Below are 57671 nucleotides of genomic sequence, written 5' to 3'. Positions count from 1 at the left end.
AGGTCCTTGTAGCTACCGCTGTGCACGACGTGACCACCGTGCTCACCCGCGCGGGGACCGATGTCGACGATCCAGTCGGCGGCGCGGATGGTGTCCTCGTCGTGTTCGACGACGATGAGCGTGTTGCCCAGGTCCCGAAGACGGGTCAGCGTGTCGATGAGCCGGCGGTTGTCGCGTTGATGCAGACCGATCGACGGCTCGTCGAGGACGTAGAGGACGCCCGCGAGACCCGACCCGATCTGGGTGGCCAGACGAATGCGCTGCGCCTCACCGCCCGACAACGATCCCGCTGCGCGCTCCAGGGACAGGTACTCGAGCCCGACGTCGAGCAGGAAGCGGATGCGGGCCTGGACCTCCTTGAGGACCCGGCCCGCGATGGCCGCCTGCCGTGAGTCGAGCCGCAGCTGGTCGAGGAAGTCGGCGCAGTCGGCGACCGACAGTGCACACACCTCGGCGATCGACTTGGGTCCGTACTCCGGGTGGTCGAGGGTCACCGCGAGGATCTCCGGACGCAACCGCGCACCCTGGCAGGCAGGACACGGCACATCGCGCATGTAGCCCTCGTAGCGCTCCTTCATCTGCTCGGACTCGGTCTGGTCCATGCGGCGCGCCAGGAACGAGAGCACACCCTCGAACTCGGTGTAGTACGAGCGGGTGCGGCCGTACCGGTTGCGGAACTTGACGTGCACCTGGTGATCGCTGCCGTTGAGCAGTGCCCGCCGAGCCTTGATGGGCAGTTTCTTCCATGGCGTGTTGATGTCGAACTTCATCTGGTCGGCCAGCCCCGACATCAGGCGAAGGAAGTAGTCGGCGTTGTGCCCGGTGGACCATGGTGCGATGGCACCCTCGGCGAGCGACATCTCCGGGTCGGGCACGACGAGTTCCTCGTCGACCTCCTTGCGGACGCCGAGGCCGTCGCATTCGGGGCACGCGCCGTAGGGCGAGTTGAACGAGAACGAGCGCGGTTCGAGGTCGTCGATCGCGATCGGGTGTGCGTTCGGGCAGGCCATCCGCTCCGAGAACCGACGCTCACGTTCCGGATCGTCTTCCTCGAGGTCGACGAAATCGAGCACGATGATGCCGTCGGCCAGACGCAGACCGGTCTCGACCGAATCCGTCAGACGCTGCTTGGCGCTGGTCTTGACGACCAGGCGGTCGACGACCACCTCGATGTCGTGCTTCTCCTGCTTCTTCAGCTTCGGCGGATCGGTCAGCGGGTGGACGACTCCGTCGATGCGGGCGCGCGAAAAACCCTGGGTCTGGAGTTCGGCGAAGAGGTCGACGAACTCGCCCTTCCGAGTCCGGACGACCGGTGCGAGCACCTGGAAACGGGTGCCCTCCTCCATCGCGAGGACCTGATCGACGATCTGCTGCGGTGTCTGCTTGGCGATGGGCTCGCCACAGATCGGGCAGTGCGCCTTGCCCGCGCGGGCGTACAGGAGTCGGAGGTAGTCGTAGACCTCGGTGATCGTGCCGACGGTCGACCGGGGGTTGCGGTTCGTCGACTTCTGATCGATGGACACCGCGGGCGAGAGTCCCTCGATGAAGTCCACGTCCGGCTTGTCCATCTGCCCGAGGAACTGCCTCGCGTAGGCCGACAGCGATTCGACGTAGCGTCGCTGTCCCTCCGCGAAGATCGTGTCGAAGGCGAGGGACGACTTGCCCGATCCGGACAGCCCGGTGAACACGATGAGGCTGTCCCGGGGCAGGTCGACATCGATGCCGCGAAGGTTGTGTTCGCGGGCACCTCGGACGATCAAGCGATCAACCACTGCAGTCCTTACATTCTCGAGTCACGGGGCGCACGGCCGGCGCACGGGCACAGTACCGACGGCCACCGACAAGATTGTCATCACGAGCTCGCCCCGGAAAGATTCGCGGGTTCGGTGACCGGGCGATCGGTCTCGCCGCCCGCGTGTCATTCCCCGAACCGATGATCCAGGATACGCGCGCCACGCGAACTCCCATGGTCACGACCGTCACATTCCGACGGCCTGCTGTCATAGCCTGTCGACATGACCTCCCCAGCGACACCGATCAGCGACACCTACACCGGCGACCTCTCCGAGTCGAAGACCCCGCAGCGCCGCACGCTGGCGGCGGCCACCATCGTCAAGCTGTCCGTCGGTCCGATGGACAACAACGTCTACGTGGTGACCTCGCGCGCCACCGGCGATCAGTTGATCATCGACGCGGCCAACGACGCGGACACGATCACCGGAGTCCTGTCGGCCGTCGAGGGAACGCCGAAACTGATCTTCACCACCCATCAGCACTTCGACCACTGGCAGGCCCTCGCCGCCGTCGCCGAGCACACCGGGGTGCCCACCGCGGCCGGGCGCCTGGACGCCGGCGAACTGCCCGTCACCCCCGACCGCCTCGTCGACGACGGTGACGTCATAGAGGTCGGCGACCTCTCGTTCGAGGCCATCCACCTGGTCGGTCACACCCCCGGTTCGATCGCCCTGGCCCTCACCGACGTGGCCGACGACGGCGAGCGAACCGTCCACCTGTTCACCGGGGACTGTCTCTTCCCGGGCGGGATCGGCAAGACCTGGAAGCCGGAGGATTTCGACACCCTTCTCGAGGACGTCTCGACGAAGCTGTTCGACCGGTTCGACGACTCGACCGTGGTCTACCCGGGCCACGGCACCGACACCACCCTGGGTGCTGAGCGCGACTCGCTGCCCGAGTGGCGTGAGCGCCGCTGGTGAGCACCGCGTGTTTGGTCTTCGCCGCAGACGGTTACCTGTTCCTCGGATCGTTCGGCGAGTCGTGACCCGAGACGCCTGCACACGCGCAATCTGATCACGGCACGCCGAGCGACCTGCAGATTCGTCGCGAGAGGGTAGCGTTGAACGGGCCAGAAACGCGCTCCACCCGACGGATCTCGATAGCCAAACCCGACTGAAGAAGGTTGTGACCGATGATTCTCCGCCGTATAGCCCGTCCGCTCCTCGCCTCGGCGTTCGTCGCCAGCGGCGTGGACGCCATCCGGAGCCCCAAGCCGATTGCGCAATCCGCGGAACCGGTCGTGGACAAGGCCCGGTCGTCGCTCCCGCCGGAGGTGGCCGGCCGGATCCCGGAGAACACCGAGACGCTCGTACAGATCAACGCGGCCGCCCAGATCGGCGGCGGCATCCTCCTCGCGACCGGCAAGTTCCCGCGCTTCGCGTCGGTCGTCCTGGCCGGGACGCTGATCCCCACGACGGCCGCCGGCACCGACTTCTGGAACGAGGCGGACCCGGTCAAGAAGGAGGCCCAGCGCAACGCCTTCATCAAGAACGTCGGCCTCCTCGGCGGAGTTCTGCTGGCGGCTGTCGACACCGAGGGCAAGCCCTCGCTCGCGTGGCGTGGACGCCAGAAGGCCTCCGCGGTTGCGGCGGCCCTGCCGATCGGCGCGGCCGCCGGGTCGTCGACGTGGGAGCACCTCGTCGAGCGCACCCACGACGGCGCCGAGATCGTCTCCGAGCGGTCGGCCGATGCCGCGGCGAAGTTCCGCGAGCACGCTCCGGAGATCGCCGAAGCCGCCCAGAAGCGCTCGCTGGAGTTCGCCGAGAAGGCCGCCGACACCGCCTCCGACGTCGCCGACCGCATCCGTGACCGGGCCCCGGTTCTGGCCGATGCGGCTCTCACCCGCTCGTCGGAACTCGCCGACACGGCTCTCGCGCGCTCGTCCGATCTCGCCGACACCGCGCGCAAGCGTGGCCCGAAGCTGGTGAAGGAAGCGCAGAAGCGCGCCGAGAAAGCCCAGAAGCAGGCCGCGAAGGCACAGAAGCAGGCGAAGAAGAAGGCTCCGAAGGTCGCCGACTCGGCACGCGACCGCGCGTCCGAACTCGCCGACACCGCACGCAAGCGCGCCCCGGAGTTCGCCGACGTCGCGCGCGATCGGTCCGCCGAGCTGGCCGACGTCGCCCGCGCTCGATCGGCCGAACTCGCCGAGACCGCACGGCAGCTCGCCGCGTCCGCCGAGGACTCGGCAGAACAGAGCCGCAAGCGTCTGCGCAAGGCACGTCGCTGATCCCTCGGGATCCTCTCGCGCACGAGCAGAAGATACGAGCACGACCCTGAACACAACCGATCTCACGACCACGGACGCGGTGCACCCGCCAGGCGACTATCCCTGGGTGCCCGCGTCCGTGGCGCTGAGAGACGTCGCACTACGGGACGTGATCCTGGGTGATCCGGCCTTCGGGTCCGTTCCCTCTCCCGATTCCCGGTTGGTGGTCGCGGTCGGGTCGAACGCCGCCCCACACGTCCTGCGCCGCAAGCTGGCACATGTGCGGTCGTCGGACATCGTCTGTCTGCAACCGGTCCACGTCACGAACATCACAGTCGGCCATTCCGCACACGTCGCGGCCCGCGGCTATCTACCTGCCGCCCCGATCTTCGCAGGTCAGCGGTCGATCACGACCATCGCGGCATGGCTGGGTCCCGACCACATCGAGGCGCTCGACGCCACCGAACCGAACTATCATCGACAGACAGTGAATACGCGCGACCACCCCCTGATCCATGGCCGGCCCACCCCCTTCCTCCCCGAGGATCGGCCGCCCCTGCCCACGGAGTTCGACCTCTACGTGTCCCGTCACGGCGTCCTCGCCGACCCGGTCACCGGCGACCCGATCCCCTTCGGCCCACAGGCCGACGTTCTGTCGTGGTTGTCCCGACGCCTCGACGATGCGACCCTCGCCGATCCGGTGCCGGACGTCTGTACCCGTCTGGCGGGCGATCCCCCGGCGGTGACCGCCCGATTGCGGGCCGCCGGCCTGTCCCGGTCCGACGATCTCCGCTCACCCCGGTCGATCGGACACGATCGATGACCGCCCTCTCGCCGGACACCGATCCCCGGGTGGATGAGGAACAGCGGCACCTCGACCGCGTGTACGGCCGCCTCGATCGGATGCGGCGGACCACCCAGCGCCGGTTGTCGTCGACCCTGTCCGAACGCGGCGGCACGCCACAGGCACTGTCCGAACGCGAGTCGTACGAGCGGATGTACAACGAAGACCTCGCCAAATTCGATGCCGCCGAACACAATCTGTACTTCGGCCGTCTCGATCTCGACGACGGCGAGATCCGGCGCATCGGGCGGATCGGTGTGCTCGACGACGGTTTCGCCGACGACGGCGAGCTCGACGCCACCGCCACCGACGCCACCCTCCTGCTCGATTGGCGTGCTCCCCTGGCCCGGCCGTTCTACCTGGCGACGCCTGCGGCCCCCGAGGACGTCGCACGCCGACGCCACATCCGGACCCGTAGCCGCAAGGTCCGCGGCGTCAGCGACGAGTCCCTGACCGCCGGCGACGCCCTGCTCGACGACTTCGGACACGGCGACGTCGTCAACGAATCGGCGTTGGTGGCCGCCCTCAACGCGGCGCGTACCGGTGAGATGACCGACATCGTCGAGACCATCCAGCGCGAGCAGGACCTGATCATTCGCTCGACGCACCGCGGGGTCACCGTCATCCAGGGCGGACCCGGTACCGGCAAGACCGCCGTCGCGCTCCACCGCGCGGCCTACCTGCTCTACACCCATCGTGAGAACCTCTCCCGCAGCGGCATTCTCATCATCGGCCCCAATGACGACTTCCTGAACTACATCGGTCAGGTGCTCCCCTCGCTGGGCGAGTCCGGCGTGCTCCTATCGACCATCGGCGACCTGTTCCCCGGTGTGCGGGCGGGCACCGACGATCCGCGGACGACCGCGGCGGTCAAGGGCGGCCTACGGATGGTCGACGTCCTCAAGCGAGCGGTGCGCGCCCAGCAGTCACTGCCGTCCCGACCCGAAGCAGTGGATTTCGACAGCTACCGGGTCGAGATCGACTCGGCGCTGATCAAGGCCGCGCGCGCCAAGGCCCGCGCGACGCGACGCGCGCACAACCTGTCGCAGAACGCCTTCCTCAAGGCCGGGCTCGCCGAACTCGCCGCCCGGCATGCGGCGACGATCGGATCGAGCCTGCTCGACGGTTCGCAGTTGCTCAGCCCCGCGGACATCGCCGACATCCGCGACGACATGAGTCGCGATCCCGACATCCGTGCCGCGCTGCTGCGCTTCTGGCCGACCCTCACCCCGCAGGCACTGCTGCGCGACCTCCTCGGCGACGAACGCGCGATCCGCAAGGCCACCCCGGGCTGGTCGGACGCCGACCGCGCAGCGCTGCACCGGCCGTCGCGGCCGGCGACGACATCAGGCGAGGACTTCTCCCCTGCGGACGTGCCACTGCTGGATGAGTTGGCCGAGCTGATCGGGTACGGCACCGAGGACGCCGAGCGGGCCGAGCGCGCACGGTGGCGCCGCCAGCTCGCCGAGGCCCAGGATGCCCTGGACATCCTGACCGGCTCGGCACCGCAAGACCTCGAGGACGAACTCGACCCCGAGATCCTGATGGCCTACGACCTGATCGACGCCGAACAACTCGCCTCCCGCCAGACCGAGACCCGGCGCGCCACGACAGCCGAACGTGCCTATGGCGACCGCACCTGGACCTTCGGCCACGTCATCGTCGACGAGGCCCAGGAGCTTTCCGCGATGGCATGGCGAATGGTGATGCGGCGCATCCCGAATCGGTGGATGACGATCATCGGCGACACCGCACAGACATCCGATGAGGCGGGCACCCGCTCATGGGGCGAGGTCCTGGAACCCTATGTCGCCAAACGCTGGCAGTTCAAGGAACTCTCGGTCAACTACCGGACCCCCAGCGAGATCATGGAGTACGCCGCCCGCGTCCTCGATGAGATCGGCAACGGCGAGAAGGCGCCGACCTCGTTGCGCAGCAACGGGATCGAGCCGGTAGCCATTCGGGCGGACGGTGACGCACCGGCGGACATCGTCGACGCCGTCCGCCGGGCCGTCGAGCTCGCCGAACCCGACGGCCTCACCGCCGTCGTGGTCCCCGACCACCTGCGCGAGGTCGTCGATGCGGCATTGTCCCCGGAGCGATTCGCCCTGGAGGACCGCGAGCCGCCCCGGGTCTACACCGTACGGAGCTGCAAAGGCCTGGAGTTCGACACCACGATCGTCGTCGAGCCCGCCGCCGTCATCGATCAGTCACCACGGGGACTCAGCGACCTGTACGTGGCCCTCACCCGGGCGACGCAGCGACTCGTCGTCGTCCATCGCGACGATCTCCCCGACGCACTCGCTGATCTGCCGGCCGGCTGACCGGCGGGGTCCGATGGGTCCGTGATTGTTCGGATCAGGGAGCCGAGGGGCCGTCGCCGGCTCGCGCCTCGGCCGCGGTGATCGCGGCGTCGATCCGCGGTCCGATCTCGACCAGTGCGTCACTGCCGACGATCCCGAGGTGATCGGCGTCGACATCGACCCGGGTGATCCGTCCACCGAGGAATGGCGCCCAACGTCCGGACGTTCTGTCCGGATCCGCGTCTCCGGCCGCGGCGACGACGAGCATCGCGTCACCGTCGTAGGGTCGGGGCCGGTGGTCGACGGTGCGCCGGGCCGACGTCGCCATCCGCTGCAGCATGCGGTCGAACGCATCGCCGTCGAGCAGGCCGAGTCCGGTGACCCGCTCGCGGATCGCGGCGGCCACGGCAGCCGGATCGTCCGACGTCGCCACCGCGTCGACGTCGATGACGGCCTGCCACCCACCGAGCAGGTCCGCGACCGTCGACCGCGTGTCGTCCGGTGACACCTCCGAAACCCCTGCCGCGTCGTCGATCTCGAGTTCGTCGCCGACGGCGGGAAAGCTGTCGAGGAGCCCGAGGAAACCGACCTCCGCACCCCGCGCACGGAGTTCGGCGGCCATCTCCTGGGCGATCAAGCCACCGATGGACCAGCCGACGAGGTGGTAGGGACCCTGCGGAACGATCTTTCGGATCTCGGCCACGTACCGCTTGGCGAGGTCACGGATCGACGCGTCGGCCGTGTCACCGACCACGACGAAGGGGTCCTGCAGACCGAAGACCGGCCGGTCGTCGAGATACGGTGTGAGACCGGCGAACAGCCACGCCAGACCATCGGCCGGGTGGACACAGAAGACCGGGGCGCGACCGCCTTCTGCTCGCAGCGGCACGACCACCTGGTCCCCCGGGGCGCCCGTGGCGGCCGGGTCCTCGTGGGCGGCGAGCCGGGCGCCGAGATCGCGCGGCGTCGGTCCGGCGAAGACCCATGCGACCTCGACGGGCACACCGGTTCGCCTGCGCAACAGCGACACCAGCCGCACCGCGGACAGCGACGTTCCGCCCAGATCGAAGAAGCCCTGGTCCGCGTCCACCACCGGGTTCCCGGTGATCTCCGCCATCGCCTCGGCGACCGCCACCTCCCATCGTCCGGTCGGCGCCGCGGATCCGGCATCGTCATGCCCGGTTCCGCCCCCTTCCAGAAGTGCTGCGATCTCGCGGCGCCCCGGTCGGCCGTCCGCCCCGGCCGGGATCGCGTCGACGACGCCGATCGCAGTGGGAACCCAATGCGCGGGCAGCACCTGCGACAGCGCACGCCGGAGCTCGGGCACGCCCAGGTCGCCGTCGGCAACGACCCAGGCACCCACCTCGACGCCGTCGGCTGTCGGCGCACTCACGACGGCGGCCGCGGCCACGCCCGTCACCTCGGCCAACGCTCGCTCCACCGCATCGAGATCGATTCGCCGACCGTCGATTCGGGGATGCCGCGCGACCGGCCCCAGGATCTCGGGCCGTGTCGTGGACGCGTCGACCCACCGTGCTCGTAGGCCGGTCGGCGCCGGCGCACCGTCGTCGCCGCGCTCGTACAGCTCGCCCGGCACCCGTGGCGGCACCGCCCGGCCCGCGCTGTCGAGGATCACCGGCCCTCCATCCTCGGCAACGGTCGCGTCGGCCGCGACCAGCGGGACTCGATCCACGACGGTGTCGAGATCGCCGGTGACCGCGTCGAGCATGCGGAGGAAGACGTCGCGTATCGTCGCAACCGTCTCGACATCGAACAGTGCTGCGGCATAATCGATCTCGCCGACCAGCTCGACGCCGGTGCCGACCGGCCGTTCCGCGAGACCGAGTGTCAGATCGACCTTGGCGGGCGGCGACCCCGGTTCGACGGGCACCACCTCGAGACCGTCCACGGTGAAACCCGCTGCCTCGATGCCGGAACCCGGCCCCGGAAGCGGGCTGTCACCCGAGGACTCGGCGAGGTAGTTGATCATGACCTGGACGAGCGGCGCGTGGGCGGTGGAACGAACCGGCGTGAGGTGCTCGACGAGCATCTCGAACGGGATGTCGGCGTGTGCGAACGCCGCGAGATCGACGTCGCGGACCCGACGGAGCAGATCCCCGACCGTTTCCTCGGCCCGCAGCGGGGTCCGGAGCACGACGGTGTTGACGAACATGCCGATGAGTCCCGCCGTGGCCGCGTGACCGCGTCCCGACACGGCGGCGCCGACGCTGACGTCGTCCACGTCGGCCACCCGCGCCAGGGTGAGGACGAACGCGGCGTGACAGACCATGAACGGGGTCATCCCGTGTGCGCGTGCGGTCGCCATGACCGCCGCGCTGCGCGGCTCGCCCAGTTCGAGGGGTAGGCGGCCACCGGTCGGGTCGGCGACCGGCGGGCGCGGACGGTCGCCGGGCAGCTCCAGCGCGGCGGGAACACCGGCCAGTGTCTCGGCCCAGAACGAGTACTGCGCGGCCATCGGCGACATCGGGTCGTCGACGTCCCCGAGCACGTCGCGCTGCCAGAGCGCGTGATCGGCGTATGCGATGTCCGGGACGTCGATCGACCCGGCCGAAGGGCCTCCGCCACTGCGGTATCCGCCGAGAACCTCCGCCGCCAGGATCGACAGGGACGCCGCATCGCCGGCGATGTGGTGCAGGACCAGCACGACCCGATGCACCGGCGGCGTCGTACCCTCCGCCGATACCGCCGAGATCACCACCCGCAGCGGCAGTTGCGTCGACACGTCGAATCCCTCCGTGCACCACGCCATCGCGTCCGCGGGCGTGCCGACCGACTCCCAGCGCAGTTCGTCCGCGGCCGTCGCCGGATCGAGGATGTGCTGCGCGGGCACGCCGTCCTCGCCGAGCGGGTAGACGGTTCGCAGGGGCTCATGACGGGTCATCACGGCGACCACCGCGGCACGCAGCGCTTCGACATCGAGGAACCCGCGGATGTCGAAGGCGACGGGCATGTTGTACATCGGGGATGTCACGTCGAACTGGTTGATGAACCAGAGTCGTTGCTGCGCATACGACAATGGGATACGGGCGGGTCGGGGACGCGCGACGAGGGGATGCTCGGCGACTCGGCGTCGTGCCAGGGTCCGCGCGAGGTCGCGGACCGTCGGGGCGCGGAAGAGGTCGCGGACATCGAGGTCGATGCCGAGTTGTTCGCCGATCCGGGCGACGACGCGCATCGCGGCCAGCGAGTTGCCACCCAGGTCGAAGAACGGCGCTGTCACCGAGATCTCGGCGAGTCCCAGAACCTCGGCGAAGACCACCGCGACCGCGCGTTCGGCGGCGTCGGCCGGCGGCACCATCTCGGTCGCGTCGTCGCTCGGCGCGGGGAGGGCCCGGCGGTCCAGTTTGCCGGTCGCGGTGATCGGGACCGCATCGAGGATCACCCATCGAGTGGGATGCATGTACTGCGGCAACGATTGTCGGAGGTGTTCGCGGATCACTTCGAGGTCGACGTTGCCGGCCACATACCCGACCAGCGCATCGCCCGCCGGACCGCTCCGGACGGTGACGGCGGCATGGGTGACGCCGTCGACGCGGGCCAGAACGGTCTCGATCTCCCCGAGTTCGATGCGCTGCCCGCGCAGTTTCACCTGGAAGTCGGCTCGGCCGAGATACTCGAGAGCGCCGTCGGCATCCCAGCGCACGAGGTCGCCGGTCCGGTAGAGCCGTCCGCCCGTCGGCCCGGTGGGATCGGCCACGAACCGTTCGGCGGTGAGATCGGGCCGGCCCGCGTAGCCGCGCGCCAGCTGATCCCCGCCGACGTAGAGTTCGCCGACCACCCCGGCCGGCGCCGGGCGCATCCTGTCGTCGAGCACCCACGTCGTGGTGTTCGCGTTGGGCCGTCCGATCGGCACGATCGCATCACCGGGAGTGAAGCGATACGCCGTCACCTCGACGGCGGCCTCGGTCGGGCCGTAGAGATTGTCGAGGTCGGCCTGCGGGGCCAACACGGCCATCGCCTCGGCGGTCGCCGCGGGCAGGGCCTCACCGGAGGCGTTGATCCGCCGCAGCGACGACAGCGCCTCCCGCCGCTGCGGGCGGTCACCGATGTACTCGACGAACGCCGCCATCATCGACGGCACGAAGTGGACGGAGGTGACCCGATGCCGCTCGATCTCGGCGAGGACGTGGGCCGGGTCCACGTGCCGGCCGTCCTCGACGATGACCAGGCGCGCGCCGGCCATCAGCGGTTCGAACAGTTCGGGGACGGACACGTCGAAGGTGACCGGTGTCTTGAGCATGACCGCGTCATCAGGACGCAGCGGGGAACGAACCGACATCCATGCCAGGCGGTTGAGCACAGCACCGTGACTGACGGTGACGCCCTTGGGCGTTCCGGTCGATCCGGAGGTGAACAAGGTGTAGAGGGCGTTGCCCGGATACGGACGGCGCAGGTCCGTACCCGGACGCGAGATGCCGTCGAGCGGTCCGCTTCCGTCGACGACGAGTATCGGCGTGGCCAGACCGGACAGCGCCGGCGGGCGGACGTCCGCCGTCAGCACCATCGCGATCGATGCCGAGTCGACCATGGCCGCGACCCGATCGGTCGGCGTCGTCGGGTCGATGCTGACGTAGCCACCGCCGGCCATGACCACGGCATGGATCGCGAGTACGAGTTCGACGGAACGCGGGATGCACACGCCCACTGCGACATCCGGACCCACGCCGTGGGCGCTCAGGGTCTCCGCGAGCCGGGTGGTCCGGTCGAGGAACTCGCAATAGGTCAGCGTCCGATCGCCTGCCACGAGGGCGATCGACTCCGGCGAGCGTCGCGCGGCGGCCACGATCGCATCGGTGACGGTCGTCCACGGCACCGGCAGGTCAGGTCCGGACACGAGTGCGGCGATCCGCGCGCGCTCGTCGTGGTCGGTCAGATCGATGGCACCGACCGCCAGGTCGTCAGCGTCGACGACCGCCTCCAGAACCCGGGTCAGCCGGATGATCGCCGTCCGCGCGGTGTGCTCGTCGAACAGGTCGGTGGCATAGACGATCTCGACGGCCCACGGACGGTCGGGCCGGATCGTCACCGCGACGGTCAGGTCGAGCTGGGTGGTGTCGGTGGACACCTCCACCGGTTCGAGGGCCAGCGCCCGCGATGGCGATGCGACGGTTCCGGTCGCGTCGTCACCGTCGCGATCGTGCAGCACCGACAGCATCACCTGGCTGATCGGGGCGAACGCCTCCGACCGGACCGGGGCGAGGCGATCCACCAGGTATTCGAAGGGGACGTCGGTCCGCGCGAGAGCGTTGACGTCGTCGACGCGCACTCGGTCGAGGAACTCGCCGACCGGCGTCCGCGGGTCCACGTCCAGGCGCAGGACCACGGTGTTGACGAACATGCCGACGAGGTCATCGAGGTCTGCGTGCCCGCGTCCGGCGACCGGTGTCGTGATCACGATGTCGCGGGTGGCCGACAGTCGCGCCAACATGATCGACAGAGCCGCGTGGACGACCATGAACTCGGTGGCGCCGTGCGCGCGGGCGGTGGCCGCGATCCGCGCCGGCAGATCGGCCGGGAGGTTCGCCGTCACCCGACCACCACGCTGCGACGCCACCGCCGGTCGCGGGCGGTCCGTCGGCAACGGGAGCAGGTCGGGGATCCCCGACAACCGGTTCGTCCAGTAGCCCACCTGCCGACCGAGGACGGACTCCGCCGAGTCGATGTCCCCGAGCGCCTCCCGCTGCCACAGAGCGTGATCGGCGAACTGGATCAGTGGTGCCTCCACCTCGGTGGACCGCCCCTCGGCACGTGCCAGATACGCACCCCACAGGTCGGCGACGAGCGGTCGCATCGACTCGCCGTCGGCGGCGATGTGATGCAAGACCACGACCAGGATGTGCTCGGTGTTCTCGACCTCGACGAGTCGGACCCGCAGCGGGAGCTCGGTGGTGACGTCGAACGTCGCATCGCCCACGAGCCCGGCCGGATCGATGGGCCCCGAGGTCGCCGCGACGGTCTCCCAGCGCAGTCGGGCCCGTGCCTCGTCGATCGACAGGATGTCCTGACGGGGTTCACCGCCCTGCGCCGGGAACACGGTCCGCAAGACCTCATGGCGGGCGAGAACGTCGACGACGGCGTCGTGCAGGGCACGTCGATCCAACTGTCCGCGCAGGCGGACGGCCAGCGGGATGGTGTAGGCACCCGACTCCGGGTCGAGCCGGTTGAGGAACCAGATCCGTTGCTGCGCATACGACAGTGGGATGTGCGCCGGCCGCGGATCGGCGCGACGCAACGGCGGCGGTCGGGACGCGTCGTCATGGGCGGCGTCGATGCGACGCGCCAGCCGGCGCACCGTGGGCGCCTCGAAGACGTCGCGGACACCCACGCGCACCCCTAAGGCGTCCCCGGCGCGGGCACTGACGCGCGTGGCCGAGAGCGAGTTGCCGCCGATGGCGAAGAAGTCGGCGGTCACCGAGATGCCGTCGAGGCCGAGGACGTCGCCGACGACGGTGGCGAGTACCCGCTCGGTGTGGGTCGACGGCGGCACCCGTTCGGCGTCGGTGGCCGACGGTTCGATCGCGGGGAGCCGAGTGCGGTCGATCTTGCCGATCGGGCTGCGCGGCATGGACTCGAGGACGGTGAGGGCGCCCGGCACCATGTGCGGCGGCAGGTGGACGGCGAGATGCTCCCGCAGCGCGGATGTCAACTGTCGCACCTGGACCCGGCCGGCACCGGGATCGACGGGTTCCACGTAACCGGCCAGCGAGCTCACGGGGTTCCCGACGCCGATGACCGCGGCCGTCCGCACCTCGGGGTGTGCGGTCAGGACGGCCTCGATCTCACCGAGTTCGAGGCGCTGGCCGCGCAGCTTGACCTGGAAGTCCGACCGGCCCACGTAGGTCAGTTCGCCACTGCGGGATCGTCGTACGAGGTCTCCGGTCCGGTACATCCGTGCCCCCGGCTCACCGGCCGGGGCGGCGACGAAGCGCTCGGCGGTCAGGGCCGGCCGCCCCTGATATCCGCGCGCGAGTTCGGGTCCGGCGAGGTACAGCTCCCCGACGACACCCGGAGGTACCGGATGCAACCGCTCGTCCAGGACGACGGCGCTCGCACCGGGAACCGGGCTGCCGAGATGGACCGGCTCGTCTACGCCGATCGGGGCCGAGGTGACGCTGATGATGGTGGTCTCGGTCGGTCCGTAGCCGTTGTGGAATCGCACATGCGGGGCCCACCGGTTCTTCTCGGTGTCGGGGACGGACTCACCGCCCACGAGTACGTCGGTCATCGGCAGACGCCCGGGGTCCGGCAGCGACGCCGCCACCGAGGTCACCAGGAAGGCGTGCGTGGTCGTGTTCGTCGTGATGAAGTCCGCGAGCTCTCGGCCGCCGTAGACGTCGGCGGGGGCGACGACGAGCGTCCCGGCGCTGCCGTGGGCGCCGAGCACCTCGAGCATGGCGGCGTCGAAGGCCGGCGAGCTGATCCCCAGCCAGCGCGACTCCGGCCCGGAGCGGTGCCGGTCGCGCAGGACCGCGGTGACGCCCGCCAGCCCGCGGTGCGTCACCAGCACTCCCTTGGGGGTTCCGGTCGACCCCGAGGTGAAGATCATGTAGGCGCCGGAATCGGGCGTCACCGGACGACGGCGACGAGGCAGGGCGATAGCGGGACGCGACCGCAGGTCACTGACGCGCGCCGGATCGAGCAGCAGTCGCGCCGTGGACGCGACCGGGCCGGCGCCCAGTCCGTCGACAGTCCCATCGGTGAGGATGAGTGCGGCATCCGCGGTCGCGAGGACGCGGGCGATGCGCTCGGCCGGGTACCGGGGATCGATCGGGCAGTACACGGCACCGGTCTTGGCCACCGCCCACAACGCCAGTTGCGCGGTCGCCGACCTCGGGAAGGCGCACACGACCACATCCTCCGCACCGATGCCGCGCTCGATCAGCGCGACCGCGAGATGCGAACTCGCCGAATCGAGTTCGGCGTAGGTCCAGGTCTCCCCGCCGGTGGTGGCGGCCGGGTCGACGACAGCCGGGTGGCCCGGCCGCATCCGCGCCGCACCGACGAGCAGGTCCGGGAGGAGGGTCGGATCGGGATCGGGGTCGCCCGACACGACCGGCACCATCTCCTCGTCGCCGGTCAGCAACTCGAGGTCACCGACCGGGCGCGTGCTGTCCTCGACCGCGGCGGCCAGCACGCGGACGAATCGCTCGGTGAGCCGGCGGGCGGCGGGTTCGTCGAAGAGGTCCGTCGCGAAGGTGAGGGAACCGCGCCACGGTGACCCCGGAGCCGGGTCGGTGAGCACACCGAGGGTGAGGTCCAGCTTCGCCGAGTTCTCCGCGACGGCAACGGGTTCGATGTCGAGATCGGCGACGCCGCCGTCGGTTGCGACGGGATCGGCGACTTCGGAGGTGGTCAGCAGCACCTGGACCAGAGGTGCGTGGGATGCGGCGCGGGTCACACCGAGTTCGTCGACCACGTCGTCGAACGGCACGTCAGCGTGATCGAGCGCATCGAGGTCCACCTCGCGCACAACCCGCAGGAGGTCGGCGAATGACCGTCCGGGAACGATCGGGGTACGCAGCGCAATCGTGTTGACGAACATGCCGATCAGGTCGTCGGTGTCGCCGTCCCGGCCCGCCGCGGCGGTACCGATGACGACATCCCGCGTCCCCGACAACCGGCCCAGCACGGCGGCCAACGCCGCGTGCAACACCATGAAGGCGGTCGCGTCGCCGTTCCGTGCGACTGCGCCCACCCCCTGCGCGACCCGCCCCGGGATGACGAAATCGACTGTCGCGCCGCGCATGGTCGGTGTGCCCGGACGCGGATGCACAGTCGGTAGATCGAGCAGAACCGGCGCGCCGTCGAGTTGCCGCACCCACCACCGACGGCGTTCGTCCTGCTCGCCCGCACGCCCGGCCGACCGCACGACATGGTCTGCGTACTGGATCGGCAGGGGCATCCAATCCGGCCTCCGACCGTCACGTCGCGCCGCATACGCGGTGAGCAGATCACGTGACAGCGCTCGACCCGACTCACCGTCGGCCGCGACGTGGTGAATGCTGATCACCAGCAGCGCACCCGCGCCGGGTTCGACATGGGCGCGAGCGCGGAGCGGCAGGTCGCGGGTCAGGTCATAGGGTTCCGTGGTCACGGCCAGCGCCTCGGAATCAGACTCCACGGTCGCCCAGTCGAACGTGGAACCGTCGATGCCGGAATCCCCCGGGTCGACGTCGCGGATCAGCTGTTCCGGTCGCCCGTCGCGGCCGATCGGGTAGGTGGTCCGCAGGATCTCGTGGCGGGCGACCACGTCGGCGATCGCGCGACGAACGTGCTCGACGTCGACCTCGCCGCGAATGCGGAAGGCGAACGGGATGATGTACGACGCGACGTCGGGCTCGTACTGGTTGATGAACCACATACGCTGCTGCGCACTGGACAGAGGTACTACGGAAGGGCGGGGCACCACGGAAGGTCGGGGCACCACGGCGGGACGGCCGACCGCCGGTGTGACGGTGTCGGCGAGGGAAGTGTCGACGAGGCGCGCCAGGTCGCGGACCGTCGGCGCGTCGAAGACGTCCCGGACCCGTACCGTCATGCCGAGCATCCGGGAGACGCGGGCCGCGAGCCGGGTGGCGGCCAGCGAGTTGCCGCCGAGGTCGAAGAAGGTGTCGGTCACCGACACCGAGTCCGGGGCCGGCAATCCGAGTACGTCGGCGAAGACACCGGCGATGGCGACCTCGGTGTCGGTGTCGGGTTCCACCCGCGCTGCGGAGACGAAGTCCGGTGCGGGCAGCGCCTTACGGTCGACCTTGCCCGCCGTGTTCAGCGGCAACGCATCCAGCACGACCCACGACGTGGGACGCATGTACGCAGGTAGTTGCTCGGCCGTCGCGCGCAGCGCCTCGACCTCGACGCCCGTTCCGGTGACGTGAGCGACGAGTTGCTGTCCCGCAGGGAGTTCCATGACCGAGACGACCACCTGGGCGACACCCGGGGTGGTGGCGAGGACGGTTTCGATCTCCCCCAACTCAACCCGCTGCCCCCGCAACTTCACCTGAAAATCAACACGCCCCACATACTCCAACTCACCCACACCACTCCACCGCACCCGATCACCCGTCCGATACAACCGCACACCCACCCCACCAAACGGATCCGCCACAAACCGCTCCGCAGTCAACCCCGCCCGCGACGCATACCCCCGCGCCACCTGCACACCACCCAGATACAACTCACCCACCACACCCACCGGCACCGGACGCAACCGCGAATCCAACACCCACACCGACACATTCGGCACCGCCCGACCAATCGGCACCACCACCTCACCACCAGCCACCACATACGACGTCACATCCACCGCAGCCTCAGTCGGCCCATACAAATTCACCACCCGCACCGACGGCACCAACCCCCGCAAACCCTCCACCGCACCCACACCCAACGCCTCACCCGAACAAAACACCTCACGCAACGACCCCAACCCAGCCACACCCCGCCGACCCGAACCCACCACACCCGAATCCCCCACACCCGAATCCCGCAACGCATCCACAAACACCGACAACATCGACGGCACAAAATGACACACCGACACCCCGAACCGCTCCACCACCGACGCCACATACCACGGATCCCGATGACCACCCGGCTCCGCCACCACCACCGACGCACCAACCATCAACGGCCAAAACAACTCCCACACCGACACATCAAACGACACCGGCGTCTTCCACAACACCACATCCCGCTGCTCCAACCCGAACAACGACTGCATCCACCCCAACCGATTCACCACCGCAGCCTGCGACACCGTCACACCCTTCGGCCGCCCCGTCGACCCAGACGTGAACAACGTGTACACACCCGCACCACCCGGCACCTCCCCCACACCCGACACCACCCCACCCAACAACCCCGCACCCCCAACACCCGAAACACCCACCCCCTCACCACAATCCACCACCAACCGCCGCACACCCCCAACACCCACAACGTCCTCGACGTCCTCAACGCCAGAAAACACATCACCCCCACCCACATCACCCGCACGCACCACCACCACACCCACACCAGCCGTCGACAACATGAACCCCACCCGCTCCGCAGGCGCATCCACCTCCACCGGCACATACCGACCACCCACAGCCACCACCGCATGCACCGCCACCAACAACTCCAACGACCGCGACATCACCACACCCACAGCCGAATCCACACCCACACCCAACCCCGCCAACTCCCGCGCCACACCCCCCACCAACCCACCGAACTCCCCATACGACACCACCCGCTCACCCACCCACACCGCCACATCACCCACCGACAACCCCACCCGCTCAGCAACCACCGACCCCACCGAACGACCCGACCACCCCAACCCCACACCCACACCACGCGACCAACCCTCGATGGCGGCGCGCTCCCCCTCGTCCACGAGATCGATGTCGCCGACGATCACCTCGGGATCGGCGAGGCCCGCGTCGAGAACATCGACGATGCGGGCAGCGACGCGGTGCGCCGTGCGCGCGTCGAAGAGGTCGGTCGCGTAGACGATCCGGCCGGCCAGCGAGGCGAGGGCACCATCGGGGTCCCGGTCGGCGGTCATCCCGATCATCAGGTCGAACCGGGCGGCCGGCGGACCGGCATCGACGGGCGTGAGCGTCAGGCCCGGTGCCGTCAGTTCCCCCACCGACGTCTGCTCCAGGGTCAGCAGCACCTGGGCCAGCGGGGCGAAGGCCTCGCTGCGAGTGGGTGCCAGCGCCTCGACCAGGTACTCGAAGGGCACGTCCGCCGCCGCGAACGCGTCGAGATCGGTGTCCCGCACCAGCCGAACCATCTCACCGAATGTCGCCGCGGAATCGACGGAGGTGCGCAGCACCAGGGTGTTGACGAACATCCCGATCAGGGCGTCGAGCTCGGCCCGCCCACGGCCGGCGACCGGCGAAGCCACCGCGATGTCCGAGGTACCCGACAGACGGGCGAGCACGACGGCGACCGACGCATGCAGCACCATGAAGACCGTCACACCGTGGGTCCGGGCGAATTGCTCGATCCGAGGCGCCAGGTCATCCGGGAGATCGAACTCCACCACCGCACCGCGGTGAGACGCCACCGGCGGCCGGGGCCGGTCGGCGGGCAGTTCGAGGACCTCGGGTAGGTCGGCAAGCCGACTCCGCCACCAGCGGGCCTGTCGACCGAGCTCGGAGGCCGGGTCGTCCACCGAGCCCAGTGCCCGCTGCTGCCACAGGGCCACGTCCGCGTACTGCACCGCCAGCGGAGCGCGGACCGGCGCGACACCGGCGACTCGAGAGCGGTAGGCCTGCAGGAGATCGTCGACGAGCGGCACCATGGACTCGCCGTCGGCTGCGATGTGATGCACGACGACGACCAGCACCTGGTCGTCGGGACGGTCCCGAGTCGGGACGGAATCGGCGATCCCCGCCCGGATCGGCAGGTCGCGGGTGACGTCGAACGGTTCCGCGGACAACGTGTCCACGCCGGTGTTCCGCCACCACTGATCGACGGTGATCTCCGATGCCGGGGCGACGTCCTGCCACGGCCGGCCGTCGGCGCCTTGCGGGTATCGCGTCCGCAGGACCTCGTGCCGCTCCATCACATCGGCCAGCGCCGCGCGGAGAGCGACCACGTCGAGACGCCCCTGCACGCGCAGCGCGATCGGGATGTTGTAGGCGGATGACGTCGGGTCGAACTGGTTGATGAACCACATGCGCTGCTGTGCGGTCGACAGCGGCGGACGTGCGGGACGCGGGACGGACCCCAATTCCGTTGTGTCCGTGACCGGGACGATGCCGGCCCGGCGACCCCCGCGATCGACGAACATGGCATCGACATACGCGGCCATCGTCCGCACCGTCGGCGCGTCGAACAGTTCGCGCACGCCGAACCGGACACCGAAGACGTGTGCGATGCGCGCGGCAACCCGAGTTGCCGACAGCGAGTGCCCGCCGATCTCGAAGAAGCTGTCCACCACCGAGATGGCCGGGGCGTCCCGCTCGCGCCCGAGCACCTCGGCGACGATGGCCAGGATGGCTCGTTCCGTGTCGGTGTCGGGTTCGACCCGTGCAGCGGAGACGAAGTCCGGTGCGGGCAGCGCCTTACGGTCGACCTTGCCCGCCGTGTTCAGCGGCAGCGCATCCAGCACCACGACCGTGTCGGGCACCATGTACGACGCGAGCCGGCGGGCAGCGTGCTCTCGTATCCGCGGTACCGCAGACCCCTCCGGGCCGGCGACATAGGCGACCAGTCGGTCGTCGCGCACCACCACCGCCACGGCGACCACGTCGTCGGCGCCGGCGAGGACGGTTTCGATCTCCCCCAACTCAACCCGCTGCCCCCGCAACTTCACCTGAAAATCAACACGCCCCACATACTCCAACTCACCCATACCACTCCACCGCACCCGATCACCCGTCCGATACAACCGCACACCCACCCCACCAAACGGATCCGCCACAAACCGCTCCGCAGTCAACCCCGCCCGCGACGCATACCCCCGCGCCACCTGCACACCACCCAGATACAACTCACCCACCACACCCACGGGCACCGGACGCAACCGCGAATCCAACACCCACACCGACACATTCGGCACCGCCCGACCAATCGGCACCACCACCTCACCACCAGCCACCACATACGACGTCACATCCACCGCAGCCTCAGTCGGCCCATACAAATTCACCACCCGCACCGACGGCACCAACCCCCGCAAACCCTCCACCGCACCCACACCCAACGCCTCACCCGAACAAAACACCTCACGCAACGACCCCAACCCAGCCACACCCCGCCGACCCGAACCCACCACACCCGAATCCCCCACACCCGAATCCCGCAACGCATCCACAAACACCGACAACATCGACGGCACAAAATGACACACCGACACCCCGAACCGCTCCACCACCGACGCCACATACCACGGATCCCGATGACCACCCGGCTCCGCCACCACCACCGACGCACCAACCATCAACGGCCAAAACAACTCCCACACCGACACATCAAACGACACCGGCGTCTTCCACAACACCACATCCCGCTGCTCCAACCCGAACAACGACTGCATCCACCCCAACCGATTCACCACCGCAGCCTGCGACACCGTCACACCCTTCGGCCGCCCCGTCGACCCAGACGTGAACAACGTGTACACACCCGCACCACCCGGCACCTCCCCCACACCCGACACCACCCCACCCAACAACCCCGCACCCCCAACACCCGAAACACCCACCCCCTCACCACAATCCACCACCAACCGCCGCACACCCCCAACACCCTCAACGTCCTCAACGTCCTCAACGCCAGAAAACACATCACCCCCACCCACATCACCCGCACGCACCACCACCACACCCACACCAGCCGTCGACAACATGAACCCCACCCGCTCCGCAGGCGCATCCACCTCCACCGGCACATACCGACCACCCACAGCCACCACCGCATGCACCGCCACCAACAACTCCAACGACCGCGACATCACCACACCCACAGCCGAATCCACACCCACACCCAACCCCGCCAACTCCCGCGCCACACCCCCCACCAACCCACCGAACTCCCCATACGACACCACCCGCTCACCCACCCACACCGCCACATCACCCACCGACAACCCCACCCGCTCAGCAACCACCGACCCCACCGAACGACCCGACCACCCCAACCCCACACCCACACCACGCGACCAACCCTCGACCGTCGAGCGCATGGCCGCCGGCATCGGATCGAGCGCCGCCACCGGCAGCGTCGGATCGTCGAGCACCGCATCCAGAACATCGGTGAGCGTGGCCGCGACCACCTCGGCGACCCCGTCGCCGACGAGGGCCAGGTCCGCCTTGACCGTCAGACAGAGGTCGTCGCCCTCCGGCGCGGCGATGAGTGCCAGCGGATAGTGCGTGGCATCGGCGGTGCTCACGTCGCGGATCTCCAGGCCCGAGGTCCGTGACCCCTCCACCACCGTGTCCACGTCGACGGGGTACGACTCGAAGACCACGAGGGTGTCGAAGAGCCTCGGATGCCCCGTCGCGGCGGTGATGTCGCCGAGCCCGACGAACTGGTGGTCCAGCATCCGCGCCCGCGCGCGGTGCAACTCACCGATGAGTCCGGCCAGCGTCTGACGCGGATCGACGTCGGCTGCCACCGGCACGGTGTTGATGAACAGCCCGATCATGCCGTCGGCACCGTCGAGATCGGCGGGCCGCCCCGACACCGTCTCGCCGAAGACGACCCGCTGCTCCCCGGTGAAACGGGACAGCACGATCGACCACGCCGCATACAGCATCGTGCTCGTCGTCGTGCCCAACCGGCGTACGGTTCGTTCCACCGCCGCCCGGCGGTCCGCGGGAACCCGGACGGTCACCTCGTGGCGGCGGGGTCCATCGTCGGTGCCGGGGTGTTCCTGCGGAGCGAGCAGGGTCGGTCCGAAGTCGACGAGATGTTCACGCCAGGCGGCCACGGCGGCCTCGCGGTCGCGTCCGTCGAGCCACGCGAGGTAGGACTCGAAGTCGGCGGCCGGTGTGATCGCCGGCCGGCCCAGATGTGCCGCGAGGAGGTCGGCGACGAGGATCGGGCCCGACCAGCCGTCCAGGATGATGTGGTGCGCGGTGATGACCAGCGTGTGCGCCGGACCCGTCACCGTGTCATGCGACACCGCGGAGAACCGGATGAGCGGCGGGTCGTCCAGTACGAACGGGCGGCGCAGATCCTCGTCGGCGATCCGGACGATCCGCGCTGCCGCCTCGGCCATGCTCAGATCCTGCAGGTCCACCCCACGGAAGTCCGGCTCCGTGACCATGGGATCGTCGCCCGGCGGAACGACCACGACCAGACGGCCGGACGGAGTGCGGGTGAAACCCGAACGCAGGACGCGTTGCCTGGCCAGCAGTTCCCGGATCGCCGGCAGGATGGTGTCGACGGGATGATTGCCGTCGAACTCGATGATCGACTGGGTCACATAGGGATCGGCGCCGACCAGGCGCTCCGCCTCGTAGAACAAGCCGTGTTGCAATGGCGTCGGCGGCCAGATCGCGTACCCGACGCGCGAGCGTGGTGTGCTCGACCGGATGGCGAGCACATGGTCGATGTCGGACTGATCCAGCCCGCCGATCACGTCGGTTTCGCTGAGGCCCGGATCGCCCACGTCGTCGACATACGCGGCGAGCGACGACAGCGCCGCCTCCCAGCGATCGGCGATACCGGCCAGAGCGGACTCGTCGAACACCCCCGCCGGCGCGGTGAGGTCCACCCTCAGTTCACGACCGCGTGCAGTCGCCAACGAGCCCGCCGTCACGGTGAGCGCGGCCAGCGCCACCATGTCTCCGCGGACCGACGGTGGAAGCGAGGGCGCGTCCGCCGCCGGAGCGAATTCCGTTGCAGCCATGTCGATACCGGCATCCCCAGGAATGTTCGGCCCGCTCGCTTCGCTCCCGGCGCCGGTGTGATTCGGCCCGCTCGCTCCGCTCCCGGCGCCGCCACCACTCGGCCCGCTCGCTCCGCTCCCGGCGCCGGCACCCAGCAGACCCAGATAGTTCACCGTGATCGGCGGGAGGGGCCGACCCCGCAACGGTGAGTCGGGACGCGACCAGCGCAGGGGGCCGAAGGCGATCCCGTTGTCCGGCATGCGGGCCTGGGTGTCCTTGAGCGCTTTGACCATCGCCGCCAGCCGACGACCCGGGGTGGCGTCGGTCTCGACCGGGCCGGTCGAACTCCCGGCCCACGCGACTCCCGGGACATCGACACTCACCGGGACGAACGAGGTGAACCACCCGACCGTCTCGGCCAGGTCGGCGCCGGACGCGATGCTCTCGTCGCGGCCATGGTTCTCGATCATCATCGACACCGGACCCGAGGCCGGCACCGACTCCCGGACCGCGAGCGCGAGCGCTGCGGCCAGCACGGTGTCCGGGCGCGCGCCGAACGACTCGGTGACCGTGCCCAGCACCCGCTCGGCGAGACCGGGCTCGACGCTGCGGATCACCGAGACCGTGGTGGCGAGTCGGTCCCGGGCTCGGTCGATGGCCAATTCCGGCGGCACAGGCGGCAGTTGTCGCGTCCACCAGTCGATCTCCGCTGTCCGGTCGGCGAGTTCGGACAGGACGCCCGACCAGCGCCGGAACGAGGTGCCCGGCGCGGTGAGGGCCGGCGACTCCCCGTTCCGGTACTGCCACCACGCGCGACCCAGACCCGACACGATGGTCGGCCACGACACGGCGTCGACACCGAGGTGGTGGGCCGCGACGAGCACCCGGCCGGTACCGTCGGCGAACCGGACACCGACCGCGGCGAGCAATCGCCCGTCGGCCGGCGACAAGGTCGCGAGAGCTCGCGAATGCGCGGCGCGGATGGCGTCGTCCACCACGGGCGACGAAGTCGTCCCGGCGCCGGGGACGTCGGCACGGTCGAGGATCTCGACCGTGACGTCACCGGGGTCGCCGTCGCCGGCCAGGATCGTCGGCGAGCCATCGGCGTCGAGGCGCAACGACGCGGTGAGCATCGGGTGGGCTGCGGCGACCGCGGTCACCACCGCCCGCATCGCCGGCTCGTCGGCCTCGACAGGAAGTGTGAGCACGGTGCTCTGCGAGAAGTCCGCGATGTCGTCCGGTCCGTCGGCGAGTTCGAGCATCCACGCCGCCCCCGGTGTCAGCTCGACCGGACCGACTGCGCCGCCGGGCAATTCGTCGAGGACAGCGACCGGCTCCGTTCGTGCGGCGCCGGCGAGCTCACGGATCGTCGACGCCGTGAACACATCGCGCGGGGTGAGGTGCAGCCCCGCTGCGCGCAACATCGACGTGAGCCGGATGGACGCGATCGAGTCCCCGCCGAGTTCGAAGAACGAACGGGTCAGCGGCACGTCCTCGAGCCCGAGCACCGACGCGACGATGGCGGCGACCATCTGTTCCGACTCACCGACGGGAGCAGAGTCGCTGTCCTCGGTCCCCGACAACAGATCGAAACGCGGAAGGGGCAGCGACTTGCGGTCCAGTTTGCCGGTGCTGCCGAGCGGGGCCTCGGTCAACGAGACCCAGTGGGCCGGACGCATGTACGCCGGCAGCGACGCGGTCACCGCCTCTCGTGCGCGTCCGACGACCTCATCCCCGTTCGTTCCGCCGCCGTCCGGCGCGATGAGGTAGCCCACCAGGTGTTCCGAACCGCCCGGGGTGCTCGCGACGGTGACCACGGCCTGGCGGACACCGTCGACCGTCGCCAGGACCGCCTCGATCTCACCGAGCTCGATCCGCTGACCGCGGAGTTTGACCTGGAAGTCGCTGCGTCCCAGGTACTCCAGGTCGCCGGAGCGGTTGCGTCGGACCAGATCGCCGGTTCGGTACAGCCGCGCTCCGCCGCCGGCGGGATCGGCGACGAAACGCTCGGCGGTGAGGTCGGGCCGGCCTGCGTAGCCGCGCGCGAGCTGGACACCACCGAGGTACAACTCACCGGTGATGCCGGCGGGCACGGGACGCAGCCGCGCGTCGAGGACGAACGTCCGGGTGTTCCACACCGGTCGTCCGATCGGCACCACCACCGCGTCGGGGTGCGGCGTCGCCGCGGTGACCTCGACGGCGGCTTCGGTCGGACCGAACAGGTTGGAGACGCGAACATGTGGAAGCGCGGCGCGCGTCGACTGCAGCACGGCCGGCGGCAACGCCTCACCGGAGCAGTAGAGGTGGCGCAGGGTCGGCAGAAGTGGGCGCCCGGCGGCGCCGGGAGCGAAGCGAGCGGGCCGAATCGCACCCGCGCCGGGAGCGAAGCGAGCGGGCCGAATCGCACCCGCGCCGGGAGCGGAGCGAGCGGGCTGGAGTTCACCGATGAAAACCGCGAGCAGCGAGGGCACGAAGTGCACCGTGGTGATCTGTTCGGCATCGATGAGGCGCGCCATCGAGTGCGGGTCCAGGTGCGCGTCCTCAGGCGCGATGACCAGCCGGGCGCCGGTCAGCGCCGGGGTCAGCAGTTCGGGCACCGACACGTCGAAGGTGACGGGCGTCTTCAGCAGGATCGAGTCGTCCGGTCCGATCCCGAATTCGTCCACCCCCCACCGCAAGCGGTTCAGCACGGCGCGGTGACCGACCGTGACGCCCTTCGGCCGGCCGGTCGAGCCCGAGGTGAAGATGGTGTAGGCCGCGTGCTCGGGGCGCAGCACCGACCGGCGTTCGTCGTCGTCGACCGGCACCGTGTCGAGGGCGACGGGGCTTCCGGCGTCCACCAGGAGGGTGCGCGGGACAACGCGTGCGGCGGGTACCCGTTCGTCGCATACCAGCGCGATCGTCGCGCGCGAGGTGTCGACCATGTAGCGGACGCGGTCGGCCGGTGCATCGGGTGCCACCGGCATGTACTGACCGCCGGCGGTGAGGACCGCATGGACCGCGACGACCAGTTCGACCGACCGGGGCATGCACACCACGACGCAGTCCTCCGGGCCGACCCCGAGACCGATGAGTTCCCGTGCGAGAGCGGCCACCCGCGCGGCGAACTCGCGATGGGTGAGAGAGCGCTCGCCGCAGCGCAGCGCGATGGCGTCCGGAGATCGCAGCTGGTCGGCGGCCGCGATCGCCGCCGGCACCGTGAGGTCCGGCAGGACGACGGCGCGTCCGATCGAGAGCTGTTGCTGGGCCGCGGCTTCGGCCGTCGTGAGGATCGGGATGTCGGCGACCGGGAGGTCCGCGTCGGCGGCGAGGGCGGCGAGGACCGAGGACAGCGCCGAGGAGATGGTCTCCGCGGTCGCCGCGTCGAACAGCGCGGTGGTATAGGTGATCGAGCCGGTCAGCCCGCCGTCCGAGGTCTCGCGGAAGCCGATGGCGAGGTCGAACTTCGCGACGGTGTCCTCGAGTTCGACGAACTCGGCGTCGAGATCGTCGAGTGCACCGAGGGTGGGGTCGCCGTTGACGGTGTGGACGAGCAGGACCTGCGCGAGCGGTTCCACGTTCTCGATCCGCCGAGGGTCGGCGGCGTCGATCACGCGCTCGAACGGGACGTCGGCGTTGTCGAATGCCGCGAGGTCGGCGCTCTTCACCTGCTCGAGCAAGGCGGCGACGGTGAGGTGCGGCTCGACGTCGACCGACAGGACGACGGTGTTGACGAACATGCCGATCAGCTGGTCGATCTCCGCACGGCCGCGGCCGGCGACCGGTGTGGCCACCGCGATCCGGGTCGTCGACGTCAGGCGCGCGAGCACCGCGGCGGTGGCCGTGTGGGCCACCATGAACAGGGTGGCTCGTCGGGCCGCTGCTCGCCGCCGCAGTTGCGTGACGGTCGACGCCGGCAGCGACCACCGCACCGTGGCCGCCCGCCCGTCGGGCACGGCGGGACGGGGCCGGTCCGTCGGCAACGGGAGCACGTCGGGCAGGCCGGTGAGCCGTTCGGCCCAGAACCGCAGCTGTCGTGCCATCAGGGATTCGGGGTCGGAGGCGTCACCGAGCCGGTGTCGTTGCCACACCGCGTAATCCGCGTACTGGAACCGCAGGGCCGGCCAGTCGGGCGCCCGACCCGATCGTCGCGCCCGGTAGGCGCGGGCGATCTCCGCCGCCAGCACCGGCGCCGACTCACCGTCGGCGGCGATGTGGTGCAGCGCGATCACGAGTACGTGTTCGGTCGGCGACACGGAGACGATGCGAGCACGCACCGGCAGGTCGACCGTCACGTCGAACGCGGCTGCGACGAGCTCGTGGATCTCCTGGTCCACGACCTCGTCGGACGATGGGACGGCCCGCGGCGTGATCACCGTGTGGCCGATCGAGAGCCGTCCCGCCCAGTCGTCCAGCACGAGCGCCACGGGTTCGACACCGACCGGCACGGCGCCATCGGGCCGTCCGGCCCCGTTCGCCACGGCGTCCGAGGGATCGGCGGCGTCGGCGTCGGGAGTCCCCGTCGGGTAGACCGTGCGCAGTACCTCGTGCCGGTCGACGACATCGAGGATCGCCGCGCGCATCGCGGGCACGTCGAGGTCGCCGCGCAGGCGGACCACGATCGGGATCACGTAGGCGGTCGACTCCGGGTCGAACTGGTTGAGGAACCACATCCGGCGCTGCGCGTACGAGAGGGGCACCGGGTGCGGCCGGCGGATGGCCTCGAGTGCCGGCAGGTCGCTGCCGGCGTGTTCCCCGGCGTCGACGGCAGCGGCCAGCGCGCGGACGGTGGGCGTCTCGAACAGCGCCCGCACCGATATCTCGACCCCGAGTGCGACTCCCAGGCGTGCCATGACCCGGGTCGCCGACAGCGATGTCCCGCCGAGATCGAAGAACGACGCCTCCGCCGACACCTCCTGGGCGTCGAGTCCCAGCACCTGGGCATAGACCGTCGCGACCGTCTGCTCGGTCGCCGTTTCCGGCGGGACGCGGACCTCCCCGCCGAACCGCGGCGTCGGCAGTGCTCTGCTGTCGAGCTTTCCGGTGGCCGTCAGCGGGATCTCGTCGAGCGGCAGGATGGCGGTGGGCACCATGTGGGCGGGCAGCCGACGCGCCGCGTGGGCCGCCACTTCCCCGGGGTCGGGCGCGACGCCGGCGACACCGTGGACCCAGGAGACGAGGACCGTCTCTCCCGACGTCGGGTGCTCGACTCCGGCGGTCGTCGAGAAATCCACCGACTCGTGCTCGCCGAGGACGGCGTCGATCTCACCGAGTTCGATCCGGAAGCCGCGGATCTTGACCTGAAAGTCGCTGCGGCCGAGGAAGTCCAGCGCCCATCGACCGTTTCGCATGCGCCACCGGACGAGGTCCCCGGTGCGGTACATCCGCTCTCCTGGCGCACCGAGCCCGGTGGTTGTGAACGGGGCCGCGACGAACCGTTCGGCGGTGAGCACAGTCTGGCCGAGGTAGCCGGCGGCGAGCGCGGAACCGGCCAGGTACAGCTCACCGGTCACCCCGGCCGGAACGGGATGCAGGCGCGGATCGAGCACCGCGACGGTGATCCCGGCGATCGGACCGCCGATGGTGACCGGTGAGTCCGGGCGCATCGGTTCGGACGACGTCGCCCAGATGGTGGTCTCGGTGGGGCCGTAGAGGTTTCGCATCACGCGACCGGGCGACCAGGCCCGGACCAGTTCCGGCGAGCAGACGTCGCCGGCCACGCAGATGACCTCGAGATCAGGGAAGCCGCCGGCAGACGACACCTCCGACTCCGTGTCGGCGAGCACGTCGGACACCGTCGCCAGCGCGGTCGGGGTGATGGTCGCGTGGGTGACGTGCTCCCGGCGCAGGATCGCCGCGAGTTCGCCGCCGCCCGTCACTCCGTCCGGTACCACGACCATCGTCGATGCGGCCGCCACCGCGACCAGTGTCTCGAAGACCGCGGCGTCGAAACCCGGTGCCGCGAAGCGGAGTACGCGCGCGGACGGCGTGAGTTCGAATCTGAGGCGGGCATCGGCGACCAGGTCGGCCAACCCTCGGTGCGTGACCGCGACGCCTTTCGGCCGGCCCGTCGACCCGGAGGTGAAGATGACGTAGGCGGTCTCGTCGGGTCTTGGACGAGTGGTCGCCTCGACTCCGGTCGAGACGTTCCCGGGCACGCCGCCCCCGGCCCCGTCGATCCCGAGGTGGTCTTCGACGACGATCCATTCCACCGGCGCCGGGAGCGGAGCGAGCGGGCCGAATGACACCGGGCCGGATGGTGACAGCTCGGCGACGACTGCGGCCGAGGTGATCCCGAGGCGCGCGTCGACGGTGTCCAGCATGTGGCGCAGGCGCTCGACCGGCAGGGCGGGATCGATGGGCGCCACGGCCGCACCCGTGCGCGCGATCGCCCAGAACCCGACCATGCCCGCGAGCGATCTCGGTGTGGCCAAGGCGATCACGGTGCCCGGTCCGGCGCCGCGCGCTCGGAGTACGGCGGCCAGCCGTCGCGTCTCGGCGTCGAGGCGGCCATAGGTCAGGTGCCGTCCGTTCTCGGTGACCGCGACGCCGCCGGGGTTCATCGAGATCGCCGCGTCCAACAGGTCTGCCAGGGTCGACCGCGACGACGCCACGCCCGGCGCGGCGACCACCGCGCCGGATTCGTCGTCCCCGGTGGGCAGGTCACCCACTGGCAGGTGCGGGTCGACCGCGGCGGCTCGCGCGAGGGCGACCATCCGCCGGAGGAATGCGTCCACGGTGTCGGCGTCGAACAGGGCGGTCGCATAGGTGATGATCACGCGGGTGTCGTCGTCGGCGGGGCGGCCCGGTTCGTCGAGGACGGTGACCTGCAGGTCGACCTTGGCCGTGGTGACCGGAGCCTCGATCTCGGCGACGACGAGGTCCGGCAACTCGACCGCGGGCCGAGTCGCGTTCTGGAACGCGAGGGCGACCTGGACGAGGGGCGGATGTGCGGTGTTGCGCACCGCGACGACCTCGTCGACGACGGTCTCGAACGGGAGGTCGGCGTGATCGAGTGCGACGACATCGATGTCGCGGATGACGTCGAGCAGGTCGTCGAACGCGACGTCACGAGGCACCCGGCTTCGCAGCGCGAGCGTGTTGACGAACATCCCGATCAGCGGATCCAGATCGCGCTCGCCGCGCCCGGCCACCGGGGTCCCGATGACGATGTCCTCGCCGGCACCGGACCGGACGAGTGTGACCGCGAGCAGCGCGTGGACGACCATGAACATCGTCGCGCCGTGTCGGCCGGCCAGATCTCGCAGACTGTTCCAGGTGACCGCGTCGAACGTCGAGGACACTTCCGCACCCGAGTCGTTGCGGACCGGCGCCCGCGGCCGATCCACCGGCAACTCGATGAGCTCCGGTGCCCCCGCCAGACCGGCGCGCCAGTACTCGAGTTGATGCGCCGCGAGCGACGTGGGATCGGCGGTGTCCCCGAGCCGCTGGTGCTGCCACACCGCGTAGTCGGCGTAATGGACCGGCAGCGGCGCCCAGCCGGGCTCCCGCCCGGCCAGGCGTGCCTCGTAGGCGGTGACGAAGTCGGTGACCATCGGCGCGACCGAACCACCGTCGCTGATGATGTGATGCACCACCAGGACGAGGATCATGTCGTCGTCGGCGACGCGGAGCAGCCGGGCCCGGACCGGCGCGATGTCCTCGAGATCGAAACCCCGGCTGGTGATCTCGGCGATAGTGGCGGAGATGTCGGTCTCGTTTGCGCCGCGCATGTCGATCGGGGGCACCACCCGGACGTCGTGTCGGGCGTCCCCGGCCGGTGCGATCACCTGCTCGGGGACACCGTCCACCGACACGAACCGCGTGCGGAGAACCTCGTGTCGGGCAAGTAGATCCGCGAGCGCGGCGGCGACCACCACCGGGTCCGGGGAACGGCGGCCGGCGCCGGGACCCGGGTCCGGCGCGGCACTCAGTCGGAGGACCGCGGGGATGAGATAACCGGCCCCGCCCGGGTCCAGGGTCTCCAGGAACCAGATACGTCGCTGCGCGGGCGACAGCGGGAGCACCCCGTCGCGGTCGACCCGAGTCAGCGGAATCCGGCGCCGGGTCACCGGATGCGCGGGCGCACCGGACCCCCCGGACTCTCCGTCGTCCTGATCGTCGATGACCGCCGCCAGACCGCGAACCGTGGGATCGGCGAACACCGCTCGCGCGGAGACCGTGGTGTCGAACCGCTCGGTTGCCCGGGCCGCCACCCGGGTTGCGGTCAGTGAGTTTCCGCCGAGATCGAACAGCGAGGTGGTGACTCCGACGTCGCGCACGCCCAGGATCTCGGCGACGAGCTCGGCCAGAGCGGCCTCGGTGGCGGTGGCGGGCGGCTCGGCGACGATCGGGCCGTCGTCCCCGGACGCCGGGTCGGGCAGGGCGCCTCGATCGAGCTTGCCGTTCACGGTGAGCGGGAGTCGCGGAAGCCGGACGAACCGGGTGGGCACCATGTAGTCGGGCACCGCCGTCGCGAGTCGCGCTCGGATCTCGTTCTCCGGCAGCGTCATCGCCCCGACGGAAGACGAGCCGTGGACACCGGCGGTGGCCGGTTCGCCGCTTCCGTCGGTGGCCACCAGGTAGCCGACGAGGTGTTCGGTGTCCCCGAGCGTGCGGATGTCCGCCCCCGCCGCATCGACACCGTCGAGCGCCGACATCGCCGATTCCACCTCGCCGAGTTCGATGCGGAAGCCGCGGAGTTTCACCTGGCCGTCGCGTCGTCCCACGAATTCGATGGACCCGTTGCGGGACACACCGACGTCGCCCGTGCGATACATCCGGCCACCCGGCGGACCGAACGGATCAGCGACGTACCGCGTGGACGTCTGACCGTGCCGGTGCAGGAATCCACGGGTGACCTGCGTGCCCGAGACGTACAGTTCGCCGGGCACCCCGTCGGGCACCGGGGCGAGCCGACCGTCGAGCACGTGCACCCGCGAACCGAGCAGCGGCGTCCCGATGTCCGAGGCGGTCGCCCCGTCGACGAACGCACGCGTCAGTTCGCGGCGGGTCATGTAGACGGTCGTCTCGGTGGGACCGTACATGTTGTTCAGCTGCGGACCCGCGGCGTCGGCGCCGGGACGGGTCGCCGACCCGTCGTCGGCCCGGTCCGACTGCCACTTCCGCACCTGCTCGTAGTCGAGCAGCTCTCCCGAGAAGTGCAGTCGCCGAACGGAGTCGGGCAACCGTCGACCATGGGGCGGGCGAACGACCGCGGCGAACTGATAGAACGACGACGGGGTGAAGTTGACGATCGTGACCCCGTGCCGGTCGAAGGCCTCGACCACGTCGTCGGGGGCGCGTGTCGTCGCGTGATCGAGTACGAGGAGATGTCCACCGGCGCGCAGGGCGGCCCAGATCTCACCCACCGACACGTCGAACGCGTAGGAGTGGAACAACGACCACACGTCCTCGGGAGTGCTCTCCACGACGGTGTCGAGGGCTGCCAGCAGCGACACCACGTTGTCGTGGGTGACGACGACGCCCTTCGGCCGTCCGGTGGATCCGGAGGTGTACATCACGTACGCGCACGCCTGCGGACTCACATGATCCGGCAGCGGGGACGGCGATGCACCGCCCGCGCGGATCTCGTGCTGCGCCAACAGGTCCTGCGGTGTGCACAGCGGCGCGGACATCCCCGCCCAGGCCTCGACCGTCTCGGCGTCGGCCAGCACGACCACCGGCGACGCGTCCTCGACGATCCCGGTCAGCCGCGCGACCGGGTGGGTGCGATCGAGGGGCAGATAGGCCGCGCCGGTCCGCAGTACCGCCAGCAGCGCCACGACGAGGTCCGCCGATCGCGGCAGCGCGACGCCCACGAGGGTCTCGGGTCCCGCACCGCGGGCGACGAGGGCCGAGGCCATCTGCTCCGACCGCTCGTCGAGTTCCCGGTAGGTGAGCGACGCCCCGTCGAGGTCGGTGAGGGCGACGGCGTCGGCCCGCCGCCGCGCGGCGATCCGGAAGAGTCCCGGTAGCGATTCGCGGTCACCGACACCCAGGATCCCGTCGAAACGGCGGTCGAGTTCGACGACGATCTCCGCGGCCGCGGCGGCGAGCTGCGAACCACTCAGCCCGGCGCGTGGCATGAGCGCGGTCAGAGTCGCACGCAGGGCGGCGTCGGGCGCGACACCCCGTCGGGCCAGGGTGATCGCCGACGCCGACACCCTGCGGTGAAGGGCACGGAACGACACCGGGCCGGCCACACCGGTCATCGCGACGTCGTCGCCCGCATGGGTCGCGGCGAGCGCGAGCGAGCGCAGCGCCGACGGACGCGGCGACGACGGGGCGGACCCCGTCGAGGCGCGGGGAATCGAGGTGTCCGACGTCACGCGGGTCCCACACGATTTCGCGGGACCGCACCCGATCCGGCATCCGCGTCCCGTCGCAGCACGGCGTCGGCAGCGGTTCGCACGCTTTCGAAGACGTCGTCGATCGACCGGTCGGCGTCGGCCAGAAGCGTTGCCACGGCGATCGTCAGCGCCTCCGCCGGATCATCGTCGGGAACCGAGATCGACATCGCCACAGCGGTTGCCTCGAGATCGGCAAAGGTCACCTGCGGCGCCCCCGCGACACCGATGACGGTGTCGGGAGCGACGGCCGCCACCTCCGACACGATCTCGTACAGCGGACGCGCGTCCTCGGCCTCGCCGGGGCCCGGCGTCGCCTCCTCCCAGAGCGCGAGGTCCCCGACCGCGATGTCGGGCCGCGACACGATGTCGGTCAACAGATTCCGGTAGCGCTCGGCGAACAGCGCCACCGTGCCCGGGTCGAACAGATCGGTGTCGAAGGCGATCTGCCCGCCGAGGGCACCGTTTCGGTCGACGCCGTCCGGATCACCGGGATAGAGCATGACCTCGAGATCCACCTTGGCCGGGAACGAGGCGGGCAACCGCGGGCGGACGTGCAGACCGTCGAGTTCGACGTCCGGGAACTCGAGGTTCTGATACGCGATCATCACCGAGAACAACGGATTACGGCGTCCGCGACGCACCGCCCCGCGGTCGGCGCGGGCAAGGTGATCGACGATCTCGTCGAAAGACACGTCGGTGTGCCCCAGGTCGGCGAAGTCGTCGGTGTGCACTCGCCGCAACAGGTCCGCGAACGGCTCGTCCAGGCGCAGCCGCGTCCGCAGTGGCACCGTGGTCGCGAGCATTCCCACCATGTCGGTCAGGGCGGGATCATCGCGGCCGGCGAACGGGGTGCCGATGACGATGTCGTCGCTGCCCGACAGCCGCCCGATCAGGACCGCGAGCGCCGCATGCAGGACGGCGAACTGGGTCGTGTTGCCCACCCGGGCCATCTGGCGGAGCATCGTCGCCGTCGACGACGGGATGTCGAGATCGACGACGCCGCCGACGTGGCGGGGCTCCACGGGGCGCGGCCGGTCGGTCGGGATCGTCGCCGGCTCCCCCACCCGGTCGAGACGCCGCCCCCAGTATTCGAGTTGCCGCTGCCGTTCGGTCATCCCATCGGGCCGCACGGTCTGCAGGCGCTCGGCATGCCAGATCGCATAGTCCGCGAACTGCACGCGTTGCCCGACGACGCTCCCCGATCCCGACCTGCCCGAGATCCGGGTGGCATAGAACTCGGCGAGGTCGCGAGCGAGCGGGGCGAGCGATCCCCCGTCGGCGTTGATGTGGTGCACGACGAACACCAGCACGTGTCGGTCGGCGCTCAGTCGCAGGATCGTCGCGCGGACGGCCGGGGGGCCGGTCAGATCGAATCCGGCGTCGACGACCGCGGCTACCTCGGTGCCCACCCGGTCTCCGTCGGTCGAGTCGAGCCGGTCCCCGGCGAGATCGACCAGCGGAATCCGCAACGCGTGCACCGCATCTGCGGCCGGGATGATGAGCTGCACCGGGGCGCCGTCGTGCAACGGGTAGCGAGTCCGGAGCGACTCGTGACGGGCAACGAGATCGCCCACCGCACCGGTGAGGGCGGGGACGTCCAACCGGCCGTCGAGTTCCAGGGTCAGCCCGACGTTGTACGCGGGCGACGCCGGATCGATCTGGTTGATCGACCACAGCCCGCGTTGCACTCCGGTGAGGTCGACGACATGGGTGCGGTCACGCGGCGTCAGCATCCGGCCGGCCGCCCGATCGGCTGTGGCGACCGCCGCCACGAAATCCGCCACGGTGGGATTCTCGAAGAGCGCCGACATCGGCACGCGACGTCCGATGTGCTGTTCGACGCGATAGGCGACCTTGGTCGCCGACAGCGAGCTGCCACCGAGTTCGAAGAACCCGTCGTGGACGCTCACCTCCCGCACGCCTAGCACATCGGCGAAGATCTGCGCCACCACGCCCTCGAGCCGGCTGCGTGGCGCGACGTACTCACGGGCGGGTGAGATCTCCACCGCGGGCAGAGCACGCCGGTCGACCTTCCCGGTCCGGGTCATCGGCAACTCGTCGAGCACGACCACGGTGTGGGGCACGAGGTGTGCCGGGAGACGAGCAGCCGCGTGGTCGAGGATGTGCTCGGGTGCCGGCAGCCGGTCAGGTGGGGCGGTCACATACGACACCAGGACCGTCTCCCCCGCCGGCGTCGAAGTCCCGACGGTCACCGCGGTCTCCACATCGAGGTGGCTCGCGAGGACGCCGTCGACCTCGCCGGGTTCGACCCGCATACCGCGGATCTTGATCTGGAAGTCGTTGCGGCCGTGGTAGACGATGTCACCGGACGGTGTCCGGGTGACGAGGTCGCCGGTGCGGTACATCCGGCCCCCCTCGTCGAACGGATCGGCCACGAAGCGTGCCGCCGTCAGTCCGGGACGAGCGTGGTAGCCGCGCCCGAGCGCCCGTCCCGACAGATACAGCTCGCCGAGAACGCCGTTCGGCACCGGACGCAGACACGCATCGAGGACCTTGACGCCCACTCCGGAGATCGGTCCACCGATGGTCACCGGTTCCGCGGGCCGCAGCGGTTCGGAGACGGTGGCCCAGATGGTGGTCTCGCTGGGGCCGTACAGATTCAGCAGCGGGCGACCCGCCGCGTGCCATCTCGAGACCAGCTCCGGCGGGCAGGCCTCGCCCGCCACCATCACGACCGCGAGTTCGGGCACCGCTGCGGGATCGAGGGTGGCGAGCGCGGTGGGGGTCATGATCGTGTGGGTGACCCGATGCCGGGCGATGACGTTCTCGAGTTCGGGGCCCGCGAAGACATCGGGTGGGCTGATCACCAGCTGCGCCCCCGAACACACCGCGAAGACGATCTCCCAGACCGCGACATCGAATCCCGATGCGGCGACATGGAGTATGCGCGCGTCCGGGGTCGCGCCCAGCCGGTCCTGCTGCTCGGCGACCAGCTCGGCGAATCCGGCGTGGGTCAACGTGGCCGCCTTCGGACGGCCGGTGGAGCCCGAGGTGAACTGCAGATAGGCGACGTCGTCGAGGGAGATGGGCCGGACCCGCTCGGCATCGGCCACCGGATACGTCGGCCGTCCCGCGATGCCCAGATCCACCTCGAGATCGTCCAGGACGAGGCGGGCGACCGTGGACGGGATCGTCGACGCCCCGGCGCCGGGCGGGCCGCCGTCGTCCCCGTCCGGCGCCTGCGCCGTGATCAGAAGTACCGCCCCACTGTCGGCGAGCATCGTGGCGCGGCGCGCGACGGGCAGACGGGAATCGATCATCACGAAGGCGGCACCGCTCATCGCCACCCCCAGCACGGCCAGGACCGACCGGGTTGACCGCGGAATACTCAGGGCGACGACGTCACCCGGACCGATGCCGCGCGCGATCAGGACCCGGGCGAGCTGATGGGCGGTGGTCGCGATCTCCGACCAGCGCAGGACACTGTCCCCGATCAGGGCCGGCGCGCCGGGGTCGGCGCGGGCGAGACCGCGCGCCAGCAGACCGGCGAGCGTCTGTTCCGGACGCGCGCCGCGGGCCGGCGACGCCAGGGGGCGCGTCTCGTCCGGCCGCAGCAGGTCGATCGAGCCGATGGTCCGGGACGACTGCCCCACCATCTGTGCCAGGACGAACTCGAGCCGCGCTGCCATCTCCCGCACCGTGGCGGCGTCGAAGAGATCGGTGGCATAGGCGATTTCGATGTCGTAACGATCGGCGTGATCGGTCACCGAGACGGTCACGTCGTACTTCGCGGACGGTACCCGCGCATCGAGGATCGCCGCGGACCCGGTCCAGTGCGCCAGCTCGGCCAACTGGTCGGGCTGTACCGTCAGCGCGACCTGGAACAGCGGCGAATGCGCGGGTGATCGATGGGGCGCGACGGCGTCCACGACCCGCTCGAACGGGACATCGGCGCAACTCATCGCGCGGGCGCAGCGGCGATGGGCAGCGGTGACGAACTCGGCGACGGTGTCCGCCGGATTCACGGTCGTTCGCAACACGACGGTGTTGACGAACATCCCGACCAGGTCGGCGACCGCCGGATCGTCTCGGCCGGCGACCGCGGTCCCGATGCTCACGTCGTCGGTCGCGGCGAGCCGGCCCAGCGTGATCGCCAAGGCGGACTGGAACACCGCGAACGGGGTGGCCGACAACGATCTCGCGAGCTGCCGGATACCGGCGGTCAGCTCCGGGCCGAGCACGGTGTCGACGTGCGCTCCGCTGCTCGACATCACCCGGGGACGCGGCCGATCGGTGGGCAGCTGCAACAGGTCCGGCGCCCCACGCAACTCCGTACGCCAGAACTCCAGACCCTCGATCAGTGCCGGCGACGGCGACTCCGGCGTGCCGAGCGTCTCGGCACGCTCGACGGCGACATCGGCGTACTGCAACGGCAAGGGCGCGAAATCCGGCACCTCACCCGTACGCCGACTGTCGTACGCGGTCATCAGATCTCGCAGCAACGGCCGGAGCGAATGCCCGTCGGCCGCGATGTGATGCACCACCAGCACGATGACATCGCCGTCCGGATGACCCGTCACCACCCGGTACCGGAACGGGATCTCCTCGGCCAGGTCGAATCCCACCTCCGTGACCGCCGAGAACGCAGCGGCCAGATCAGTCCCGCTCGCTCCGCTCCCGGCGACGGTCACACCAGTCCCGCTCGCTCCGCTCCCGGCGACGGTCACACCAAGGCGATCGGCGGCCACCTGCGGATCCAGGATTCGTTGCTCGGGCTCCCCGTCGACGACGGGGAACACGGTACGCAGGATCTCGTGCCGATCCACGACATCCAGGACGGCGCGGTGCAGGGCGGCGGTATCGACCGGATCCGTCAGGCGCAGCGCCCCCGACATGTTGTAGGTCGACTCGGCCGGCGACATCCGGTTGATGAACCACAGCCGGGTCTGCGCCTGCGACAGCGGGATTCGTGCCGGCCGCGGCATCGACCGCGTCTGTCTCGGGGCGGCCTGGTCGGACTCCGGGATGACCACCGCACGCGAGGCGAGATCGGCGAGGTCGACTGCCTCGAAGACATCGGTGAGGGCGATCCCGAGCCCGTGGTCGACGCGTGCGCGCGACACCATCCGGGCGGCGAGCAGCGAGTCGGAGCCCAGCGCGAACAGGTTGTCCGAGACGCTGACCCCGTCGCGGCCGAGCGCCTCCTCGACAAGCCCCACGAGCGCCCGCTCCGCAGGCGTGTGCGGCGGCCGGAAACCGGTTGCGCCGGAACCGAGTACCGGGACCGGCAGGGCGCGCTGGTCGAGCTTCCCCGATCTGGTCGTCGGAAACGAGTCGAGCAGGACCACCCCGAGCGGAACCATGTGGCCGGGGAGCCGCCGCCGGCAGTGTGCGCGGACAGCCTCGGCGTCCAGCACGCCGCCGACAGTGCCCGACAACACCTCCCGCCGAGCGCGCACGTAGGCGACCAGAACCGGCGCGGGCCCGAGATCGTGCCGTGCGACGACCGCGACCGCATCGACGCCCGGAAGCGTGGCGATCACCGCCTCGACCTCGCCGGGTTCCACCCGCCGGCCCCGGATCTTGATTTGTTGATCGGTCCGTCCGAGGTACTCCAGCTCGCCGTCGCCGGTCCATCGGACCAGATCACCGGTGCGATACATCCGCGCACCCGCGGTGCCCTGCGGATCGGCCACGAACCTGGCAGACGTCTGACCCGGGGCGCCGACATAACAGTTCGCCAATTGCGCACCCACCAGGTGCAACTCGCCGGCGACGCCGACCGGGACCGGACGCAACCGGGCGTCGAGCACCCGGACCACGGTGCCCGGCACCGGACGACCGATCGGCACGACCGCACGATCCGTCGTGATCCTCTGGGCGGTCACGTCGATCGCGGCCTCGGTCGGTCCGTACAGATTCACCAGTCCGGCGCGACTCGACGACCGTGCCCGATGGGCGAGCCGCGCGGGCAACGCCTCCCCGGAGGTGAACAGCCAGCGCACCTGATCGGGCAGCGAGACGCGTTGATACGGTGCGGCCTCGCGTGGGCCCGGGGCACCGGCCGTCTGCCGATCCTCGCGCTCCGGTCCGAGCGCCACGTCGAGGTAGGCGTCGAGCATGGACGGCACGAAGTGCACGACGGTGACCCCCGACCGTGCGATGAGGTCGCGAAGATAGGCGGGGTCGCGATGCCCACCCGGTGCCGCGATCACCATCCGCGCTCCGACGCGCAACGGCCACAGCAACTCCCAGACCGATACGTCGAACGTCGCCGGGGTCTTGTACAGCACGGCATCACCGGCAGCGATCGGGTGGTCGTGCTGCATCCAGGCGAGGCGTTGCCCGATCGCCCGATGATCGATCTCGACGCCCTTGGGGACGCCAGTCGATCCCGAGGTGAAGATGACATAGGCGGGCAGGCCGGCCGGAGCCCGCCGGCCACGGTGCGCCGGTGTCGGCCCATCCGGACGAGGAGAGTCACGACGCCGGGAGCGAGGCGAATCGTGCCCCGGGCCGACGTCGGCGACGAACTGCGCGTCGACGATGAGCGACGGTCCGACCGCTGCGGTGATCGCCCGGCGACGTTCCTCCGGCTCGGCCGGGTCGAGCGGCACGTAGGCCGCACCCAGCGAGATGGCGGCGTAGACGGCGCACACCTGCTCGATCGACCGGTCCAGCGCAACGACGACCCGGTCACCGCGCCGCACGCCCCGCTCCGCGAACCGATCTGCGAATTCCGCACAGGCACGCTCGAACTCGCGATAGGTCAGGGTGGTGTCACCGAACGTCACCGCGGGTGCGTCGGGTGTCGAGTCGACCTGGCGATCGAAGGCGGCCAGTACGTGCTCGTCGCCGACGACGATCGCCGGTCCGCCGGAACCGAGGCGGTCCACCGTCGCCGACTCCCCGGCCATCAGGAGCTCGAGGTCTGCGACGGGTCGGCGCGGCTCGGTCACGAACTGCGTGAGCAGGTGCAACAGTCGCCTGCGGTGCATGTCGAGTTCGGCCGGCTCGTACAGGTTGGGGTTCGCGTGCAGACCCACTTCGAGCGGCGCGTCCGGGCCGGCCGCGAAGACGTTCATCACGAGGTCTTCCACCATGCCGGCGGACAACATGTGGTAGCGCACGCGAGCGCCGTCGATCACGATCGGCTTGTCGAACAGCAGCAGGTTGACCAGCGGACCGAAACTCGTGCCGAGGGTGTCACCGAATCCGGCTGCCGCCCTGATGTCCTCGGAGCGATAGCGCTGGTGGCGGAGACCCGCGGTGATCTCCGCGGTCACGGCCGAGACGACGTCGGCACATGTCGCCGTGGCGATCCCGTTCACGCGCAGGGGCAGCATGTTGGAGACCATCCCGGCCGAGTGCCGGATGCGCGCCGTCGTCCGCGCGGTCACCGGGAGGCTGAGGACGATGTCGTCGTTTCCGGACATGCGGGCGAGGAACGCGGCGAACGCGGCGGTGAGGATGGCGGCGACCGAGGCGTCGAGGTCCCGGGCACATCTCCGCAGCGCATCGTCGAGTTCGGGACCGAGCAGGCCGGCGGAGACGACCGTCTCGTTGCGGACCCCGGTGGTCGCGGGATGCGCGGCCAGGCTCACCCGCTCGGGGAGTCCGGCGGCGCGCTCGGACCAGAATTTTCGATCCTTCTCGAACCGCGTGCTCTGCCGGTACGCGGCGTCGTCGGCGACCACCTCGGCGATGCCGGCGCGACGCACCGGACGGTGACCGATCCGCGCGGGTGCGGAGGCGGTGGGGTCGGCCCCGCCGCCGGGCTCCCGGTGCTGGTTGTACTGCTCGACGGCCTCGTGCAGGCACATCAGCGCGCCGTATCCGTCGAAGGCGATGTGGTGCCCGCGCATGTACCAGTAGGTGCGATCGTCGGTGACCCGGATGAACGCGGCGACGGCGACCGGGTCGGCGAGCAGGTCGACGGACCGCTGATGGTCGGTGCGCATCCACTCCTCGGCGGCCGCTTCGGGATCCGGTTCGGCCCGCAGGTCGACGTCGATGACGTCGAAGGGGACGGAGTAATCGATGTACTGCTGAGGGGCGCCGTCGACCTCGGTGACGCGGGTGTATGCCGTCTGGAGGTCGCGCGCCGCCTCGAGGACGCCGCGGCGGAACAGTTCGCGATCGAACGGGCGCCCGTCGTCGATGATGTCGAGGTAGTGCGCGACCGTCACCGAGTGGTCGTCGACGAGGTTCTCGGCAAACCACATGGCGCGTTGCGCCGCGGTCAGATCCAGCAGATCAACCCCTTCAGGCGCTCGGGGTGTCCCCGGGCGCCTATCTCCCCCAGTCCCATCTCGGTGGGACGCAGTGTCATCCATGCCTCGTCCGACGTCGGTTTCGGCGATAGGGTCGCTCGACGAAGACGCCCCCGCGTCCCCCCGCAGCGATCGTCGAACAGCAACGAATCATACGCGGTACATCGCTTTCGCTTCCGAAAGTGATACATCCCGCATCAAAGGACCCTCTGTGCCTGTGGTCCATTGTGAAAACTGGTGTGACAGATGGGATCACCCCAGTCAAGCAGGGTCACTCTGGTCACTCTCGCACCGTGTGTGCCGGCATGGGCCCCGCGGGATTCGGTCGTTCGACCGACAGCGGGATGGACTGAAGCGGAATGAGCGGGCCGAGGAGGCCCGATGGAGTCGCGGGAGCAGAACGGGCAAGATCGATCTCATGTCAGACGTGCAGTTGATCGAGGTCGGCCCGCGGGACGGGCTGCAGAACGAACAGACCCTGCTCTCGATCGACGAGAAGGTCGAGTTCATCACCCGGGCCGTGGACGCCGGCGTGCGTCGCATCGAGGCGGTCAGCTTCGTCAACCCGCGGCGGGTACCGCAGATGGCCGGCGCGGAAGAAGTCATGGAACGGGTGCCGCGAGGAGACGACGTCTCCTATATCGGGCTCGTCCTCAATCGCCGTGGCCTCGACCGCGCTCTCGCATCCTCGGTCGACGAGGTGAATGCCGTGGTCGTGGCCACCGAGGAGTTCAGTCACCGGAATCAGGGGTGCAGCGTCGCGGACACCATCGCGGCAGCCGTCGATGTCGTCCGCGATGCGCGGGCGGCCGGCCTCGCGACGACGGTGACCATCGCGGTCGCCTTCGGTTGCCCCTTCACCGGAGAGGTCAGTTCAGGCCGGATCTCCGACATCGTGGCCCGGCTGGCCGATGAGGCCGCCCCGGACGAGATCGCGCTCGCCGACACGATCGGAGTGGGAGTGCCGGCACAGGTGCGCGACCTCGCCCGGCGGACAGCAGAACATGCACCAGGGATTCCGCAGCGGTGGCACTTCCACAACACGAGGAACACTGGCTACGCGAACGCCCTCACCGCACTCGATACCGGCGCGCGTGCCCTCGACGCGAGTATCGGCGGCTTCGGCGGATGCCCGTTCGCGCCCGCGGCCACCGGCAACATCGCGTCCGAGGATCTCGTCTACGCACTCGACCGGTCGGAGGTCACGACCGGTGTCGAGATGCAGCGATTGGTCGACGCCGCACAGTGGCTGGGCGAGGCCCTCGACAAGGATGTCCCCGCACTCCTCGGACGGGCCGGACCATTTCCGGCCGCCCGCTGACACGGGGACATCTCGTCCGGGGCCTCACCACGATTGCGCAGTGACGACCCCGCGACACCGGTTCAGCCGGTGGTGTGCACGATCAGGACGTCGCAGGCCGACTTGCGGGCGACATCCGCGGGGACCGAACCGAGAAGCCGACCGGCGATCGAGTTCAGGCCGCGGTTGCCCACCACCAGGAGGTCGGCCTTGACGTCGCTCACGAGCTGCAGGAGCGCGTCGACCGGGGCTCCCTTGACCGGGCGCTGCACCACGTTGGTCGCACCGGCCTTGGCCGCGCGTTCTTTCGCGGTCCGGAGGATCTCCTCGGTCGGGGTCGACCCGGTGACCTGATACGCCTCGTCCTTGAGGACGTCGGCAGCATCCCCCGCGCCGCGCTCGTTCGGGAAGTACGCGCAGGCGATCACCAACTGGGCGTCGCCCGCGAGTGCACCCGCACGTTCCACAGCCTTCATCGACGACTCGGAGCCATCGGTACCGACGACGACGGTTTCGTAAGAGCTCATCCCAACCTCCCGACATGAAATCGCCTCGCTGCCCATCAGCGAGGCGTCACCGCGTATACCCGAACTGCAGGGGTCCTGCATCGGGACACTAGTTTGCCACGTACGTGTCTGTCCCCCGTTCGTGGTGATCGGCACACCGGCCGGTCACACAGCGCAGGGTGGAAGACGAGACCTCACTTGATGCCGGCCGCGTCCATCCCGCGCATCTCCTTCTTCAGATCGGCGATCTCGTCGCGGAGTCGGCCGGCGAGCTCGAACTGCAGATCCCGAGCGGCGCTCATCATCTGATCGGTGAGTTGGGACACGAGATCGGCGAGCTCGGCCCGCGGCATCATCGAGACGTCGCGCTTCTCGATCACGCCTGAACTGCCGGCCTTCGAGACCTCGCCCTGTGCGCGGCGTCCGCGGCTGGCATTGCGCCCGGAACCGCCGACCGCCACGGCCTCGTCCTCGGCCTCTCGGTACACCTGGTCCAGGATGTCGGCGATCTTCTTGCGCAGCGGCTTCGGATCGATGCCGTTCGCCTTGTTGTAGGCGATCTGCTTCTCGCGGCGTCGCTCGGTCTCGTCGATCGCATTGCGCATCGAGTCGGTGATCTTGTCCGCGTACATGTGGACCTCGCCGGACACGTTGCGGGCGGCGCGACCGATCGTCTGGATGAGTGAGGTGGTGCTCCGGAGGAAGCCCTCCTTGTCCGCGTCGAGGATCGCGACGAGGGACACCTCGGGAAGGTCGAGACCCTCACGCAGCAGGTTGATGCCGACGAGGACGTCGTAGTCACCCGAGCGCAGCTGGCGCAGGAGTTCGACGCGGCGCAGGGTGTCCACCTCCGAGTGGAGGTACCGGACCCGGATACCCAGTTCGAGCAGATAGTCGGTGAGGTCCTCGGCCATCTTCTTGGTCAGGGTGGTCACCAGGACGCGCTCGTCGCGGTCGGTCCGCTCCCGGATCTCGTGGACCAGGTCGTCGATCTGGCCCTTGGTCGGTTTGACCACGACCTGGGGATCCACGAGACCCGTCGGTCGGATCACCTGCTCGACGAACTCGCCGTTGGACTGGCCCAGTTCGTACGGCCCCGGCGTCGCAGACAGGTACACGGTCTGGCCGATCCGATCCACGAACTCGTCCCAGGTCAGCGGCCGGTTGTCCACCGCGGAGGGGAGACGGAAGCCGTACTCGACGAGGTTGCGCTTGCGCGACATGTCGCCTTCGTACATGCCACCGATCTGGGGCACCGTCACATGCGACTCGTCGATGACGAGGAGGAAGTCGTCGGGGAAGTAATCGATCAGCGTTGCCGGTGCGCTCCCGGCGGCGCGGCCGTCGATGTGCCGCGAATAGTTCTCGATCCCCGAGCAGAACCCGACCTGCCGCATCATCTCGAGGTCGTAGGTGGTCCGCATCCGCAGCCGCTGGGCCTCGAGCAGTTTGCCCTTGCCCTCGAGGTCGGCGAGTCGTTCCTCGAGCTCTCGCTCGATGCTCGCCATCGCCTTCTCCATGCGCTCGGGCCCGGCGACGTAGTGCGTGGCCGGGAAGATGCGCAGCGAGTCGACCTGGCGCACGACGTCACCGGTCAGCGGGTGCAGGTAGTACAGCGACTCGACCTCGTCACCGAAGAACTCGATCCGAACCGCCAGTTCCTCGTACGACGGGATGATCTCGACGGTGTCGCCGCGGACGCGGAACCCACCGCGGGTGAAGGACACGTCGTTGCGCGTGTACTGGACGTCGACGAGCAGCCGCAGCAACGCGTCGCGGTCGATCTCCTGGCCGACCTCGACCTCGACGGATCGGTCGAGATACGACTGCGGCGTGCCGAGGCCGTAGATGCAGGACACCGAGGCCACCACCACGACGTCGCGCCGCGACAGCAGGCTCGAGGTCGCCGAGTGCCGCAGACGCTCGACGTCGTCGTTGATCGACGAGTCCTTCTCGATGTAGGTGTCGGTCTGCGCGATGTACGCCTCGGGTTGGTAGTAGTCGTAGTACGACACGAAGTACTCGACGGCGTTGTTGGGCAGCATCTCGCGCAATTCGTTCGCCAGCTGCGCCGCGAGTGTCTTGTTGGGCGCCATCACCAGGGTGGGGCGCTGCACCTGCTCGATCAGCCAGGCGGTGGTCGCCGACTTACCGGTGCCGGTGGCGCCGAGGAGGACGATGTCCTTCTCGCCTGCGTTGATCCGTCGCGTCAGATCCTTGATGGCGGCGGGCTGGTCGCCCGCCGGTTCGTACTCGCTGACGACCTCCAGGCGCGCGTCGGACCGCTCGATCTCACCGACCGGCCGGAACTCCGAGTGCGCGATGACGGGGCGCTCTGCTGCAAAAGCCATAGTGCCAGGGTAAACGCGGCCTATGACATCGATGTTCCCGCGCGGTGCACGACCCCGAAGCTCGACGAACGCGGCGACTCCGAGTTCCGGCCCCGAGATCATCGGTCGCCCGGTGCAGACGCGGTGGCCTGTCTAGATTCGAGGCATGACGAACCCTCGCGGAGGCGCGGCCGAGACGGCACCCGAACCACGCCCGGCGCACCCGCCCAAGCGGGAGGTCTTCGACGTGCCCGCGATGACGAACACGGACAACAAGGGCTTCGTCCGTCAGGTCGAGGAGTACCGCGTCACCGATTACGGGCTGTACATGTCGCGGCACGCACCCGGACATCCCCGATTCGACCATCTGGAATCCTGGCTGCTACCTGCATTGGGCCTGCGCGCCAACATCTTCCACTATCAGGGCGGTTACCGCGAGGGGCAGCGTCTCTATCTGGATGTCGGCCACTTCGCCGGCCCCGACGGCGACGGGCGGTGGCACGCCGAGGACTGGTATCTCGATCTCGTCGACGTACCGGGCACCCCGCCGGTGCTGCTCGACACCGACGAGTTGCTCGAGGCGCATCGGGACGGACTTCTCGACACCGCACAGTGTGTCGAAGCCGTCGAGATCGCCACGCGAGCTCTCGTCGGCACGGCCGAGCACGGGAACGACGTCCAGGCCTGGCTGGACGCCGCGGCGGGGGGCGTGGTCGCCTTTCGCGACCATGACCATCGCCGCCGCGGCGACGCCCGGTAGCTCACCACCTCAGAGCGGCGGACCTCAGTAGGTGGGTAGGACGAAACACGACCCGTTGCGGATGAAATCCGGGAGCTGCACGCCGGTGCCGACGGTGACGGCGCGCGTCTTCTCCACCCCGTCGAGCGTGGCCTTCAGCTCATAGCGCCCGGGCGTCGACGGGCGCCAGGTCGGCCGCACCTCGGAACTCGTGGGCTTTTTGTCGTAGATGGTGACCGTGCGGCCGGCACCGACCAGCGTGACCTTCAGGTTCGACTTCGCCGACCCCGGATCACCCACGAGCACCGACAGCTCGTAGGCACAGCCCGCGCCGTACACGCCGTAGTTGAACGAGCCATTGGCCGACGACCCGTAACCCGGGAGGGTGTCCACCGCGATGCCCTGCAGTGCCGCCTCGGCCGGCGCGGCCAGTGCGACGCCAGCGCATGCCACTGCCCCGAAAGCTGTTGCGCCACCGATAATCCGCGCGCGACCCCGCTGTCCCCGACCGACCATGCTGTACTCCACTCCTACGCTCGTCCTCGACCACACCACCGTCGCGGTGGCGTGCGTTTCACAAGCTAGCAGCGCACACCGCGCCGTGTACGCATTTTGGCAACGTTTGTAGTCAGTTCGTGTCGCGGGACTCGTCAGCCGACGACGACGCGCACCGTGGCGGGTCGGCCGGGGTCGCACGAGCCGTACAGATCCGGCCCGGCCGGCGCGAATCCGCCGTCGGCGAGCCGGTTCGCCAGCCCCTCGGCGGCGTCGGCATCTCGGGCGGTCACCCGCAACTCGACGGCCGTGGCGTCGGTGACGTCGACCGCGGTGGCCAGTTCACCTGCCACGGCCCACAGCCGGTTCACCAGACGCGCCGACGGGCCGTCCGGGTTGGGCTCGGCGGCAACGAGTCCGGGGACCGGCTCGGCGACTCGGCGAGCGCGGACGTTCATCTCGAGAGGCACGAGACGCTCGTCCCAGATACGCGCCGCGGACGCCGCCAGGTCTTCGGGGGCGCCGGAGTTGTCCAGCCACACGTCGGCGACGGCTCGACGCTGTTCGTCGGTCGCCTGCGCAGCGATGCGGGCGCGGGCATCGGCCTCGGCGACCCCCCGCATCGTCGTCAACCGATGCAGCCGTACGTCGGCCTCGGCGAACACGATCACGACGAGGTGGAAGAACGGGGCCGTGTGATTCTCCACCAGCAATGGGATGTCTTGCACCACAATTGCATCCGCCGGCGCATCGTCGAGGATCGCCTGTGTTCGCGCCCCGATGAGCGGGTGGGTGATGCCGTTGAGCGTCGTGCGGGATTCGTCGTCGACGAAAGCCTTCCCGGCGAGCGCCGGACGGTCGAGACTCCCGTCGGCGGCCAGGATCTCCGGGCCGAACGCCTCGACGAGCGCGGCCAGACCCTCCGACCCGGGCTCGACCACCTCCCGGGCGATCTTGTCCGCGTCGATGATGTACGCGCCCCGCTCGACGAACGTCTTTGCCACGGTCGATTTGCCGGCTCCGATGCCACCGGTCAGTCCAAGCCTGATCACGCCCACCAGTGTGACAAACACCATGGCGCCGGAGTGTCGTCGGGGCGGTTGCCCGGGTCAGACACGCAGAGACCTCGTCTCGCGCAGCGCGGCCTGAGATCAGGAACACGCCGTCGAGACGAGGTCTCGTCGGATCGCCGGTGTCAGCCCGTGACGGCGGCGAGTTCGATGGTCTCGTGCGGCAACTCCGCCTCACCGACCTTCTCGTTCTTGTTCAGATCGACGGCGACGATCTTCTTGGCCGCCGGATCACTGACGTAGGCGATGCCCTCCTGGACCACGACATTCGGCATCGGGGACTGCCACTCGTCCGGTTCGCTCCACGCGCCGATCGTCGGGATGGTGGCGGTCTTGGTCGCCGTGTTGACGTCGTAGACGTGCAGCGCACCATCGGTTCCCAGGATCACGCCGGACCCGCCGGGCCCGCGCTCGATGGACCGGAAGCTGTACGAGGTGCCGAGATCGACCAGCCGCAGCTGACCGGTGCGGGTGTCGGTGAGCGAGAACCGGGTCGGCCGTTCGAGCTCGGCATCCGGGTCGGACTTGTAATCGCCGAGGATGATCGGCGACTCGTCACTGCCGGCCTGGTTGCCGATGCGGCCGTACGGGTCCGGGCTGTCGACCTTACGGATGTCGTTGCCGTTGACGATGAGCAGGCCGTCCTCACAGCCGAAGGCAAGGACCCCGCCGGCGCCGGCGGCTTCGCCGTGCACGCCCGGGCACTGGTCGTTGCGCACGATCTCCTTGCGCTCGCCGTCGAGGATCGCGACACCACTGCGCGAATCCTCGTTGCCGACGGTCACCACCATGGTGCCGTCCTCACGGAACACCGCGACCCCGTGGTGGGGCTCGGGAAGGGTGAAGGAGGTCGACGCCGCGTTTCCGCGCAGGAGTTCGGCGGGTTCGACGATGTCGACTTCGCCTGTCCCATCGGTGAACAGGGCGATCCGGGAATCGTGGGGCACAACGTGTCCCGGCTCCTCCCCGCCGAAGGTCATGTCGGTGAGGGCCGGAGTGGTCGTGTAGTAGTGACCGTGATCGCCGTGCTGACGCGTCCAGGTACCCATGTCGAGGACCCGGAACCCGTCCGATTCGGAGACGAAGACGTTCCGGCCGTTGTCGGCGCTGTTGAGCCGGATGAAGCCGTCGACCGGCAGGTCGGCGACCTGCTCGAGCGACTCGGCGTCGAGGACCAGGATGCCGCCGTCGTAGCTGAGTGCGAGACGTGGTGTGGCGCTCTGCTGCTCGACGGCCTTGGCCGAACTGGAGGCGGCCGGTGTCGAATCACCGGAATCTTCACTTCCACAGGCGACGAGCGCGAACGATGCGGCGGCGAGAAGCGCCAGAGATCGGGTCAGATTTGTCCGTTGTGCAAACACCCGGACAGTCAACAGTGGAATGAAAATCATTGTCAACAACGCATGGTTGCGGCGTCGCACCTCCACCACCATCGATCCGCACATCGACGCCGGACATCAGGACAGCAGTGGCTGCAATCCATCCAGGACGCGCGACAGCCCGAACTCGAAGGCCTCCTCGGGCGCACCGGGCGCCTGCCGGAGCTCGCCGACCGCAGTGCCGACCCGATCCGACAGCGGGAACGCGCCGTCGGGCACGACCGCCGCGAGTTCGGGCCCGACGATCTCCCACCAGTGCGCATCGCTCATCCCGGTCTCGGCCGCGGCCACCCTCTCCCCGACCGCCTCGCGGGCGTTACCGACCACGAAGGCTCCGATCAGCGCGATGATGTTGTCGCGCTGTACATCCGAGATGTCGAGCGGCTCGAGCAGCTCGAGCTGCCGCTCGTAGCGGGCGAGTCGGTGCGGCCCCAGCACCTGACGCCAGGGCGAGGCCTCCAGCAACCAGGGGTGCGTCAGACACTCGGCACGCAGAGCGCGAGCGACACCCGCCAGGGATTCCACGACTGTCGGCGAACACGGCGGCATCGGGGCGTCCGCCGCCACCTCGTCGACCATGAGCGCCACCAACACGTCACGTGTCGGTACGTAGGTGTACAGACTCATCGGCCCGACACCGAGATCGGAAGCCAGCGAGCGCATCGACACGGCGCCGAGTCCCCCCGCATCCGCGCGGCGGATCGCGGTGGTCACGATGTCGTCGACCGACACCCGCTGCCGCGGACCACGCCGCGGCCCCCCGGCGCCGCACTCGGCCCGCCACAGGAGGCGGACCAACATACGTGCATCATCAGCGGTCGACACGGCAACGCCTTTCCCGTACGGTGTACCGAGTATTTAACTCCGTACACCGTACCAAGAGGAGCGTCACGCTGACCAGACAGGCCACCTATCTGCCGGATCTCCATCAGTTCGCACTCTGGTCGTCGCATGATCCCGACGCCGGAAGCCGCGCGGACTCATGTCGCCTCGCGATTCCGGAGGGCGGCGATCTCGTCGTCCGTGACGTCGCTTGCGACATCGTCGACGTCCCGACGCTCCTCTCGGGTCACGCATCGGACGATCCGAGCAGGGTCGCCGAGTCGGTTCACGCGTGGCGACTCACGCTTGCCGGCGACACCTCGACGCAGCTACCTCTCGCCGCTCACGCCGAGGTCGACCCCACGGGAACCGCGATGACGACGGCCGAGTTCGCCCGCGCGGCTCTGCGGGACTGCCTGGTGGTGGAGGAAGCTCTGCGCGACAGGCTCCGGGCAAGCCTGCGGCCCTACCAGATCCGCGGCGTGGCGTGGCTCGCCCGAACCGCAGAGGTGACCGGCGGCGCCGTACTGGCCGACGAGATGGGACTCGGCAAGACCGTCCAGGCGATCGGGCTGTTGACACTACGCGCCCACGAGGGACCCCAGCTGGTCGTCTGCCCGACGAGTCTCGTCACCAACTGGACGCACGAGGTGGCCCGCTTCGCGCCCGCACTCGACGTCCACACCGGACCCCTCGAGGACGCCCCGGTCGCGGCCGGTTCGGTCACCGTGATCTCCTACGCACGACTGCGGTCGAGCGTCGACGTCGTGCGCCGGACTCGTTGGGCGACAATCGTGTTCGATGAGGCTCAGAACCTGAAGAACCCGCGGACCCAGGTCTCCCGCGCGGCCCGCTCCGTCGATGCCGGTGCTCGTGTCGCGTTGACGGGCACCCCGATCGAGAACAGTCTCGACGACCTCTGGGCGATCCTCCGCGTCACTGCGCCGGGGCTGTTCCCCCACCGGGCGGTGTTCCGGCGCCGGTTCACCAAGGCGGTGGACGACGGCGATACCGGAGCGCTGCAACGACTCCGGGTCGCGGTGTCACCGGTCATGCTGGCGCGCACCAAATCCCGGGTGGCGTCGGCGCTCCCACCGAAGATCCCGAATCCGGTTCTGGTCGACCTGACGGCCGAACAGGCGCAACTCTACGATGCTCACCTGGCGCGTGTGGAAGACGACGGCTTCGGCGATGGATTCGAAAGACACGGAAGGATTCTCGCCACCCTCACCCGCCTCAAGCAGATCTGCAACCACCCCGGTCTCGTCACCGGCGACACCCGGGTGCTCCCGGGCCGTTCGGGCAAACTCGACGTGTGCGCGGAGATCCTCGGCGAGAATCTACGCACCGATTCCCCCACCCTCGTCTTCACCCAGTATCGCGACACCGGTGAACTGCTCGTCCGTCACTTCGCCGAACAGTTCGCAGTCGACGCCCCGTTCTTCCACGGCGGCCTCCCGGCGAGTCGGCGCGACGAACTCGTCGCCGACTTCCAGTCGGGCCGCGGCCCCGGGATCATGGTGATGAGTCTCAAGGCCGGTGGCGTCGGGCTCACACTCACACGCGCCTGCGACGTCATCCATTTCGACCGCTGGTGGAATCCGGCGGTCGAAGCCCAGGCCTCGGATCGCGTGCACCGCATCGGCCAGGAGCGTCCGGTCACGATCACCACCCTCACGACGGCCACCTCGCTCGAGGAACACATCGACGACCTGCACCGGCGCAAGTCCGCACTCGGCACGCACGCCGACGACTCGTCGGCCCTCGCGGAACTGACCGGCCTCAGCGACGAACGGTTGATCGACGTCCTTCGCCGCAATCGGGAGGTCCGATGACCAACTCACCCGCCGAGTTCGGTTTCAGCCGCTGGGGCGCCGAGATCGTCCGGCTCGCCGAGCCCATCGCGACCCGCTCACCGAACCCGGTGGCGCCGCGCGCCCGCAGTGTCGCCCGCAACGGTGGCGTCGCCCTGACCGTCGAGGGACGTTCGGTCAGCGGACTGGTCCAGCGAGGTGGCCAGGCGTCCGTGGCACACCTGGAATTCGAGCCGATGAGCTCGGCCACCGCGTCGGCTCTGCGCGAGCTGCTCGGCGCGTCCACCGAGCCGACCGACGACATGCACCGCAAGCTGGTCGAGGCGGCGTCGTGGTCCGCTGCGGGTCTCGACGTCGCGGACTGTTCATGTCGGGCTCGCGGCGATCGGTGCCTGCACATCCTCGCCACCTTGTACGCACTCGCCGCGGCGATCGATCGAGAACCCGCCCTGGCCCTTCGGCTACGCGACTTCGAGGGTCCGCTCGACGGCGCGCCCGGCGACGACACATCGGACCCGGACGGAGTATCGCGCCGGACGCCCCCACGCTGGTCGGCACTGACGGCCTTCGATGTCCGCGACTATTGGCAGACCGGGCCGCACGGGGAGCGCCAAGACCCGCCCGGCACGGACGAGATATGAGAGAAGCCCTCCCGGTTTTCCCCGGGAGGGCTTCTCTCATGTGCTCAGTGAGCGTGCGTGTCAGGCGTTGCCGGACAGCTTCTCGCGCAGGGCGGCGAGCTGCTCGTCGCTGGCCAGCGAACCGCCGGCCGACGATCCACCGGTCGAGCTGCTGGACGAGGAACCTCCGCGGCTCTCCGACGCCGACGAGTAGTCGGTCGGGGCGTTGGCGGCCTCGGCGGCAGCAGCGGCGAACTTCTCCATCTGGGCGGTGTGCATCTTGTGGCGACGCTCGGCCTCGGCGTACCGGGCCTCCCATGCCTCGCGCTGCTTCTCGAAGCCTTCGAGCCATTCGTTGGTCTCGGCATCGAAGCCCTCGGGGAAGATGTAGTTGCCCTGCTCGTCGTAGCTGTCGGCCATGCCGTACTTCGACGGGTCGAACTCCTCGGTGTAGTCCTCGTTGGCCTGCTTGAGGCTCAGCGAGATCCGGCGACGCTCCAGGTCGATGTCGATGACCTTGACCATCGCGTCGTCACCGACGGCGACAACCTGATCCGGCACCTCGACGTGACGCTCGGCGAGCTCGGAGATGTGGACCAGACCCTCGATGCCCTCGTCGACGCGGACGAACGCACCGAACGGCACCAGCTTGGTGACCTTGCCCGGCACGATCTGGCCGATGGCGTGGGTGCGGGCGAACTGACGCCACGGATCTTCCTGGGTTGCCTTGAGCGACAGCGACACACGCTCGCGGTCCAGATCGACGTCGAGGACCTCGACGGTGACCTCGTCGCCGACTGCGACGACCTCGGACGGGTGATCGATGTGCTTCCAGGACAGCTCGGAGACGTGGACCAGACCGTCGACGCCGCCGAGATCGACGAACGCACCGAAGTTGACGATCGAGGACACGACGCCCTTGCGGACCTGGCCCTTCTGCAGCTGGTGCAGGAACTCGCTGCGGACCTCGGACTGGGTCTGCTCGAGCCATGCACGACGCGACAGGACCACGTTGTTGCGGTTCTTGTCGAGCTCGATGATCTTGGCCTCGATCTCCTTGCCGATGTACGGCTGCAGATCGCGGACACGACGCATCTCCACGAGCGATGCCGGGAGGAAGCCGCGCAGGCCGATGTCCAGGATCAGGCCGCCCTTGACGACCTCGATGACGGTGCCCTTGACGGCCTCGTCCTTCTCCTTGAGCTCCTCGATGGTGCCCCAGGCACGCTCGTACTGCGCACGCTTCTTGGAGAGGATCAGACGACCTTCTTTGTCCTCCTTGGTGAGGACCAGGGCCTCGACCTCGTCACCGACGTTGACGACCTCGTTGGGGTCCACGTCGTGCTTGATCGACAGTTCGCGAGAAGGGATGACGCCTTCGGTCTTGTAACCGATGTCGAGCAGAACCTCGTCCCGATCGACCTTGACGATGGTGCCTTCCACGATGTCGCCATCGTTGAAGTACTTGATCGTGGAGTCGATGGCGGCGAGAAAGTCCTCGGCAGTGCCGATGTCATTGACGGCTACTTGCGGCGAGGTGATCGTGGGGGACGACATATGTTGAGTTGCTCCGGACAGGTGTGTAGTAGGTACGATTCGGAAAAGCGCTGTTGATCGACACCACCTGGACCGGCCTGTCACCGGTCAGGGCAGGTGCGAACCGCGCGTCATCGGGCACACGCGCGTGTAGAAGCCTACTCCAGCGGCGTTGTGCTGGGCAAATGGCTCGTCTCGCGAGGCCGCCGAGACGTGCGGCCCAGCGGAAAATGAGACGATGCCCACGTGGCACACTCCCTCGAACTCCTCCTCGACGACTCGTCCGACCAGCAGGTTCGGGCCGAATGGGATGCGCTGGCCGCAGCCGGACTGCCTCATCAGGGACGCGTCGCGTCGGCCACCAACCGCCCGCACGTGACGCTCGCGGCCGCGTCGCGCATCGATCCCCAGGCCGACGCGGCGTTGGCCGGGGTCGCCATGCGCCTCCCGGTCGGCATGCGACTCGGCGCCCCGATCCTCTTCGGAGCCGCCGGCCGGTCCACACTCGCGCGGCTCGTGGTGCCGTCGACCGAACTCCTCTCGGCCCACGCTCAGGTCTGCCGACTGGCGGCCGGGTTCATCGGGTCCCGACCGGCCGGTTCCGCAACGTCGCCCGGACACCACGGGACTGCGTTCGCGCACACGACCCCCGGCCGGTGGACGCCGCACGTCACCCTGGCGCGGCGGATGGACGCCGAGCAGCTCGCCCGCGCGTTGGTCGTCCTCGACCTGCGCGCCGAGATCGCCGGTGAGTTCACCGCACTCCGTCGCTGGGACCCGGACGAGGGAACCGACGTCATACTCGCGGGGCGAGCCTGCTGATCGAAGGGCGTCGACGGACCGCACGGAGCAGCCGACGAGAGCCGAATGGGCGATCAGGCTGACGGGCGGCCGGAGCCGCGCGCTCCGGGCAACGCGCCGAGGAGACGACGAACCCGGGACTTCCGCCGGAAGCGAGGGCAGTCACCCGCGCCGCACAGCGCGCAGTCGGTCCCCGCCCGATAGTGCTCATGAGCCGCTCGGTCGTGACCGCATCGGCAAGTCTCGTCGCCCACGACGCACAGGTTACGCACTCCCGAACCGGCGGTCCGGCGAAGTTCGCGCGACCGCGTTCGCCGAAACGAGGGCGCGCCGCCCGGACTCGGCCACATCATGGTTCATGACCGAAGCAGCGGGTGGCCACCCTGACCGGCCGGGACCGAGTGCCGACGAGTTCGCCGAGCGCCTCTTCGGCTCCGCCCTCGCCACCGCCGAGACGCTGAGCGTGTATCTCGGTGAGCGCCTCGGGTGGTACCGGTGCCTGGCCGAGGCGGGACCACTCACCGCCGACGGACTGGCCGAGCACACCGAGACCAACGCGCGGTACGCCCGGGAGTGGCTCGAGATGCAGTGCGCCTTCGGCATTCTCGACGCCGACCTGACCTCGCGGCCGCCCACCTTTTGCGATCTCGCCCGGCGTCGCCGAGGTGCTCACCGACACCTCGAGCCTGTCGTATCTGGGTGCCCTCCCGCGCATGTTCGCGGCGTCGGCTCGCCACCTGCCCGAACTGCTCGACGCCTATCGGCACGGTGGTGGCGTGAGCTGGGCGACCCTGGGCGCCGACGCGCGGGAGTGCCAGGCAGATCTCAACCGGCCCTGGTTCGACGCCCGGCTCGCGCCGGCGCTCGCCGGTGTCGAACACCTCCACACGCGTCTGTCGCGGCCCGGCGCCCGCATCGCCGACGTCGGCTTCGGGGCAGGGCATTCCACCATCGCACTCGCTCGTGCCTACCCGGAGGCGACCTTCGTCGGCCTCGATGTCGACGAGGCATCCGTCGAGATGGCCCGCGCGCACGCCGCAACCGCGGGGGTCTCCGAGCGCGTGACATTCCTCGTGGCCGACGGTGACGAGGCGACGGCGCACGGCCCGTTCGACGCCGCGTTCGCGTTCGAGTGTCTCCACGACATGCCCCGCCCCGTCCAGGTTCTCGCGGCGGTCCGTCGCGCACTGACACCGGAGGCGTCACTGATCGTCATGGACGAGGCGGTGTCCGACGAGTTCAGCGGTCCGGCAGACGAACTCGACAAGATCATGTACGGGTTCTCGCTGTTCGTCTGTCTGCCGGACTCGATGAGTTCGCCGCCGTCGGCGGCGACCGGCACCGTGTTCCGGCCGTCGACCGTGAGGCAGTACGCCCGCGACGCGGGATACACCGACGTGGAGGTCCTCCCCATCGAGGACTTCAGCTTCTTCCGCTTCTACGAGCTCACGACCTGACCGGCGCCGGCGAGCGCTGCCGGTCGGGTCGACACCATGGGCCGGCGGAAGTGGCCGCCACGACCCGGGCCCTATCATCGCAGGATGTCCCCCAACCAGGCCGAACCCGCGGACACGACGTCGAACGAACCGGCAGCAGGCCGTCCCCCGAGGATTCTCGGCGACGTCGACTCCACGTCCAGCGACCGTGCCAACCGTTGGTGGTGGGATCACGACGCGGAGAACTACCACGTCGAGCACGGCGAGTTTCTCGGCGCGCATGCCGCAGGCGGTGACTTCGTCTGGTGTCCGGAGGGACTCCGTGAGTCCGACGTCGGCCTCCTCGGGGACATCGACGGGCGTCACATCCTCGAGATCGGTTGCGGTTCGGCGCCGTGCGCCCGATGGCTGTCCGCCCATGGCGCCCACGCGGTGGGCGTGGATCTGTCCCGGCGGATGCTGGGCATCGGACTCGACGCGATGGCCGCCGAGGGCGTGCGGGTACCGCTCGTGCAGGCCACCGCGGAGACGCTGCCCTTCGCCGCCGAATCGTTCGACACCGCATGCTCGGCATTCGGCGCGGTACCGTTCGTCGCCGACTCCGCCGGCGTGATGAGCGAGGTCGCGCGAGTGCTGAAACACGGTGGCCGTTGGGTTTTCGCCGTCAACCACCCGATGCGCTGGATGTTCCTCGACGACCCCGGGCCGGAGGGGTTGACCGTCCGGATACCGTATTTCAACCGCACGCCGTACACC

At 69.5% G+C, this 57671-nt stretch carries 20 protein-coding genes and 1 pseudogene (2 of these 21 only partly in view); 11 read left to right on the top strand and 10 right to left on the bottom strand.

Going from position 1 to position 57671, the window contains the following annotated elements:
• Window positions 1–1772: the 5' portion of an excinuclease ABC subunit UvrA gene (gene uvrA, locus AB4Z55_RS13230; RefSeq protein WP_064572033.1), read on the bottom strand. Its footprint begins 1111 nt before the window's first position; the window shows 1772 of its 2883 coding nt (coding positions 1–1772); it begins with the start codon at window positions 1770–1772; its stop codon lies beyond the left edge, outside the window.
• Window positions 1773–2015: 243 nt separating this feature from the next.
• Here uvrA and AB4Z55_RS13225 point away from each other — a divergent pair, with 243 nt between their 5' ends.
• The 4 genes from AB4Z55_RS13225 (at window position 2016) to AB4Z55_RS13210 (ending at window position 7168) form a co-directional block, all read left to right on the top strand.
• Window positions 2016–2714 carry an MBL fold metallo-hydrolase gene (locus AB4Z55_RS13225; RefSeq protein WP_239404042.1) on the top strand — a complete coding sequence of 233 codons (699 nt, stop codon included), beginning with the start codon at window positions 2016–2018 and terminating at the stop codon, window positions 2712–2714.
• Window positions 2715–2926: 212 nt separating this feature from the next.
• Window positions 2927–4021, top strand: coding sequence for a DoxX family protein (locus AB4Z55_RS13220; protein WP_101821517.1), 1095 nt, complete (start codon window positions 2927–2929; stop codon window positions 4019–4021).
• A gap of 106 nt (window positions 4022–4127) precedes the next feature.
• On the top strand, window positions 4128–4823 hold the full coding sequence (locus tag AB4Z55_RS13215; RefSeq protein ID WP_033206411.1) for a hypothetical protein: 696 nt from the start codon (window positions 4128–4130) through the stop codon (window positions 4821–4823).
• Window positions 4820–7168: an ATP-binding domain-containing protein gene (locus AB4Z55_RS13210; protein WP_369519858.1), complete on the top strand. Its 2349-nt coding sequence runs from the start codon at window positions 4820–4822 to the stop codon at window positions 7166–7168. Before AB4Z55_RS13215 ends, AB4Z55_RS13210 begins: the two co-directional genes overlap by 4 nt.
• 34 nt (window positions 7169–7202) lie before the next feature.
• Here the strand turns inward: AB4Z55_RS13210 and AB4Z55_RS13205 are convergent, their stop codons facing one another.
• Both AB4Z55_RS13205 and AB4Z55_RS13200 read right to left on the bottom strand, forming a co-directional pair.
• Entirely contained in the window at window positions 7203–33812 is a 26610-nt protein-coding gene (locus tag AB4Z55_RS13205) for a non-ribosomal peptide synthase/polyketide synthase (RefSeq protein ID WP_369519857.1), read from the bottom strand.
• Window positions 33809–42019: an amino acid adenylation domain-containing protein gene (locus tag AB4Z55_RS13200; RefSeq protein WP_369519856.1), complete on the bottom strand. Its 8211-nt coding sequence runs from the start codon at window positions 42017–42019 to the stop codon at window positions 33809–33811. Before AB4Z55_RS13200 ends, AB4Z55_RS13205 begins: the two co-directional genes overlap by 4 nt.
• A 466-nt stretch (window positions 42020–42485) precedes the next feature.
• Here AB4Z55_RS13200 and AB4Z55_RS13195 point away from each other — a divergent pair, with 466 nt between their 5' ends.
• Window positions 42486–43388 carry a hydroxymethylglutaryl-CoA lyase gene (locus AB4Z55_RS13195; protein WP_239400835.1) on the top strand — a complete coding sequence of 301 codons (903 nt, stop codon included), beginning with the start codon at window positions 42486–42488 and terminating at the stop codon, window positions 43386–43388.
• Between the two features lie 62 nt (window positions 43389–43450).
• Here AB4Z55_RS13195 and AB4Z55_RS13190 read toward each other — a convergent pair whose 3' ends face one another.
• Together AB4Z55_RS13190 and uvrB are read right to left on the bottom strand one after the other, a co-directional pair.
• Window positions 43451–43894: a universal stress protein gene (locus AB4Z55_RS13190; protein WP_004018865.1), complete on the bottom strand. Its 444-nt coding sequence runs from the start codon at window positions 43892–43894 to the stop codon at window positions 43451–43453.
• 173 nt (window positions 43895–44067) lie between these two features.
• The gene (uvrB, locus tag AB4Z55_RS13185; protein ID WP_033205868.1) at window positions 44068–46224 is read right to left on the bottom strand and encodes an excinuclease ABC subunit UvrB; all 2157 of its coding nucleotides are present in this window, start codon (window positions 46222–46224) and stop codon (window positions 44068–44070) included.
• Between the two features lie 145 nt (window positions 46225–46369).
• Between uvrB and AB4Z55_RS13180 the strand changes: the two genes are divergently transcribed.
• Window positions 46370–46963: a DUF402 domain-containing protein gene (locus AB4Z55_RS13180; protein ID WP_248642858.1), complete on the top strand. Its 594-nt coding sequence runs from the start codon at window positions 46370–46372 to the stop codon at window positions 46961–46963.
• A 24-nt stretch (window positions 46964–46987) separates the two neighbouring features.
• Here AB4Z55_RS13180 and AB4Z55_RS13175 read toward each other — a convergent pair whose 3' ends face one another.
• From AB4Z55_RS13175 to AB4Z55_RS13160, 4 genes are all read right to left on the bottom strand, one after another.
• Window positions 46988–47395: a hypothetical protein gene (locus AB4Z55_RS13175; protein WP_354563498.1), complete on the bottom strand. Its 408-nt coding sequence runs from the start codon at window positions 47393–47395 to the stop codon at window positions 46988–46990.
• A gap of 197 nt (window positions 47396–47592) precedes the next feature.
• Entirely contained in the window at window positions 47593–48489 is an 897-nt protein-coding gene (gene coaE, locus AB4Z55_RS13170; RefSeq protein ID WP_248645611.1) for a dephospho-CoA kinase, read from the bottom strand.
• Between the two features lie 143 nt (window positions 48490–48632).
• Window positions 48633–49868 carry a zinc metallochaperone AztD gene (aztD, locus tag AB4Z55_RS13165; RefSeq protein ID WP_033205893.1) on the bottom strand — a complete coding sequence of 412 codons (1236 nt, stop codon included), beginning with the start codon at window positions 49866–49868 and terminating at the stop codon, window positions 48633–48635.
• 96 nt (window positions 49869–49964) lie between these two features.
• Window positions 49965–50687 carry a TetR/AcrR family transcriptional regulator gene (locus tag AB4Z55_RS13160; protein WP_248642861.1) on the bottom strand — a complete coding sequence of 241 codons (723 nt, stop codon included), beginning with the start codon at window positions 50685–50687 and terminating at the stop codon, window positions 49965–49967.
• 44 nt (window positions 50688–50731) lie between these two features.
• Here AB4Z55_RS13160 and AB4Z55_RS13155 point away from each other — a divergent pair, with 44 nt between their 5' ends.
• Together AB4Z55_RS13155 and AB4Z55_RS13150 are read left to right on the top strand one after the other, a co-directional pair.
• On the top strand, window positions 50732–52543 hold the full coding sequence (locus AB4Z55_RS13155; RefSeq protein ID WP_354563497.1) for a DEAD/DEAH box helicase: 1812 nt from the start codon (window positions 50732–50734) through the stop codon (window positions 52541–52543).
• Window positions 52540–53163 (top strand): SWIM zinc finger family protein, encoded by a 624-nt coding sequence (locus AB4Z55_RS13150; RefSeq protein ID WP_101821531.1) that lies wholly within the window; start codon window positions 52540–52542, stop codon window positions 53161–53163. The genes AB4Z55_RS13155 and AB4Z55_RS13150 overlap by 4 nt, the downstream gene beginning before the upstream one ends.
• 60 nt (window positions 53164–53223) lie before the next feature.
• Here AB4Z55_RS13150 and rpsA read toward each other — a convergent pair whose 3' ends face one another.
• Entirely contained in the window at window positions 53224–54699 is a 1476-nt protein-coding gene (gene rpsA, locus AB4Z55_RS13145; protein WP_004018874.1) for a 30S ribosomal protein S1, read from the bottom strand.
• A gap of 225 nt (window positions 54700–54924) precedes the next feature.
• Between rpsA and AB4Z55_RS13140 the strand changes: the two genes are divergently transcribed.
• The 3 genes and pseudogenes from AB4Z55_RS13140 to AB4Z55_RS13130 all read left to right on the top strand — a co-directional run.
• Complete coding sequence (locus tag AB4Z55_RS13140; protein ID WP_248642863.1) at window positions 54925–55500, top strand: 2'-5' RNA ligase family protein; 576 nt, start codon at window positions 54925–54927, stop codon at window positions 55498–55500.
• Between the two features lie 337 nt (window positions 55501–55837).
• Window positions 55838–56936 (top strand): annotated as a pseudogene (locus tag AB4Z55_RS13135) (trans-aconitate 2-methyltransferase).
• An 84-nt stretch (window positions 56937–57020) separates the two neighbouring features.
• A protein-coding gene (locus tag AB4Z55_RS13130; RefSeq protein WP_369519855.1) for a class I SAM-dependent methyltransferase crosses the window boundary here: on the top strand, window positions 57021–57671 show its 5' portion. The gene runs 213 nt beyond the window's last position; only the first 651 of its 864 coding nucleotides appear in the window; its start codon is at window positions 57021–57023; its stop codon lies off the right edge, out of view.

Origin of the sequence: Gordonia sp. ABKF26 (assembly GCF_041103195.1) — a bacterium.
GTDB lineage: Bacteria > Actinomycetota > Actinomycetes > Mycobacteriales > Mycobacteriaceae > Gordonia > Gordonia terrae.
This window is presented reverse-complemented; position numbering and strand designations above follow the sequence as displayed.

Bases quoted from the DNA above. Each gene is read 5' to 3' on its own strand.
- AB4Z55_RS13195 (WP_239400835.1), top strand. From the start codon at position 42,486: ATGTCAGACGTGCAGTTGATCGAGGTCGGCCCGCGGGACGGGCTGCAG.
- AB4Z55_RS13150 (WP_101821531.1), top strand. From the start codon at position 52,540: ATGACCAACTCACCCGCCGAGTTCGGTTTCAGCCGCTGGGGCGCCGAG.
- AB4Z55_RS13180 (WP_248642858.1), top strand. From the start codon at position 46,370: ATGACGAACCCTCGCGGAGGCGCGGCCGAGACGGCACCCGAACCACGC.
- AB4Z55_RS13225 (WP_239404042.1), top strand. From the start codon at position 2,016: ATGACCTCCCCAGCGACACCGATCAGCGACACCTACACCGGCGACCTC.
- rpsA (WP_004018874.1), bottom strand. From the start codon at position 54,699: ATGTCGTCCCCCACGATCACCTCGCCGCAAGTAGCCGTCAATGACATC.
- AB4Z55_RS13200 (WP_369519856.1), bottom strand. From the start codon at position 42,019: ATGTGGTTTGCCGAGAACCTCGTCGACGACCACTCGGTGACGGTCGCG.
- AB4Z55_RS13190 (WP_004018865.1), bottom strand. From the start codon at position 43,894: ATGAGCTCTTACGAAACCGTCGTCGTCGGTACCGATGGCTCCGAGTCG.
- AB4Z55_RS13210 (WP_369519858.1), top strand. From the start codon at position 4,820: ATGACCGCCCTCTCGCCGGACACCGATCCCCGGGTGGATGAGGAACAG.
- AB4Z55_RS13220 (WP_101821517.1), top strand. From the start codon at position 2,927: ATGATTCTCCGCCGTATAGCCCGTCCGCTCCTCGCCTCGGCGTTCGTC.
- AB4Z55_RS13160 (WP_248642861.1), bottom strand. From the start codon at position 50,687: ATGTTGGTCCGCCTCCTGTGGCGGGCCGAGTGCGGCGCCGGGGGGCCG.
- uvrB (WP_033205868.1), bottom strand. From the start codon at position 46,224: ATGGCTTTTGCAGCAGAGCGCCCCGTCATCGCGCACTCGGAGTTCCGG.